General features: G+C 65.5%; 41 protein-coding genes and 2 pseudogenes (2 of these 43 only partly in view). 16 read left to right on the plus strand and 27 right to left on the minus strand.

Going from position 1 to position 57,671, the window contains the following annotated elements:
* A protein-coding gene (locus FHU36_RS46265) for a restriction endonuclease (RefSeq protein ID WP_185083198.1) crosses the window boundary here: on the minus strand, positions 1-622 show its 5' portion. 383 nt of this gene lie to the left of the window's left edge; the window shows 622 of its 1,005 coding nt (coding positions 1-622); its start codon is at positions 620-622; the stop codon falls past the left edge of the window.
* Positions 623-847: 225 nt separating this feature from the next.
* Between FHU36_RS46265 and FHU36_RS08515 the strand changes: the two genes are divergently transcribed.
* Positions 848-1,336 (plus strand): hypothetical protein, encoded by a 489-nt coding sequence (locus tag FHU36_RS08515; protein ID WP_185083199.1) that lies wholly within the window; start codon positions 848-850, stop codon positions 1,334-1,336.
* Positions 1,337-1,342: 6 nt separating this feature from the next.
* Here FHU36_RS08515 and FHU36_RS08520 read toward each other — a convergent pair whose 3' ends face one another.
* From FHU36_RS08520 to FHU36_RS08565, 11 genes are all read right to left on the minus strand, one after another.
* Complete coding sequence (locus FHU36_RS08520; RefSeq protein WP_185083200.1) at positions 1,343-1,636, minus strand: WXG100 family type VII secretion target; 294 nt, start codon at positions 1,634-1,636, stop codon at positions 1,343-1,345.
* Positions 1,637-1,638: 2 nt separating this feature from the next.
* On the minus strand, positions 1,639-3,399 hold the full coding sequence (locus FHU36_RS08525; RefSeq protein ID WP_185083201.1) for a hypothetical protein: 1,761 nt from the start codon (positions 3,397-3,399) through the stop codon (positions 1,639-1,641).
* A 275-nt stretch (positions 3,400-3,674) separates the two neighbouring features.
* Positions 3,675-5,039 carry a tyrosine-type recombinase/integrase gene (locus FHU36_RS45510; protein ID WP_185083202.1) on the minus strand — a complete coding sequence of 455 codons (1,365 nt, stop codon included), beginning with the start codon at positions 5,037-5,039 and terminating at the stop codon, positions 3,675-3,677.
* Positions 5,036-5,227 (minus strand): helix-turn-helix transcriptional regulator, encoded by a 192-nt coding sequence (locus tag FHU36_RS08535; RefSeq protein ID WP_101789167.1) that lies wholly within the window; start codon positions 5,225-5,227, stop codon positions 5,036-5,038. The genes FHU36_RS45510 and FHU36_RS08535 overlap by 4 nt, the downstream gene beginning before the upstream one ends.
* Positions 5,220-6,554, minus strand: coding sequence for a replication initiator (locus FHU36_RS08540; protein ID WP_185083203.1), 1,335 nt, complete (start codon positions 6,552-6,554; stop codon positions 5,220-5,222). The genes FHU36_RS08535 and FHU36_RS08540 overlap by 8 nt, the downstream gene beginning before the upstream one ends.
* A gap of 119 nt (positions 6,555-6,673) precedes the next feature.
* Complete coding sequence (locus FHU36_RS45515; protein WP_281394163.1) at positions 6,674-6,796, minus strand: hypothetical protein; 123 nt, start codon at positions 6,794-6,796, stop codon at positions 6,674-6,676.
* A complete protein-coding gene (locus FHU36_RS08545) occupies positions 6,793-6,963 on the minus strand; it encodes a hypothetical protein (RefSeq protein WP_180903740.1) in 171 nt (56 codons plus the stop codon). Before FHU36_RS08545 ends, FHU36_RS45515 begins: the two co-directional genes overlap by 4 nt.
* Positions 6,964-6,976: 13 nt before the next feature.
* Entirely contained in the window at positions 6,977-7,324 is a 348-nt protein-coding gene (locus FHU36_RS08550) for a hypothetical protein (protein ID WP_185083204.1), read from the minus strand.
* A gap of 14 nt (positions 7,325-7,338) precedes the next feature.
* Positions 7,339-8,010 (minus strand): DUF2637 domain-containing protein, encoded by a 672-nt coding sequence (locus FHU36_RS08555; protein WP_185083205.1) that lies wholly within the window; start codon positions 8,008-8,010, stop codon positions 7,339-7,341.
* Positions 8,011-8,035: 25 nt separating this feature from the next.
* Complete coding sequence (locus FHU36_RS08560; protein WP_185083206.1) at positions 8,036-9,358, minus strand: FtsK/SpoIIIE domain-containing protein; 1,323 nt, start codon at positions 9,356-9,358, stop codon at positions 8,036-8,038.
* Positions 9,351-9,680, minus strand: a complete 330-nt coding sequence (locus tag FHU36_RS08565; protein WP_185083207.1) for an SCO3933 family regulatory protein — start codon at positions 9,678-9,680, stop codon at positions 9,351-9,353. The genes FHU36_RS08560 and FHU36_RS08565 overlap by 8 nt, the downstream gene beginning before the upstream one ends.
* A 150-nt stretch (positions 9,681-9,830) precedes the next feature.
* Between FHU36_RS08565 and FHU36_RS08570 the strand changes: the two genes are divergently transcribed.
* The 3 genes from FHU36_RS08570 (at position 9,831) to FHU36_RS08580 (ending at position 12,052) form a co-directional block, all read left to right on the plus strand.
* Complete coding sequence (locus tag FHU36_RS08570) at positions 9,831-10,214, plus strand: winged helix-turn-helix domain-containing protein (protein ID WP_185083208.1); 384 nt, start codon at positions 9,831-9,833, stop codon at positions 10,212-10,214.
* Between the two features lie 543 nt (positions 10,215-10,757).
* Positions 10,758-11,489 carry a P-loop nucleotide/nucleoside kinase family protein gene (locus tag FHU36_RS08575; protein ID WP_246502000.1) on the plus strand — a complete coding sequence of 244 codons (732 nt, stop codon included), beginning with the start codon at positions 10,758-10,760 and terminating at the stop codon, positions 11,487-11,489.
* Positions 11,486-12,052 (plus strand): guanylate kinase, encoded by a 567-nt coding sequence (locus FHU36_RS08580; protein ID WP_185083210.1) that lies wholly within the window; start codon positions 11,486-11,488, stop codon positions 12,050-12,052. The genes FHU36_RS08575 and FHU36_RS08580 overlap by 4 nt, the downstream gene beginning before the upstream one ends.
* A 281-nt stretch (positions 12,053-12,333) precedes the next feature.
* On the opposite strand, the gene FHU36_RS08585 is transcribed toward FHU36_RS08580, so the two are convergent.
* Entirely contained in the window at positions 12,334-12,543 is a 210-nt protein-coding gene (locus FHU36_RS08585; RefSeq protein ID WP_185083211.1) for a hypothetical protein, read from the minus strand.
* A gap of 96 nt (positions 12,544-12,639) precedes the next feature.
* On the opposite strand from FHU36_RS08585, the gene FHU36_RS08590 reads away from it, so the two are divergent.
* Complete coding sequence (locus FHU36_RS08590; protein WP_185083212.1) at positions 12,640-12,909, plus strand: GntR family transcriptional regulator; 270 nt, start codon at positions 12,640-12,642, stop codon at positions 12,907-12,909.
* Between the two features lie 10 nt (positions 12,910-12,919).
* A complete protein-coding gene (locus FHU36_RS08595; protein ID WP_185083213.1) occupies positions 12,920-13,402 on the plus strand; it encodes an NUDIX hydrolase in 483 nt (160 codons plus the stop codon).
* A 402-nt stretch (positions 13,403-13,804) separates the two neighbouring features.
* Here the strand turns inward: FHU36_RS08595 and FHU36_RS08600 are convergent, their stop codons facing one another.
* Both FHU36_RS08600 and FHU36_RS08605 read right to left on the minus strand, forming a co-directional pair.
* Positions 13,805-14,710 (minus strand): hypothetical protein, encoded by a 906-nt coding sequence (locus tag FHU36_RS08600; protein WP_185083214.1) that lies wholly within the window; start codon positions 14,708-14,710, stop codon positions 13,805-13,807.
* A 301-nt stretch (positions 14,711-15,011) separates the two neighbouring features.
* Positions 15,012-16,277, minus strand: a complete 1,266-nt coding sequence (locus FHU36_RS08605; protein WP_185083215.1) for an IS110 family RNA-guided transposase — start codon at positions 16,275-16,277, stop codon at positions 15,012-15,014.
* Positions 16,278-16,485: 208 nt separating this feature from the next.
* Between FHU36_RS08605 and FHU36_RS08610 the strand changes: the two genes are divergently transcribed.
* From FHU36_RS08610 to FHU36_RS08620, 3 genes are read left to right on the plus strand one after another with little or no spacing between them, the layout of a single operon-like run.
* Positions 16,486-16,743, plus strand: coding sequence for a hypothetical protein (locus tag FHU36_RS08610; RefSeq protein ID WP_185083216.1), 258 nt, complete (start codon positions 16,486-16,488; stop codon positions 16,741-16,743).
* Positions 16,740-17,321 (plus strand): DUF4365 domain-containing protein, encoded by a 582-nt coding sequence (locus FHU36_RS08615; protein ID WP_185083217.1) that lies wholly within the window; start codon positions 16,740-16,742, stop codon positions 17,319-17,321. The genes FHU36_RS08610 and FHU36_RS08615 overlap by 4 nt, the downstream gene beginning before the upstream one ends.
* On the plus strand, positions 17,318-18,424 hold the full coding sequence (locus FHU36_RS08620; RefSeq protein ID WP_185083218.1) for a hypothetical protein: 1,107 nt from the start codon (positions 17,318-17,320) through the stop codon (positions 18,422-18,424). Before FHU36_RS08615 ends, FHU36_RS08620 begins: the two co-directional genes overlap by 4 nt.
* Here FHU36_RS08620 and FHU36_RS08625 read toward each other — a convergent pair.
* The 8 genes from FHU36_RS08625 to FHU36_RS08660 form a co-directional block, all read right to left on the minus strand.
* Positions 18,417-20,480: a UvrD-helicase domain-containing protein gene (locus FHU36_RS08625; RefSeq protein ID WP_185083219.1), complete on the minus strand. Its 2,064-nt coding sequence runs from the start codon at positions 20,478-20,480 to the stop codon at positions 18,417-18,419. The two genes, FHU36_RS08620 and FHU36_RS08625, sit on opposite strands and share 8 nt — an antisense overlap.
* Positions 20,481-20,496: 16 nt before the next feature.
* Positions 20,497-21,462, minus strand: coding sequence for an McrC family protein (locus tag FHU36_RS08630; RefSeq protein ID WP_312891633.1), 966 nt, complete (start codon positions 21,460-21,462; stop codon positions 20,497-20,499).
* 46 nt (positions 21,463-21,508) lie between these two features.
* A complete protein-coding gene (locus tag FHU36_RS08635; RefSeq protein WP_312891493.1) occupies positions 21,509-22,630 on the minus strand; it encodes an IS630 family transposase in 1,122 nt (373 codons plus the stop codon).
* Positions 22,631-22,717: 87 nt separating this feature from the next.
* Positions 22,718-22,924 carry a hypothetical protein gene (locus FHU36_RS08640; protein WP_185083221.1) on the minus strand — a complete coding sequence of 69 codons (207 nt, stop codon included), beginning with the start codon at positions 22,922-22,924 and terminating at the stop codon, positions 22,718-22,720.
* Positions 22,921-25,068, minus strand: coding sequence for an AAA family ATPase (locus FHU36_RS08645; RefSeq protein WP_185083222.1), 2,148 nt, complete (start codon positions 25,066-25,068; stop codon positions 22,921-22,923). Before FHU36_RS08645 ends, FHU36_RS08640 begins: the two co-directional genes overlap by 4 nt.
* On the minus strand, positions 25,061-29,284 hold the full coding sequence (locus tag FHU36_RS08650) for an Eco57I restriction-modification methylase domain-containing protein (protein ID WP_185083223.1): 4,224 nt from the start codon (positions 29,282-29,284) through the stop codon (positions 25,061-25,063). Before FHU36_RS08650 ends, FHU36_RS08645 begins: the two co-directional genes overlap by 8 nt.
* Positions 29,281-32,121, minus strand: coding sequence for a DUF8741 domain-containing protein (locus FHU36_RS08655; protein ID WP_185083224.1), 2,841 nt, complete (start codon positions 32,119-32,121; stop codon positions 29,281-29,283). Before FHU36_RS08655 ends, FHU36_RS08650 begins: the two co-directional genes overlap by 4 nt.
* On the minus strand, positions 32,118-37,214 hold the full coding sequence (locus FHU36_RS08660) for a DEAD/DEAH box helicase family protein (RefSeq protein ID WP_185083225.1): 5,097 nt from the start codon (positions 37,212-37,214) through the stop codon (positions 32,118-32,120). The genes FHU36_RS08655 and FHU36_RS08660 overlap by 4 nt, the downstream gene beginning before the upstream one ends.
* Positions 37,215-37,559: 345 nt before the next feature.
* On the opposite strand from FHU36_RS08660, the pseudogene FHU36_RS08665 reads away from it, so the two are divergent.
* Positions 37,560-38,572, plus strand: a pseudogene (locus tag FHU36_RS08665) (IS5 family transposase).
* 146 nt (positions 38,573-38,718) lie between these two features.
* On the opposite strand, the gene FHU36_RS08670 reads toward FHU36_RS08665, so the two are convergent.
* On the minus strand, positions 38,719-39,147 hold the full coding sequence (locus FHU36_RS08670; protein ID WP_312891494.1) for a very short patch repair endonuclease: 429 nt from the start codon (positions 39,145-39,147) through the stop codon (positions 38,719-38,721).
* 207 nt (positions 39,148-39,354) lie between these two features.
* On the opposite strand from FHU36_RS08670, the pseudogene FHU36_RS08675 reads away from it, so the two are divergent.
* Positions 39,355-40,374 (plus strand): annotated as a pseudogene (locus FHU36_RS08675) (DNA cytosine methyltransferase); the annotation flags it as partial.
* A 48-nt stretch (positions 40,375-40,422) separates the two neighbouring features.
* Here the strand turns inward: FHU36_RS08675 and FHU36_RS43430 are convergent.
* Genes FHU36_RS43430 through FHU36_RS08685 form a run of 3 tightly spaced genes read right to left on the minus strand, consistent with a single transcriptional unit; the run spans position 40,423 to position 44,299 of the window.
* Positions 40,423-41,268, minus strand: coding sequence for a DUF6339 family protein (locus tag FHU36_RS43430; protein ID WP_312891495.1), 846 nt, complete (start codon positions 41,266-41,268; stop codon positions 40,423-40,425).
* Positions 41,265-42,206 carry a hypothetical protein gene (locus FHU36_RS08680; RefSeq protein ID WP_185083228.1) on the minus strand — a complete coding sequence of 314 codons (942 nt, stop codon included), beginning with the start codon at positions 42,204-42,206 and terminating at the stop codon, positions 41,265-41,267. The genes FHU36_RS43430 and FHU36_RS08680 overlap by 4 nt, the downstream gene beginning before the upstream one ends.
* Complete coding sequence (locus tag FHU36_RS08685) at positions 42,203-44,299, minus strand: helix-turn-helix domain-containing protein (RefSeq protein WP_185083229.1); 2,097 nt, start codon at positions 44,297-44,299, stop codon at positions 42,203-42,205. The genes FHU36_RS08680 and FHU36_RS08685 overlap by 4 nt, the downstream gene beginning before the upstream one ends.
* A gap of 359 nt (positions 44,300-44,658) precedes the next feature.
* Between FHU36_RS08685 and FHU36_RS08690 the strand changes: the two genes are divergently transcribed.
* The 5 genes in view from FHU36_RS08690 to FHU36_RS08710 are tightly spaced (at most 58 nt apart) and all read left to right on the plus strand, a layout consistent with a single transcriptional unit that may run on beyond the window.
* Positions 44,659-49,293, plus strand: coding sequence for a DEAD/DEAH box helicase (locus FHU36_RS08690; RefSeq protein WP_312891496.1), 4,635 nt, complete (start codon positions 44,659-44,661; stop codon positions 49,291-49,293).
* On the plus strand, positions 49,290-51,146 hold the full coding sequence (locus FHU36_RS08695) for an ATP-dependent helicase (RefSeq protein ID WP_221495809.1): 1,857 nt from the start codon (positions 49,290-49,292) through the stop codon (positions 51,144-51,146). Before FHU36_RS08690 ends, FHU36_RS08695 begins: the two co-directional genes overlap by 4 nt.
* Positions 51,124-54,378, plus strand: a complete 3,255-nt coding sequence (locus FHU36_RS08700) for a helicase-related protein (protein WP_185083232.1) — start codon at positions 51,124-51,126, stop codon at positions 54,376-54,378. Before FHU36_RS08695 ends, FHU36_RS08700 begins: the two co-directional genes overlap by 23 nt.
* 3 nt (positions 54,379-54,381) lie before the next feature.
* Positions 54,382-56,229 carry an MrfA Zn-binding domain-containing protein gene (gene drmB / locus FHU36_RS08705; RefSeq protein WP_185083233.1) on the plus strand — a complete coding sequence of 616 codons (1,848 nt, stop codon included), beginning with the start codon at positions 54,382-54,384 and terminating at the stop codon, positions 56,227-56,229.
* Positions 56,230-56,287: 58 nt separating this feature from the next.
* Positions 56,288-57,671, plus strand: the 5' portion of a protein-coding gene (locus FHU36_RS08710; protein ID WP_185084696.1) for a UvrD-helicase domain-containing protein. 695 nt of this gene lie beyond the right edge of the window; the window shows 1,384 of its 2,079 coding nt (coding positions 1-1,384); the start codon lies at positions 56,288-56,290; its stop codon lies beyond the right edge, outside the window.

Consider the following 57,671-nt stretch of genomic DNA (forward strand, 5'->3'; position numbering starts at 1 on the left):
GGAAGATAGCCGCCACAAGTTGTGACAGTCTGTGACCAGGGAAGCGCTGACTGATCCGGTCGACGATCTCGTCCTGAGCCATCCGCTCCAGATCGAACTTTGTGACCTCCGTATCCGTTTCTTCCTCGTGTTCAGCCAGAGGTTCTTCGCCAACACCTGGATCAGAAGCACCACTCGCAAGCGCGAGCAGTCGTTCGTAGGCGTTGTTCCGAGTGAGCTCACACACAGTGAGGAGAGAACCAAGCGAGTGCCGGAGATCCTGTCCGATCGCGGTTCGCGCGACCTCTGTCCGGAGCCAGGTAACGGGGCGAGCGTGGCGAGCTTCGGCCGGCAGATCGATCCGGTACGTATAGCTGCCGGTAATGCGGCCAACGGCGATGGCGGGCTTGCTCTTGAGGGGAAGAACGACCAGATCACCTGCTTGCATGCGGCTCAAGAAGGTCCAGAGCTGGCCGGTCCAGTTGGCGGCCCGTTGCTTTGTGGCGTCTGGATAGGTGGTAGTCACTAGATCGCGAAGCGCATCCAGGCTCTTGCACGCCGAAAGATCATGGAGTTCAGGCCATCCGATCAGCGCTAATCCCTCGTCGAGCGCGAGATTTTCCTGTTCACCCTGCCGACCCACCCTTACCATCCATGCTCTAGGCACCGTTCTCCTCGCCACCCCTTGATCCGGCCGCCATTCGGTTGGAGCTACATACACCGAACAGTAGCGCCGCGTAGCCCTCTAGTTGCATATTGTCATACCTTGATCGCGGTTGTCACGACAGTCCGCTGCCCTCATCGCGGCTCGCTATATCTGCAACGAATTGGATGTACGAGCGGAGGGTGGTCGGATAAGGTCCAGGTCGTGCGCCTTGATGCGAGTTCGAGGGCGGTTGCCGCGCTACTTGTCTGTTTCGCGGCCTTAACAGGCTGCTCGGGAGAGCCAGAGCGGCCGACACTGGCGGAGGCGACCCGGCAGCTCGTAAGCGATGGAGACGCTCTGGTATCCGGGATCGAGGCAGGCTTGACAGGCCTGACGAAGGAACGGGCGGACCAGGACCGGAATACGACGTGCGTGAAGGGTAAGGCGCAACGTTACTTCAGGGCCAAGGGAAACTTCGCAAACCCGTCCGCAGAGAATCCGCCCAGCTTGGTCGGGTTACTGAAAGGCGATCTCGAAGGTAAGGGCTATACCGAGGTCGTGGACAACCTCGACCTCTGGGAAGACAACGTGAGCGTCGCCGTGGTCATCCATCCCGAAACCAAGTTGACCTTCGTCCTCATGGCCAGGATGGAACCGACACCCAACGTCCTGATCGTCGGCAAGACCGAGTGCTACCCCAGCAACGGCTGAACGCACTCACCTAGGGTCAGGCACCTGCGCGGCCTCCGCACGGAGTTGCCTGGCGCGGCGACGGAGGTTCTCGGCGGTGGCCAGGCACGAGTCTTCGAGCTCGCTCATCTCGCGCTTGAGGCGGACGGCGTTGGAGAGGTATCGCTCTGCAGCCGGCCCCTTCCAGAAGGTCTCGCTCTCGTTGGGTTTCGACGGGATGCCGTGGAATGTGTCAGCCAGGGTTTTGGCATACTTCATGAAGGTAGAGGCGAGCGCCTCCTTCTCGGCCGCCTCGCGGAGCAGTTGATGCCTGATGGGCATGGTCAGCCTCCCCTTCTCTTCAGCGCGTCGAGCAGGGCGCTCTGTAACCGACCCTCCATTGCGTCTCTCATGAAAGCCATCTGTGATGTCGTCATTGGGGCCAAGCCGTGTTCTCTCATCGAGCGATCCAGCCAAGCGATCTGCTCGTCGATGAGCTTGTCAGCGACTGCCTCGGCTGTGTCCGGTGTCTTCTCATCGAGATAGCCCGTGATCATGCCCTTCAGGGCATCTTTGACTTCATCGAGCCCTTTGGCCTTGCCTGTGGACGCGATCTTGCTAGCGATGGGAAAGTACTGGTCGAAGTAGTCCACAGGCATGAGGACGAACCCGGCTATTCGTTCGGCGTACTCGTCGTCGCTCCACTCTGCATACGTCGAGCCGGCCAGCAGCAGGTTCGACAGCGCGCCCGTCCGCTCGGCGAGATTGATGTGCGCTTCCTGCTTGTAGTTGCTCGAGTCGAAGGGATGGTAGCGGCCCATGTCAAGCTCCTTGGTGTACTCCCTCCCTGCATTCATCAACGCGTCGGCTGCGTTGGAGTCCTGCATCAACGCACCCAGGAACCGAGCGCTTACTGTGGGGTCGAGCTTGTCCCATGGCGGCCTGGGGCCCAAGTGGGGCATCTTCGGCGAGTTTCGCTCGGCCTGCCCTCGGGCGAGGTGATCCAAGACGGGCGCTATGTCCTTGGCGAGCACCCGGCTGATGGGCGAGTTGGTGAAGGTTCCGAGACTGCCACCGACCCAGAGCGAGTATTCGGACCCGATGCTGTTGATGACGGTGATCCAGGCCCGCTCCCGCATGTCGTCCGCCCCGGCGCCTGGCTTCAACGCCCCGTGCAGCGCCTTCGCTAACGCCTCCTCGTAGCCGGGGACACCGGTTGTAGTGACGGTGTAGGCGTTCAGCAGAACGCCGGCCTCCTTCTGATGCTCGGCCAGCAGCCGCTGGAACGCCTCCGGATTCCCCTCGTATGCCTTGGCCAGGTTGTACAGACTCCAGTTGGGGTCCGTGGGATAGGCGTCAGAGTTCGGTGGGCGGTTCAGCAGGTTGGTCGCCACCCGGTTCAGGAAGGTGCCGGACTGCGGGGCCAGGGCGACCAGAGTCGTCAGGATGTCCGACGGGGCTGTCTCCACCATCTTCTGCCACTCGTTCCCGAGCCGTCCGGAACTCTCCGCGCTGGCGAAGGCCCTGGCTAACAGGCCCGGCGAGGAGTCTCCGGCCCGCTTCAGCGCGTCCGGGGTCAGACCTCTGCGCACACCAGCGGCCTCGATGTTCATCCAGTCGCGGAGCAGCTTCTGGAACGTCGTAGGGCCGAGGGCGGCCAGCAGCGCCGCCGCGTAAGTCGGGTCGTCGGCCCTCCCCTTGAGCGCCCCCAGGGCCTTCTCCACCCCATTCCAACTCGGTCCGGAAAAGTGCTGGTCGTGGAGCTTGAGGGCCGCGGCGATGGCATCCGTGTCCTTCCTAGCCGCACGCGCCGCCTCTGCCCCGTTACTGAACGGGAAGGTGGTGGCCAGCATGCCCTTCTGCTGCGTCGGCACCAACCGCTTGATGGTGTCGACGCGCCACTTCAAATCTTGCTGAGACTCGTGGAAGAACGCCCAGGTTCGGTGCATCGCCGTGATGCCCCCACGGCCCACCCACTCCTCACCGGCCTCGGCAATCGCCGCTTCGAGCCCCGGCCGTGCCCTGCCCAGGACCTCCTTCCCGGCCTCCATCTGGCGGATCAGCTTCTCCGCGCCGAGGGGATCGATCCCGACGAACTCCCCCATTGCCCCCTCCCGGAGGGTGTGGCTACAGGGCGGGAGTCAAGCACAACAGACGTCTCAGGTAAACACGTAATACATTGTCATAAAGAAGCGGAATCGCTTGTGTACGCCGATTAGTCGCAATAAGTCTCGATGAAAGCCAACGTGACGGCAGTGTCCGTTCTTGTCGAGGCTGGCCGGAAGCTGTCCTTCGCGGATCAGGCTCCACGCGCTGTGCGAACTGGGCGAACTGCAAAACTCCGGGCCCTGGCCATGGCCAGGGCCCGGAGCGGACCTATCTATACGTCGAGGGCGCTGTTGATCTTCCCGTTGATCTGCTCTTGCTGGCCGTCCATGCACTTGGCGTAGACCCGGAGCAAGACGTCAACGCCATGCCCAGCGCGCTTGGCGACCTCGGGGGCCGGCACACCGGCGTTGAGCCAGAGCGACACCGCCGCATGGCGGAGGTCGTACGGCCGAGCAGCGAGCGACGAGGCCACCTGGGCAGGCGTCAGAGCGAGCTTCCGCGCTTCCTGCCAGACTCGGGAGTACGCGGAACTGGAGTAGACGCCTCCCGTACCCGTACAGAAGATCCTGCCGTCCTTGGCCGTGCCGTACTCGGCGATGTGCTCACGGAGCATCCCGACCAGGACCGGCGGGATCGGGATCTCTCGCGTTTCCCTGTCCGCCCGGTGCTTCAGGCTCCGGGACTCGTGGGTCTCGCCGGAGTTCGTCCATCGCTTCGTGCTCTGGGGACGCGCTCGCTCCAGGACGATCAGGCCCCATCCCGATGCGGGCAGGGTGCAGTTGTTCGCTCGGAGATCCGCCGCCTCCTCCGGCCGAAGCGCGGCGTAGTAGATGCAGCCGAACAGCGCCTTGAGCCGAGCCCCCCGCTTGCGACCCACCATGGACAGGGCGTCGAGGAGCCGCCTTGCCTGCGCCGGGTTGACCACGGTTCGCGGATCCACGACCGTGACGGCCTTGGGTGCAGTCCATTTGATCTCGTTGAGCGGGTTGGTGCCGAATATCTTCTGCTCAACCGCGTGCTCCAGCAGGTGATGAAGAACGGCCCGCTTGCGCCGTACCGTGTTCGCCCCCGCCGGGCCGCCTGCGAAGGTGGCCGTGACGGCGTCGAGTGCCCTGCGGAGAACCGCGGCATCGCCCAGAACGGTCAGAGGAAGCGAAGCCTTCTCCAGCCACCTCAGGGTCACAGCCTGAGCCGCGGTCAGGTCTGCCCGCCGATCCTCCGGAAGGAGCGCATGAACCTTGAGGACTTCCCGCAGTTCCTCAGGCTCGGGACGCCCCGGTGCGTCGGCCGTCAAAGCGGGAACCAACGACAGCAGCGCGTACGCGTCCGTCTCGCGGGTCCGCGGCGCCGAGGTGCGCCAGCGGCGAAGGATGTAGGACTGGGCGAACTCCAGGAATGTCGGGCCGGAGGATCGGGCGGCGAGCATCGATACCGGCAGGCCGGTCACGATGTCGAACTCCTCCCCTGCCTTGGCCGCCTGGCGTAGGTCGGACAGGAAGGCGTTGGCCAGGCCCTTGGTTCGGAAACTCTTGGACTTGGCCTTGCCCGCGACCTTCCAGCGGGCGATGTAGGCGGGGGTATCCCGGTCCGAACGATACTGGACTCCGCCGAGCTTCACGTCGTAGGTGGTGTTCACGCGGCCTCCCGGCGGGAGTCGAGCCAGGCCAGGAGATCGCTCCGCCAGACGCGCAGCTCGTCATTGGGAAGCCGGATACACGCGGGCGCACGTCCGAGTTCGCGCCACCGGTAGAACGTGCGGCGGGAGATCCCGCCCAGTTCCTCGAGTACCTCGGGAACGGTCAGCAGCTTGTCCTGCCTACTCATCAGGACCACCGCCCACGTACGACAGGCTGGTGCCGGTGATGGCGGCGGCGAGGAGTTGGTCTCCGAGGGACAGACCCTTTCCGGCGTACTCCCAGTGGGCGATGACGAGGACGGTGTCCTCCTCGAAGAGGGGCAGGCGGCCGGTGGTGATCTCCTCTGCTCGCTGGTGTTCCTGGCGGGCGGCGCGGAGGGCGCCGAGGGTGGTGGAGTAGCGGCGGCTCTTGGTGGAGAAGTGGCCGCGGAAGCCGAGCATGTGGGCCCATTGGGTGAGGCGGAGGTCAGCCAGGTCGTGGAGGGCACCCAGGCGGAGGCACTCGGCGATGAGGCGGCGGGCGTGCTCGCGCAGCGGGTACAGGGCCAACTCCTCGAGGGTGTGGATGCGCCGGTCCAACGTGCCGACGCATTCGGCGGCCTTGGTGGCGTACTTGGCGATGTAGGCGGCGACCGCTTGCTCAGTGAGGTCGCCGTTCATGGTGATCGGGCGGACATCGAGCTGGGTGCCCCAGCGGAAGATGCGGGCCAGCGGCTCGACCTCGACGGTTATCGCGCTGGCCGCATGCTGGACGGCTTGGGTCAGGGCGTCGGCGGTGGCCCAGGCGGGAGGCGGCGAGGTGGGGCCGTTCGGTCCGTCGAGGCGGATGACGGCGTGGAAGTGGACGACGCCGCGGCGCTGGTATTCGGCGACCTTGGCGAAGGAGATGGTGAGCTGTTGACGCAGCTCGCGCAGCGTGAGTCCGGAGAGGCGGGCAAACCGTCGTCGCAGTGCTTCGGTAAAGCGCCGCCATAGCTCGGGAGCTACGGCGTTGAACAGCACCGAGCCCTCGTAGTCGTAGCAGTCCGGGCAGAGCGGCTCGCCGAGGCACGGGTCGTCGGCCGCGTGGCGGGCCTTGCAGGACATGACGTGCCCGTGGAGGCAGGTCTCGGCGTTGCGGCGGGCGTGGCAGGGCAGGACCTTGCCGTTCCTCTCCCGTCGGACGTGCACAGCCCCGAACGACGGCGCAGTGAGCGTGACGAACAGGGCGGGATGGGCAGCGACGGTTTCCGGGACGCCCTTGCCGCCGACCAGGCCGGCCCGGACGAGCTGGTAGGTGTCGGCGCGGTAGGTCTCGGCGCAGGCGGGGCAGCGGGAGGCGCGGCGGGTCTTGCACGGCACCCGCAGGACGCCGTCCGGTTCGGTGTGGGTGCTGTAGCGGTGCAGGAGCCGGCCGGTGGCGCGGTCGTAGTGTTCGATCTTGCCGCGCAGGTGGATGGGTTGGCGGCAGCCGCCGGTGCGCGTGATCTGGTGGGCCCAGCGGTCGTAGTTCGGGTCGTGGAGCCGAGTGATCATCCCGGCGAGTGCGTGTGGGTGGGGCAAGATGGGTTCCGTCCTATCCAGTGTTCTGGGTGGATGGCCCCCGGCCTGGCGCGGATCTTGGCGGATGTGTGGCCAGGCGGGGGGCGCTACGGCTAGGCGCCGTGGTTGTCGATTCCGGAGCCGTCGCAGTCGCGGCAGGTGCCGCGGTCGTCGTCGAGGCCCGTGCCGTTGCAGGTGCAGCAGCGGTAGTGGATGACGGTGACGTCGCTGGTCATCGGCTGTGGTCCGTCTCGCGCGGGACGATGTTGACGTAGATGTGGTACTGGCGCGGGCGGTGCCGGTTCGGGTAGGCGCGAGACACCGAGGTGACGGTGAAGATCTCGCGGAGCCGGAACATGCTGTAGGTGATCTCGGGACGAGTGCCGTCGAGGCGAATCTTCATGGCTGTGATCCCTTCAGGCCGTGGGGCCCAGGTCGGTGTCGGTGGAGTCGTAGACGGTCCGGTAGGCGGCTTCGGCGGCTTCGTGACGGGTGCGGGAGTCGGCGAGGATGGCGATGGCCTGGTACTCGACGGCGCCGAGCCGGATGGACGTCGAGTAGTGGCCGTTGTGCTCTTCGGTCGTGGTGCCTAGCAGCGCCGCGATGTGGTCGATCTCGGCCCGCATCTCGTCGTCGGGCGCCGTCCGGGCGTGGTGGTAGACGTCGATCCGGCGAGGTGCCGGGATGTCGGGGCGGTCGTGGAGGAGTTGGGCCAGTGCGCGAAGGCCGGCTACGAGCGCCAGGCGCGCATGTGGGTGGGGCATCGGCTGCGGTCCTTTCACAGGGTTTGGATGGTGCGGAGCAGGTCGGCGGCGAGCTGGTTGGAGACGCCCAGGCGGGCGCGGAGCAGGTCGCGGGTGATGGGTCTGCCGTGCTTGGCGGTGTGCTCGTCGGCCACGCGCTGGGCGTAGGCGACGAGGGCCGGGTCGGGTGCGGGCCCGTCGTCCTGGCCGTCCTCACTGGCGGGGACGAGAGCGGGACGGTCCGGGACCGCTGAGGACGTCTCGGGGACAGCCGGGGACGCCGAGACTGTGACCGGGGACGTCTGCGGGACGTCCTGCGGACGCGGAGCGGAAGCCCGGCGTTCGAGCATCGAGACGGCGACGAGGAACGCGCCCGCGGGTGTCGCGGCGGTGATCCAGCCCCAGGCGGTGGGTTCGGCCTGGGCCAGGTTGGCGGCCAGGGACAGGACGATCCCGCCGGTCAGGACGAGGACGGGCCAGGAGATCGGGCCGCGCCGTTCGCGGCCGGTCTTCTTGTCGCGTTGGCGTTCGCGGGCGGCCATGACGCAGGTGAGGTCGATGCAGACGGCGATGGCCCAGGACATCCAGCCGGTCTGTCCGTGCTCGCTGGCGGTGTCGCGGATGTGGGCGAACGAGCCCGCGCCCGCGATGAGGGCCAGGACGAGGACGGGGCCGGTGTCCACGAGCCAGGCGGCGAGGTGTCGCATCGGTGTCCTCCCTTCGTGGGTGCGGTCAGGCGGCGGGTATCTCGTGCGGCTGGGCGGCCATGACCTCGTCCCAGGACGGGGCAAGGTGGGCGTGGGTGCGGGCGGCGTGTTCGGCGGCCTGCTCGGTGACGTAGAAGGAGCGGGCGCGGTACCACTGGCCGTCCTGGCCGGCGACGATGGCGACTCCCGGCGTCTCGGCCGGGATGGCACGAGCTGAGACGAGGGCGGCCGGGTCGAGGTCACCGAGCGTCATGGTCGCGGTCTCCGGGTCGTTAACCCGATGGCAAATCCGTCCCGAGCACTGGGCCCGGAGGGCGGTGACGCCGGGCCCGAGGTCCGAGCCGATGCGCTGACCGCAGCAGAACAGGTAGATCCCGAACGCCCGCCCGAGCTGGGCCACCCGGAGCAGGGCGGTGGAGGTTTTGGCGATCTCGTCCTTCTCGCTCTTGTCGGCCATCAGGTACAGCTCGGCCAGCTCGTCGACCAGGACGACGATCGGGACGGGCCGCACCGCGGGTGGGAGCTGCCAGATGTTGCGGGCCCCGGCCATCCGGCACACGCCCATCCGGTCGGCCATGAGCGTGACCAGGTCGTCGAGGAGGGTGGCGCACTCGGTTCTGGTGGTGGCCAGCGCGGACAGGCGTGGCGCGTACGGGGTGAACTCCACCCCGCCCTTGAGGTCGAACCCGACCAGCGCCACGGGTTGCGGGGCCAGGCCGACGATGAGCGCGTTGGCCAGGTTGGACTTCCCCGACTGGGTCGCTCCGGCGTTGATCCAGTGCGGAACGGTCGTGAAGTCGATCGTCCACGGCCCGCCGGTCTCCAGCTTGCCCACGGTGACCTTGAGAAGTTCGGTCGAGGCCGGTAGGTCGGCGACCTTGACCAGTGGGTCGCGCATCGTGGTGGCGAGGACGACCCGGCCGGGGCGGGGCGAGGAGACGCGGACGGCGTGCACGCCCCAGGAATGCGCGAGCCGTTCGGCCACCTCGGCGTAGTCGGCCGGGATCTGCCCTTCGAGGGTGTGGATGGTGACGCGCCAGCCGTGCCGAGTTGGCATCGGCAACCACATGAACGGCCTGGTGTCCACGGCGATGCGCTGGAACTTCCGCTTGACGCGGACGACGCCGGTCGAGGCGACCAGGCCTGGGACGGTGGTGAACCAGAAGCGCTGCCGCTTCTTGGTCAACCCGCAGCCGAGGGCGACCTTGCGCCAGGTGGCCCATACGCTGAACGCGGCCAGCGGGTAGCCGAGGACGAGCCAGAAGGAGCGGTAGTGCCAGTGGTGCCAGGCCCAGAGCCCGGCCGCGATGGCGGCCGAGACTCCGAGCAGGGTGAGCAGGTCAGACACCGGCGGCCTCCTGTAGCGGAAGCAGGGCGGAGGCGCGGTAGCTGATCCCCCAGCGGCCGGCGATCTCCCAGACGTAGCCGACCAGGCCGACGGCGTTGACCGGGTCGCCGGCGGTGATGGGCGGTTCGCCGGTGATGCCGATCTTGACGAGTTCGATGCGGCCGAACTCGTCCTCCACCGAGACGGTGACCTCGTAGACGGTGTTGCCGTTCTTGTCGGTCTTGATCTCGCCGGTGTCCTTGTTGAGCACGCGAGGCCGCGGGGCCTTCACGCAGGTGATGGTGAGCTTGCTGCTGTCCACAGGGATGGGGACGGTGCGCATGGCGGTTCCTTCGTTCGATCCGAGTGAATCCTCTTGGCATACATAGAACGCTTGGAATTCTAAGTTGTCAAGGGATTCCACGAAGACTTGGTTGGCATGTCGGATGGGGTGTGCTGAACTGGAGGCAGACAACCTCGCGAAGGGCACGGGATGGTCGAGAAGACGGGTCGCCCCGGCTACCTCCAGATAGCCGACGACCTGCGTAGGCAGATCAGGACGGGATCACTCGCGCCTGGCGCCGCGTTGCCGTCGACCGCTCAGCTCTGCCAGCGCTACGACGTGTCCGCGAGCGTGGTCAAGGCGGCCATCAGCGTGCTCCGCACCGAAAACCTGGTCGTCGGCCAGCAAGGCAAGGGCGTGTTCGTCCGCGAGGGCGCCGCCGAGGCCAGCGTCGAGGCGGCCAACGCCGAGGGGCCGGCGTCGCAGGACGTCATGGACCAGCTCGCTCAGATGCGCCAGACCCTTGCTGATCTCGGCGGGCGGATCGCCGATCTGGAGAAGGCCGTGTTCCAAGAGCGGAAGCGATCTCGCTGACCCGGCAGGCCAGCTCCTCCATCTCGGACTGAATGGCCCGAAGCTCGTCCAACAGCCGCTTGTTTGCGGTCATTCCGGCACCCCTTTTCTGGTCGGTCGTTATCCCGGCGGGGATGCCGTTAGTTCATCGCGCATTCGCGCCGTTGAGTATCACGAAGCGTTAGCTAAGCTTCTTCATTGCTGCCTGCACGGCGGTTACACATGCGCTTTCACATGCCCGCTTCCCAAAGTGCGCAAAAGGATGCGATGAAGACAATCCAGCGCCCCGGATGGCGTCCCCTGCTGCTGCGCCAGCACCGCGAAGCGCACGGTCTCACCCTCGAAGCAGCAGGTGATCAGCTCCGACAGGTCGCCCACCGGCACGGCCTGGTCGCACCAGCCGCCAATTTCCAGACACTCTGGGCACACGAGCAGGGATCGGTATATCCCGGACCTCACTACCGGCGGGCCTATTGCCTCCTCTATCAGGCAAGTGAGCCCAAGCTAGGTTTCCGGCTACCACTACCCGGCGAAATAACCGAAGTGGAAAATTCCATCTCGGATTTGCCCGCGCCCACCGACCCCGCAGCGGACAATGCCGCCGCGCAGGTCATCGAACAGACCCTCATCAAGGTGTCCGGCAGCCCTTCCAACGCCGAGCAGAACGCACTCCTCAACCGCGTGGTCGACGCCTGGCGCCGCCGGCACGGCCAAGGCAGCCCGAAGCCGATCCTCACCCTCGTCGGCGGCTACGCCGGATCCGGCAAGACCGAGTTCTCCCGCTTCCTGTCCGACATCACCGGCTGGGCCTTCCTGGACAAGGACTCCCTCACCCGCGCCATGGTCGAACGCCTGCTCGTCTCCCTCGGCGGTGACCCACACGACCGGCACACCGAGCTGTACCTGCGCGAGGTCCGACCACTGGAGTACCGGTGCCTCATGGAGACCGCGTTCGACAACCTCAACGTCGGCACCTCTGCCATCCTGTCGGCCCCGTTCATCGCCGAGCTGGCCGACCCCGACTGGGTGTCCCGTCTCACCAACCGCTGCGCCGCCAAGGGCATCGACGTCGCCGTGGTGTGGGTACGCTGCGACGTCGAGTCCATGCGCGAGTACATCGAGTTCCGCGGAGCCGCCCGCGACTGCTGGAAGCTCGACAACTGGGACACCTACACCAGCGGCCTCAACACCGAGACTTGCCCGCCCACCGCGCACATCACCGTCGACAACCGTCTCGGAGCCGCGATCAGCCTCGCCGACCAGACCCGCGAGACACTCAAACGGATCCTCTCGTGAAGGGCATCGTCCTGTACGGCCCGCCGGCCAGCGGCAAGAGCACCACCACCGCCGCCCTGACGGCTCTCGACCCGAGGTTCGTCCTGCTGCGCAAGCTCAAATCCGGCAACCGGCGCGGCACCGAATATGACTTCGTCACCCCCGACCACCTCGCCCGGCTGCGGGCAGCCGGACGGCTCCTCGCGGAGACCCACCGCTACGGCAACGTCTACGCCATCGACCGCCACCAGATCCAGCAGATGGCCCAGACGGGGCAAGTGCCTGTCGTTCACATGGGCAACATCCCCGACATCCTGCGCCTGGCCGAAGCCGGGCCTTGGCTGCCCGTCCTGTTGTGGGTGCCACGCGACGTCTGCGAGCGGCGATCCCTGCAACGAGGTGACGGCGACACCACCAGCCGCCTGAGCGCATGGGACGAGACCCTGCTCGACCTGCAAACCCACGACACCGGCCTCTTCTCGCTGCGGATACGCACCGACCAGACGACCCCTCACGACTCGGCGCGGCAGATTGCCCATGCCTACCTCCGCCAGGAGGCGCCACCGCTCGGTCACCACGCCTGACCACTCAGGATCCGGTGCCATAGGTCCTTCGCCGCGCGCTCCCGCATCCATCGTGTCTCGACGACATCGGCCGGCGGCTCACCCGACATACGCCGGACGAACCACAGACCGCCAGCCGTACACAGCTCGAAGAGCGGGCGCCGACAGCAGCAGGTGTGTGCCCGTACGCGCAACCGGTCGGCGCGCGGCAGGCTCCTCTCCCACTCCACCGGCTCGGCCCACGGCTGGGGAGGATCAGCGTGCGGCCCGTGGTAGTCATACACGTCCATGACGCCGCCACATCACTGCCGAACCTGCTGCGCCTGCAGCAGTGCCACGAGGGTCACGCAATCGTCAGCGCTCACCGTCTGATCAAGCCCCGCGTCGATCTCCGCGTTGCGAAGTGGAGCGCCTCGCCTGGTCGCGTAGAGGGCGCCCGCATCGCTGCGGAAGAACGACCAGCCGGGGAACGTGGCGCGAAGAACGTCGAGGTCGCAACCAGGGAGTGCCATGGGGCCAGCGTAAGCAAAGCTCAGATGGGTTGTCTATAGGGCTCCATAGGGCCATCCGGAGAACGATGGGACATCACGGGTTCCTACAGTGACGTCGTGATCGAGTTTCGCCACGACCGGCCTCGCTGGGAGCAGGTCGCCGACGTGATCCGTGAGCGCATCGCCGCCAGCGTCTACCGCCCCGGCTCACGAGTGCCGAGCGAGAACGATCTGATGCAGGAGTTCGGCATCGCCCGCATGACCGCCCACAAGGTGATGCGAGCCCTCCGCGAAGAGGGCACCATCTACACCGTCCGCGGACTCGGCAGCTTCGTCAGCCAGCCAAGCGACGCCAAGCCGCCGGAAGACGAGGCGTCCAGCAAGTAGGCTCCGGACCGTGACTCGCAGGATCGACTTCTACAACGACCCGCAAGCGCCAGCCGCGAACAGCCTCGTCCCCTCGGTCAACGTCGTCGTCACCAACGAGGCCAGCCACGTCCTCCTGATCCGTCGCTCCGACAACGGCAACTGGGCCCTACCGGGCGGAGCCATCGACCTCGGCGAGTCCATCCCGTCAGCGGCCATACGAGAAACGCTGGAAGAGACGGGCATCACCTGTGAGATCACGGGGATCGTCGGAACCTACAGCGACCCCAACCACGTCATCCTCTACACGAGCAACGGCGAGGTCCGGCAGGAGTTCTCCATCGTCCTCACCGCCCGAGCTGTCAGCGGCGAGCCGACCCCAAGCAAGGAGTCCCGCGAAGTGCGATGGGTACCGCGAGGCGACCTTTCGAACTACCGCATGGATCGCTCCATGAGACTGCGCATCAGCCACTACCTTCAGGCAGACGGAAGCCAGAAGCCATACATCAGCTGACACGGAGCCAACCGCTTCAACCGACGTCAAGCCTGAACCGAAGCCGAGCAACATCGGAGCGGTAAAGCAACAGGTCACAGTCATGATCGTCGACTGGATGAGTACTTTCTCCACGTCTTCAAGGCCGCCCGCCTGCGGCGGTCGGCGCAGCGCCAGGCGGTCGCTGGCCGCGCTGCGGCTCTCCGGCCGGTCGCGGCCAGCGCCGCCCATGCGCACAGCCACTACAGCGAACAGCCAACCGATCGAAGCCCATCACGGAGTACGTACGGCCATGACCGAGGAACGGCGCCCCATAACGCACACGCGAAGCTGGGCTTGACACTCCGTCCCCGGCCCGCTGCCGCTTCGCGGTGGGTCGACAGTGTACGAGGTGATCAGGGCACGGAGAGTGTGCGGGGCCGCTCATCGACGGAATCGGGCCTTGAACCGCTCCCATCCCTCTGCCGCAATTGAATAGCCGGGGTGGTCGGCGACTCGGAGTCTTTCGATGCGTTCTTGTTCGAGTTCGAGCGCTTGCTGGCTATAGAGTCGAATATCCTGCGGCTTGGGTGTCCGAATCCATACGGGGGCGCCGATGATGAGTCGGACAAATCGCCCCCAAGGCTGGCCCTCTTCTTTTACGAAGTCGATATCGTAAATTACGTCGGCGAGCCATTCGGCACTGTTTTGGATGTCACCATAAGTGAATTCCCGCTTCCACGGAACCAAGAAGTCGGGTTCGGAGTTCATGCCTTGCTGATGGGCTGCTTCAAAAGCGTATCTAGCGTAGCGCAGTCGGGCGTCACTGCGGCTCGTCGGGCCGGCCAACTTAGCAAGGTCGCCGTCGATGAAGCGTATGATCTCCGGAGTTACCGAGCTGCGCCAGGATGCTCCGCTGCTTAGACCGGGGCCGGCTTCCCGTATCGATAAGTCGAAGCTGTGCATGCTGCCGAACAGACAAATGGCAATTGCATGGCCCTGACTATCGCACGTCTCGGTTGTGATGATTGAACGGTCCTGGCTTTGACCACTCAGTGAAACAAATTCCGAGAAGATGATCGACCCGATGCCCTTGGCGTATCGAACAGGGTATGTGTCGAAACTGGATACCGCACTTTCTCCCAGGCTTGCTTCGATCTTATCGGCCAGTTCCGCCATCGTTGGGTCGCCTGAATGGCGGACATGTTCGATGACAGGAAGAAGCGGGACGTTTGGAGACTTAATTGTTGTAGAGGTCTTGCTGATCCGGATATTGTTGGCTTCAAGGAATTCGCGGACTCGGAGTTCCGACCAATACATATAGGTTGTTGGCGCTCCCAGAGTGCCCATGTGTTCCTTCCGGTGTCGTCAGCCAAGGTGATTTTGTCCCTAGTGCTGTCCGCGCGCAAGCGGTGTGCCAGAACCACTCGGCGATCACATCGCGACCGTCACGGCGATGTTGACGACAGCCCTGACGACAACGAGGCTTCCACGAGCGCACGGCGACGTCCATACCCCACCCCTCTGGCTTCGCGCCAGACAAGAGATCAGGGCGGACTGCTCCGCCTGGCTCGAAAATCGGTGAGTTGGTGGGCAGGCGGCAGCGAACCTCGGCCGGTGAGGTTGGTGAGGTTGGTTCAGCGGGGTGTGGTCAGGCGGTTGGTTGCAGGGTGACGGTCTTGCCGGTGAGGCGTTCGAGCTGGCGGATGAGGTCGCGTTCGCGGCGTCTGGTGGCGAGGCGGGATTGGTAGAAGTCGGGGCCGAGGTCGTGGTAGCGGGCGTCGGGGTCGGACAGCAGGTGCCAGACGATGGTCAGGACGGAGTTGCCGAGGGCGACGATGGCGCGTTTGCGTCCGCGGCGTCTGGACAGCCGCCGGTAGCGCTCGCCGAGGAAGGTGTTGGAGCGGGAGGTGACCGCGACGATCTCTGCGAGGGTGGCTGCGAGCCATGGATTGCCCTTGCCGGTGGAGCCGCCCTTCTTCTTTCCGGCGGAGTTGTTGTCGATCGGGGCGAACTTGGCCCAAGAGACCAGGTGGCCGGCGGTGGGGAAGCGGCTCATGTCGATGCCGATCTCGGCGATGAGTTCTTGGGCGGCGATCGCGCCGACGCCGATGATCTCATCGAGCTGGTCGACTGCGGCAGCGTAGGGGACGATCTTGTCCTCGATACGGCGGGAGACGGCCTCGATCCGGGCGGACAGGTCGTCGATGCGGTCGGTCATCATCTGGCAGAGGAAGCCGTGCTCGTCGGTGAAGTGGCCGGTGAGCGCCTCCTGCAGGATCGGGATCTTGGAGCGCATCGGGCCGCGGGCCATCTGCGCCAGCGTCTTGGGATCGCGCTGGCCGTCGATCAGCGCCTGCAACATCTCGCGGCCGGAGACGCCGAAGACGTCGCTGATCACGCTGGACAGCTTGATTTGCGCGTCCTCCAGGAGCTTCTCCACGCGCTGCTTCTCGCGGGTGCGTTCCCGGACCAGGCTGCGCCGATAGCGCGTCAGATCGCGCAGCTGCCGGATCGGCTTGGGGTGCACCAGGCTGGGTCGGCACATGCCGCGTTCGACAACCTTGGCCAGCCAGACCGCGTCGAGTTTGTCCGTTTTGGGGCGGCCGGGCACGTTCTTGACGTGCTTGGCGTTCAGCAGCCAGCAGGTGAAGCCTTCCGCCTCCAGCAGGTAGTAGACCGGCTTCCAGTAGTCCGAGGTGGCCTCCATCGCCACCAGGCTCACGCTCTGGCAGCGCAGCCAATCGGCTAACGCGAGCAGGGAGGCGGTGAGCGTGGTGAACTCGCGTACCTCCTGCCGGCGCCGTCCGGGCTTGTCCTCGCTCGGCACGCGTATGCACACGACCAGGCCGCTCTTGCCGATGTCGATCGCGGCGACCCGCTCGACGAACTCCACCGGCTCGTTGGTCTCCTGCACCTATCTCCCTCGCCTCCTGCGTCGCTGGCCATGGGTGGTTGCCCGGGGAGCCGGTAGGGGAAGTCAAGAGCCGGGCTCTCGTGCTCGAAGCGACAATTCAGGGCCCCTTAGGTGGCTCCCGGCGTCAGACTGAAAACCGGCCTCGACCAGGCACCAGGCGGACTCGACGTCGGCGGGCAACCAGCCCCGATTTTCCCGCCCGCAGGGCGTGCGCGAAGCCACATCAAAGACTGAAAAGCAGCCTGAAAAGCGGACAGTCACACAGGGCAGGCCTTCTGCTCAGGATGCCTCCGAGACACTGGAACTGTTGGTCAAGACGACCGACCCGGCCACCACGGCGAAGCTGACCATCGATCAGATCAGCGCGGTGCTCAAGCGCGCCAGCCGTCGTGCGCCGCGGTTTCAGGTGACCATCAACGCATGTTCCCCGATTCCACCTCGAATCCTTCCGTGCTACCTTCAATGACGATCACCTATCGGCGGATTCGGGGGCGGCCGCTGTTCGAGGAGGAGGCTGCTCTGGCCTGTGAGTGGTGCCTGGACAAGAACAATCACCAGGGCTGGTACGGCGAGTGTTTCGTTCAGGCGCTTGCCGCGGCCGCGGGCCTTCAAGCCAGCCCGCTCACGCCCGACTGCACCGGCGTCGACTTCGACATCTCCGCACCCGTCGAAGTCGGGGGTGACTTTCCTGCGATGCGCGTTCAGGTCAAGACATGGGCCAAGCCCAAAGGGGATAACGATGACTGGATCTATCCTCGGCTGACCGAGAAGCGCTTCAACGCACTCGCCGGCGGTGAACGCCGGATTCCTCGTTTCCTCTTCTTGGTCATCGTCCCAGACGACGCAGCGAAATACGCCCGGGGCAACAAGAACGGCCTCGTGCTGAGCCATGCCGCGTACTGGCTTTCCCTGGCCGATCGCGTCAGGGTCGAGAATCCGCGGTGCAACGGAACCATTACGGTACGAGTGCCGAAGAGGAACCTGCTCACCGTCAAGAGCTTGAGGGGACTGCTAGACCCGACACTGGCGGAGGTGGCTTTATGAATGAGCTGGCAATCGACCCTGCCAGCCTTGCCGGCTACCTTGCCAGTCGTGGTTGGCGAAATGAAGGGACATGGCGGGGAGCCGAGGTCTGGCAAGGTGCAGATACTCGCCTGCTGGTCCCGCCGCAGCGGGAGTATCCGGACGACGATGAATTGCTTGCGGAGGCGGTCGCCAAGCTAGCAGTGCTAGAAGATCGACCTGCCGAGGAAATCTTGCTCGACATCGCAGAGCCGATGGTGAACACCGTGGATGTCAGAACGCAGCCGGACACCCCGTCCGGAACCATCCCGCTCCTGTCCGGAGTGAAAGCGGTCGACAGTATCTGTGAATTGCTGGACACCGCGGCCCGGACGGTGGAAGAAGGTCCCCGGCTCATCTTCACAGGACGCCGAAGCGGGGTGGTGCAGGACTTTCTGGGATCTGTCCGGTTGGGCACAAGCAAGCCGGGAAGTTACATCTTCACGGCCCGCGTTCCGGTGGCCTCCCGCGATGTCCAGGCTTCGCTGTTCGAGGAGGACGACACCGGCCCCTTCGGCAGGCAGGTGTTGGTCACCTTGGACAAGGCCCTCCGTGCTGCGCAGACAGCTTGTACGCAGGTTATCCGAGGCACGGCCTCCTTCGACATCATCGAGGAATATGTCGAGCAGGGTGTATCGGCCGATCTTTGTGAAGCGGTCAGCGGGCTCGCCGGTCACGGTGTCGATCGTCCGTTTTCCATCGCAGTCGGCTGGGCGCGGGAGCTGGACTCACCCTCGGGGCAAGCGATCGAATTCAGTTCGACCATGGCCAGCGTCCTGAGCCAAGCAGCAAAGCAGCTGAGAGACCTGGCCCGTGTAGGAACGGCCACGATCACCGGTGTAATTGAGGATCTCCACTATGACGACGTGGAACCGCCTCGCATCAAGATCCGGGGCGAGTTGCAAACCTCATCGTCCGAGTCCCTTGCCCGCGCGATCTGGGTCGTACTGAGCCGCCGCCAGTACGAGAGTATCGCGCCGCTCCACTACCAACGCGCTACCGTCCGAGTCAGAGGGCGCCTCACGTCCACCGGCAAACGGCTGGAGATGCGTCCGGATCGCACCGGTGTGGAGATCATCAGCTGACAGGTAGAAGGGGACTTCGCACGCCAGTCCATGTAACAAGCAACTCCTCCCGCGCCCGGGTGCAGGCAACGAAGAGGACACAGCGCTCGCGCTGCATGTCGAGTGCGTGCGCAGCCTTGTCCACGCTCTCTGGAGTCACCGCCGATGGCGCAGGCACCGAGTTGTCGCTGACGCCGGTGACCACCATGCAGCGGAACTCCAGCCCTTTCATCCGGTGCATGGTCCCGACCAGAACCTTGCCCTCATGGGCGGCCTGGCTGGCCAGGCTCGCCGCCGGGATGCCGTGTTCTGCCAATGAATTGACGACCTCGCCGATGGGGGCACGGGCACGCATGGCGATGCCGACTTGTTCCGGCTCCACCCCATCGTCGAGCCACTGCTGGACTTGTGCTGTCACGAAGGCGAGTTCGTCCTGCCGCGAAGCGAATCCTTCCAGCCGTGGCTGGTTACCGTGGACGTCTGAGCGGCAGCCGGTCAACGATTCGAGGTCTTCGTTCATGTCATCGATGGCCTGACCGCGGAGGAGGCCGACACTCCACGCGAGGATTTCTGCCGTGGTCCGGTAGTTAATCTTCAGTCGGGTTGACCTGCCCGTCACGTCCACCCCGACCTGCCGCAGGGAGACGCGGTTGTCGTAGATGCGCTGGTGGGTGTCTCCGGCGATGAACAGATCATCAGGTCCGGCCGGGACAACAGCGCGCAGGAAGCGCCACTGCCATGGGCTGAGGTCCTGCGCCTCGTCAACAATCACGTGTTCGTACGGCTGGCGGTCCGCCTCGGTCAAGAGTCGGGTCGCTTCAACGCAGATCGTCTCGTGTGTCCACACGCCGTCCTTGCGCAGCCCGGAGCTGAACGCCTCGAACGCCTCCCAGACAATCTCTCTCGCGGCAGAGCTTAGTCGTACCCCGCGCCCCTTCCTCCGGGCACCCTGGTACTCCAGCAGCGTGGTGATGCCCTGGGCAAGGATGACCTGCCGCCACTCGGCGGCGAGAAACGCCGGCTCGTGCGCGGAGCTGGCCTTCGTCCACCTGGCCACCTCCTCCGCTTGGTTGAGAACAGACAGTCGCCCGTGCTTGCGGGCAACAATCTGGTGGGCAACCTGGTCGATGTGCCGGACGTCAACACACTCGAGCAGGTCGGGTTCGCTAACAAGAGCACGCAGCCCGTCATCGAGAGAGGCGGCCAGCGTTTTCGTAAAGGTGGTAAGCAGGACCGCGCCCTCGCGCTTAACACGTCTAGCCAGATGCCGGGCCCTGTGCAAGGCGACGACCGTCTTTCCGGTTCCCGGCCCACCGGATACCCGAGCTGCTCCGCTGTACCGAGCGTGGGCAACACGCAGCTGGCTTGGATGGAGGTAGACCCGCCAAAGGGCGAACGGCTGGCTGAAGACGTCCATGAGTTCATCGGGCCCGGTCACCAGGACAAGCCTGCGACTGGTCCGTTCCGTGGCAGCCACCATGTCATCGGTGTCGACCGGAGCCGACTGAGCGACTTCGTTCCACACCTCTTCGGGCGTCATCCCCATCGCCAGGCCGATGAGCACGTCATACTGGGCTTCGCCCAGCGTCCGGCGCGCCTTCTCCACTTCCAGTTGGTCCGTCACGGAACGGGCGAAGGCCAGGGTTTGCTCGTCGATGCCAAGCGTCCGGAGCTGCGCGTCGCTGACGTGATCGAACAGTCGATCGGGCCCGCCGGATGCGGTGTTCCTGGCGGTGGCTTCCTTCACGCCGACCACGTCGATGATCTCGACCACACCGGCGGTGCTGTTGACGGAGACCTTGTGCCGTTCAGCCCACCTGTAGGCGGCGTCATGCTGGTCGACCTTGAGGAGGAGGTAGAGGTCACCCTGCTCCGGGGTTAGCACGATCCCGCGATAGCCCTGGTCGATCCGGATGGAGCGGAACCGTTTGTCCTTCGCGTTGTGGATCTTCTCCAGGTTGATGCCTGCGCCGCCCGCCTGGAACTTTGCGAAGACCTCCTGTACACGCTCCTGGACGTCCGGGTTCAGCTTGCCGAATTCCCACAGGAAGCTGCTGTCGATCGCCAGACGTGCCACGGATCCTCCTCGCCGGTCAGAACTCACTTACGATCTTGCTGATGTGCGAAAGGATCGCCTCGGGTTCCGAAGCGAGGTTGAGCGCATGGCAGATGATCTCGATGCCCGCATGCCTTACGACGTGTGAGGCACCTGATCCGTTCCCCTCGGCGTAGATCAAGTGTCCACGAGGCAGCCCGAGGGCCGTGCAGTAGGCCAGCATCTGGTACAGATCGGCGTCTGGGTATCCGGCCGGCTTCTCCTGCTTGTACTTGGCGTCGACCACGGCCCGGGGAACACCGCTCAGTTCCCACACCAGATCAGGCTTCATCCGTACGGCCAGCGACTCGTCTAGGTGGCAGGGGTACTGCGGATATGCAATCCCGCCGAAGCGGTCATGCAGTTCCTCCGACACCGCCACGGTCACGAAGTCTTCGAAGATCTTCGGCAGGTCGAAGAGGAACCCGCTGGCAACCGTCGGGCCCGGAGCGTGCTCGGGTGACGTAGCCCGCCACACGATCTCTGCGAGCCGGAGAGCGGCCTGGTACCGAGCATTAAGCCGCGTCGGCTGCCAGCTCGGCAGGCGCGCTCCGAGGATCAGGCTGGTGACGCCCGCGAGGCGGATCCGGAGGGCAGCCAGCCTCCGACGTGAGCTTCCGGAGACACGGGGAACCCTCAGCAGCCGTGTGATGGCCGCGAGCAGGATCTGGTTCTCCGGGATGTCGATGGTGAAGTCGTCGTGACGGATCTCCATGGGGATAGGGCGACCGTGGTGCCGACGGAGCTGGTCGGCCTCGCGGAGGCGTCCGCGCAACACATACGAGGTCTCCTCGGCCGTTCGATATCCCTGAAGCAGCCCTTGTCGGAGCGCACGCTCTGTCTGCCGCCACAACGCATCGGCGACGGCGGGGATCAGCCCCTCCCGTACCTCCAGATGAACCAGCTCGTCCCGCCATCCTTTCGGATCCGCTGTGTATCCGACGAGAAACAGCAGCCGGTCGATCTCTAGTGCTGTGACCGGAAACGATCACCGGGTTGGGTAACAGGCTTCAGGCTGCGGAAGCCAGAGGCCGACCTCCCCAGCGGATGCCCTTCTCGCTTCGGATGCGGGCGCGTTCGCGGCGTTGAGCGGCCAGCACGTCGGGGTGACGGGCGTGGGCGTTGCGCCAGCGCAGGTAGGCGTGTAGGGCCCGGGTCTGGACGGTGTGATTCGGGTGGTTGGAGTTGGCCAAGGTGAACTGGCGCAGCGGTCCAAAATGAGCCTCGATCGGGTTGGCCCAGGACGCATACGTCGGGGTGAACAGCAGCCTGACCTTGTGCTTGTCCGCCCAGGCGCGGATGCGCCGGTTCTTGTGCGCCGACAGGTTGTCCATGATCACGTAGATCGGGGCGCCGTCCGGGCGGGCGGCGCGGATGGACTTCAAGGCTGACCAGGTGGGTTCGCTGCCCTTGCGCCGGTGGTTGATGCCCCACAGCAGGTCATCGCCGACGGAGTAGCAGCCGTGGAAGTACCTCACGCCGTGAGTGCGGTGATAGGTGGCCGGCAATCGGTCCGGCGCGCCGGCAGGTGCCCAGCCCGTCCCGGCGGTGGGGCGGATGCCGAGCGGGCCGAACTCGTCGAAGGCGAAGGTCCGTTCGGGCCGGCGGGTGAGGGCGTACTCGATCTGGTCGAGTTTGGTCTCGAAGTCCGGGTCGGGTGAGTCTTTCCAGGTCTTGGTGCGCTGGAAGGTGATGCCGTGGCGAATCAGCAGGGTGCGTAAGGTTTCGCGGCCGATGGTGATGGCGCGGCCGGGCAGGCGGCGCAGGTAGTCGTGGAGTTTGCGGATGGACCAGCGGGTGAAGGGCTGGCCGAGTTTGGCAGGTCGGGTGGTGGCCGTCGCCGTGACGAAGTCTTCGTCGTCAGGACTCAGTAGGCGGGGACGGCCTCCCGCCCACTGAGGGTCCAGGCAGGCCAGGCCGATCTCGTTGAAGCGGTGGATCACATCGCGCACGGTGTCCTCATCGGCCTGTACCAGCCGAGCGATGACCGGGACGGTGTTGCCGCCGGCCGAGGCCAGCAGGATCATCGCCCGCCGATAGCGCACCGTGCTCATCGTGCCGCGCCGTACGATGCGCTGCAGCTTCTGCCCTTCCGGGTCCGTGAGTCTGCGGACCTTGACCGGTTGCGTCACCTGGCCTCCCGAGCGCCGATTGAACGTGATCAGCACCCATCCAACCCGCAGGGACGCTCTACACGCCAACCCGGTGATCGTTTCCGGTCACAGCACTAGCTTCGGTGTCACCCACACCTCGACGTCGCCCACCCGGGCCACGCCAACCTTCCCCTGCGGAGCGAGCTCCCACAGCTCGGTATCGAAGGGAGAAGGACGCGCCTGAACGACACCCGAGTCCGCCAGCCGTCGTCCCTGCTCATGGCTGAGGCGCGCGACCAGCTGATCGTTCTCGGCAACGGTCAGACGCATCACGACACTGGCTGTTCCGGCTCGGCTTCAGGGGCGGCTTGGCGTACGGCTTGCCGGAGGGCCGGCAGGCGATAGCGGTCGAGAATAGCGAGCGGGCTGCCGTAATGCTGCTCGGCGAGGAGCGGGAGGATAGCGGTCTCCCACACCTCGGCCAGGCCGCTCTCGCGTTGGTAGATGCTCGGCTTCATCAGGTAGGACGGGCCGATGGCGAGGTCGTGGTCTTCGATGCGCGTGTTGAGCGCGTCGAGGATCTCCGGTGCGTCCACGTTGTGGACGGCAAGCTCGTCGTCGTTGCGCAGCCGTGCGAGCCATCGATCGAGAAGTCCCTGGATGGGAGCGTGAGACGGATGCAACTCCACGAAGCGGAACCGGCGCCGCATCGCCGCGTCGACGAGGGCGATCGAGCGGTCGGTGGTGTTCATGGTGCCGATGACGAAAACGTTGGGTGGCAGCGTGAAATCCGACTCGGCTGAGTAAAGGAGGCCGATCGCGTCGTCGCGATATTCCAGCAGGAAGTAGAGCTCGCCGAAGACCTTCGCCAGATTGGCCCGGTTGATCTCGTCGATGATGAGGATGTACGGGTCCGAAGGGTGTTGCCGGGCGGCCTCGACGAGCTGCCGGAACGGGCCTGGCCGTAGATCGAAAGCGAGCTGGCCGTCCGTTCGCTGGACCGGGCGGAAGCCTTCGAAGAAGTCCTCATAGGTGTAGGACGGGTGGAACTGGACGAGCTTGACCGCGCTCGGCTCGGCCAACTGCCCGGCGAGTTTGCGAGCGAGGAACGTCTTGCCCGTGCCGGGCGGGCCGTACAGGATGAGCTGCTTGTTCTCCCACAGGAGGTCGGCCAGGCGTTGCAGGTCCTCGCGGGTGATGAGGATGTCGTCGGCGAGGTCCTGGCCGATCTCGGGGAAGGACAGGGCGCGGACCGGCTCCGGCTCGGTCTCGCCGAGGGTGATGTCCAGAGCCGCGAGCAGTTCTTCGATCGCCGGGATGTTCTCGGTCAGTTCGACGACATCGGACTGGCTGTGCAATTTGGCGGGCAGCGGCTGCGGCAGGTGTGCGAAAGGCACCGGCTGGGTTTCGTTCAGCCAGTCGACGGATCGCCGGAGGTTGGATCGTTGGTCGGAGGAGGCGACGTAGGAGGCGCCACCGGCGATCACGCCGACGTATGCCTTGCCTTGGGTGGTCGTCAACACGTAGTCGCCCGGCCGCATTCGGTTGCAGAACGCGTCGAACTCGGCGAGCTTGGCTTCCCTTACCGCGTAGGACTTGTGCTGATAGTCGTCTTGGACGACTGTCTTAAGCTCGTCACGAGAGAGGGGGATCGGGATCTCTCGAAGGGTCGTTGCCGCAAGCGACGCAGAACCCTTGTGCAACCAGACCGGCACCAGGTCGCGCCCGTCCACCGATGATCCTCGGATAAGCCACGCCCGCCGCCCCGCAGGTACAGCGTCGGACGCCTGATGGATGTCGAGAAGGTCGCGCAGTACGTCTGATGTCAGACGGTCTTCCTGCCTGGCACGCTTGTCCGGGTTGACCTGAACGCCCTCTGCCGCCAGCCGCCCGAGCAGGTCGGTGCCACGGAAACTGGCGTTCACCATCCAGTCCGGTGGATGCGATCCGTCCGAATTAATCACACGTCGGCTGTTGGGAATTTTGACCTTGGCATCCGCCAAGAAGTGCGCGACTTCCTCACTGGTGGTCTCTGCCAGTTCGGCGATGTCGTCGAAACTGGTCCATGTTCCTGGGCCAACAAGCTCAAGTGCCCGCGCGATCACGTCATGGACGCCACTAAGAGATTCGTAAGCGCTTTTGCGGCGCTTATTGATCTCTTTCAGAAGGCGGCCACACTCGGCGCTGAGCTCCTCATCTGTGGGGTACTCCTCAAGCGCCGCGTGCCCAGCCTCGGTGAGGCTCCAGCCGCCCCGCTTGCTCATCCAGCCGACGTTGACCGCATCACCAGTGACGAAGCCGCGGATCGCCTGCCAGCGGGGCTCCCCACTCTTGATCAGCTTGCTCTCGTCGTCGTTCGGCGTGAACCTGCGCGCGTATTCCTCATACACCTCTACTGGAGGAATCGGATGTGCCCGGTCACAGAGTATTTCCATCGCCGTGCGAAGAATGAGGCCGTAGCGCAGATCGTCAGGCATACTCTGTGATCTCCTCGCGCTCACGCCTGGGATGACGCGAGCCTTCGCCGGGCGGGGGGTTAAGGATCGTCTGGAAAGGCTGGCCAGAGTTGATCGCGGCGCTCATCGCGTCGTAGATCTCCAAGATGGCCTTCTTGGTTCGGGCGAACTCCTCCGGCCGGGTGTTCCTGAAGGCGCGGAAGGTGTCCAGGATGTAGTCGACGTCGTCGCGGGCGACGCCGTACAGGTGGAAGTAGGCGGCGTCCAACTCGGCCCGGAGCCAGAAGCGACGCTCATCGTCCCAGCGGTACGGCGGGCCCTCGTCGAAGTGATCGCGTGCAAAGGGCTCCATGGCATACGAGGTGTAGGCCAGCTCTAGAACCCGCAGTCGTACCCATTTATCGAGGCGTTCATGGAGGTTCCAGGGGCAGGGCTCCTCATACGCCGAGGGCGGCAACACGGGGAGTTGCTTGAAGTAGTTCTGGGTGTAGTTGGTCCCCGCCATCTTCTGTCGCCCAGAAAAGTCAAGGACGAGAGAGGAAAGGTTGGCGTAGAGGAGGGCGGGAGCTGCGGCTCGCGGGACAAGGAGGGGGAAGCTGTGGGCCACCCCTGCCATAGGCAACGCACTACAAATCAATGTCCGCATGTCTACGCTGCGGGCGATGTTGCGCCAGCCGAGCAGCCACTCACGATCCCAGCGGAGGACGCGGCGAGTGTTCCGCGTTCCCTCGGATGAACGAAGCCTGGCCTTTACTTCTTTCTCGGGTACCCAGTACTGCGGGATCGCGACAAACGCCGGATCATCTTTGTCGGCAGCGGAAGGACGGGGAAGGGTACCCACGTTAGCTTGGGCCTCGGTCTGGCCCTCGTAAGTGCCAAACCGATCGTCAAAGTGGTGCAGCATCTTCGCTTCATACAGCGGCAACAGTCGTTCGCCGGCGCGGACGAGGGCGTTGCCGTCGAACTCCCAGCCGTCATTGAGCATCTGCTCCAGGGTCTCCCCGTCGGCGGCATTCGGCCGGAACAGGTTCGAGTCATTGGCCATGTGAAGCATGGCCAGGAACGACAGCCCCCACGGATTGATCCCCTCCCCGCCACCCGCGGAGTCGCGCCAACAGACGGGGACCCGTCGGTAGATACCGACGGTGATCTCGGCGTTTCGCTTGAAGTCGAAGACTGGCAGGGTGCCGGTATTTGGGTTGAGGAGGGTGATGTCCTCGGGAGTGAGGGTGAAACGACGGTCCGCGATCTGCGGGACTTGCCGGAGCCGGAACGCCAGGTGGATTCTGCGCTGCGGCGCCCGCCGGCCCGTTCCGCTCCACAGACAAAAGCGGAAGGAGTGGTGGACGTTCTCGAAGAGCTTCTCCTCGTTCTCGAAGTCGTAGAGCGAGGCGAGGGTCTTGCTCTCCACCAGGTCCTTGAAAAAGAACTGTGTGGTCGCGTCGGTGGCGATTCCGGTGGGTAGCACCATCCCGACCCGTCCGTCACCGGCGATGGCCGTGCGTCCGGTCTCGGCGAATACGGCGTAGGTGTTGATGTCGCCGCGTCCGGTCAGCGGGTAGCGGCCGGATTCACGCAAGAACAGCGTCTGGCCCTCGGCCTGCCGCAGCTCGCCCATGAACTCCGCGTACAGGGCACGGTCGGCTTCTTCCTCGCTGTCCGCGAGCGCGGCGATCGCTTTCTTCCGCGCGGCGGCGTTCTTGGCGTTGGCGATGTCCTCGTCGCGGGAGGCGAAGAACTCCTTCTCCTGGATCTTCACCCGTTCCCATGGCGGGTTACCGATGACGCAGGTGAAACCGCCCTCCCAGCCGGTCTTCCCGTCCACCGGCCCGCCGTCGGAGACCCGGAACAGGTGCGGGAACTCCACATGCCAGTGGAAGAACCGGTAAGCCTTGGCCAGCTCGCTCACCCGAGCGGCAACTCGCCTCCGGCGGTCATCGGACTGCTCGCCGCCGATCCAGTCCAGCGTGGACTGAGTGATCGCACTGGTCCTCGTCTCCGGGGTGAGCTCCTGAACGAAGGCAGCGCACCAGGCGTCAGCGACGCGCTTGGTGGGCAGCCGTTCCGCGTCGATCAGCCGCAGCCGCCGCCGCTGCACGGCCGCGGCGACCAAGTCGTCGGGCAGGGCCGTGACGATGGCCCGGGTGTCTCTGGCGAGCCGATCGTTCGACCGGTTCGCCTCCTCATCGAAGTCGAAGAGCGTGTCGGCGAACTCTCCGCGCTTGGCGAGGGTCTTCTCCGTCTCACTCTCCTTGGCCACCGCGGCGGCCACCTTCTTGTCATCGCCCTCGATGGCCTTGAAGGCCTCCTTCGGGATGCCGAGGTCGATGAGCGCCGGGGTGGCGCCCAGCAGCGAGTTGCCGACCCGGATGTTGGTGTCCAGGAACGCCAGCGGCTTGCCGGGCTCGACCGATTCGATCCACAGTGACACCTTGGCGAGCTCGACGGCCATCTCGTTGAGGTCGACTCCGTAGATGCAGCGGGAGACCACCTCACGCATGGCATGCCGTACCCGAGTCGGAGACGGCTCGTCCTCACCGGAGCGGATCTGCGCGATACGGCGGGCGATCCGGTGCGCAGCAGCCACGAGGAAAGCCCCGGACCCACAGGCGGGATCGCAGACGGTCACGCTCAGCAGCGCCCCAACCTTGCCCTCGACGGTGTCGGCCGACCCGGCCGCTTGGTCCAGGACCGGATCGAGCGTACTGTCGAGCAACGCCTCCCGCAGCGACGTAGGTGTGTAGTACGAGCCGGTGGTCTTCCGGGCGCTGCCATCCGCTTTCCAGAGCGTGAACGTCCGGTCAGCGGTATCAAGATCGACGTGGAACTCCAGCAGCCACTCATAGACGCTGCCCAGTTCCTCCGAGCCGAGTTCGCGGAAGTTGGCCGGCCTGCGCTGGATGCCCGTGTCGACGACGGCGAGGTGCCGGATGGCCTTCAGCAGGTGGGTGTTGTCGATCCGCATCCCTTCCAGGGGCGCGTCCAACTCGTCGGGGAGGCTTCGGTCCAGCCGGGTGCCGTCGGGCAGTTCGATGATCCGCTCGAACAGCCCGCCGAGGCCCGGAACGGCCAGCTCGGGTCGGCCCCCATCCTCGCCGAGACCACGCATCACGAGCTGAACGGCTTCCCACAGGTCATCGTGATGATCCGCGCCGCCACGGATTGCCCGATCACGCAGACGGTGGGCCGAGAAGTAATCGGCGTAACGCTTTCGAGCGGCGAGGATCTGCTTGCGCTCCTCAACCAACTCCTCCTCTTCCGGAATCGGCAGGAGCAGCACGTCACGATCTTCGGCGATGAACCAGAACAGCAACCGATACACCAGCCGGAGCAGGGCGCGGTTGTAATCCTCTTTGCTGAGCCGGTGCACCTTCTCCTGGGTCCCGATGCCGAGCCCGGCCATCGTGCTGCGGCCCTCCAGGTGCTTCCGGAGCCGATCGTTGGCCGGGTGACGGAGAAAGCCGGTGCCCAGGGTATGGATGGCTTCCTGGACACCCTTCTTCAACCGTGCGAGCACGCGATCGCCGGCCTGGACGGCATCGGCTCGCCAGAGCTCCAGCCAGCAATCCGCAGGCGTCTTGTCTTCAGGTACAGCGAGCCGCGTGGCGTGCACGAGCCGGTAGAGCAGCACGAAGTCGGCGAAGAGCTGCTCCTCGAAGATCAGCTCGAGGTCGAACTCGACATAGGCGGAGCCTGCCAGCGAGCGAGTGTCGCGGAGGAGCCGCAGCTTGCTGCCGTTGGAAAGCACTGCCCACAGGTGATCGTCGCTCCGATTCAGCAACTCCTGCACCATCGACTGTGGCGCCTGGGTGTTGACGCGGGCGGTGCGGTGGTCGAGGTCGACATTCCAGCCGACCAGATGGATGGGCACCTGCTCGAAGCGATGGCTAACCGGGTAGGTGACGTCCTCGACGGTGATCCCGCCGCCCGGCTGGAGCACCCCGTAGTCGAGCTGCCGCAGTAACGGGATCAGCCACCGGTCGCGGGCACGCGGGGAACGCCCCTCCTGCCGGGCGCGCTCTCGCTCCTTGGCGAACTGGGCCCAGGCGTTCTTAAGGTAGTCGAACGCGCGGGCCGCCGCCTCGCGGACGTTCTCATGTGACAGCAGCCCGTAGGTCTCCGGTTCGCGCCCCGGCAGCGCGTTCTCGCCCTGCCGGGCGTCCATGACCCGCTCGAACAGGTCGGCGGAGAGCAGGCCGCCGGCCGTACGGAGAGAGGGGTAGGGGGATCTACTCATCGGGACACCACCGGCAGGTAGACATAAACGCCAAGCAGATCAACCGGCTTGTTGGCGGCAACCTGGATCTTGCTGAGGCCACTTTGACGGGACGCCTCGCGGACGCGGCGATGCGAGTCGCGAAGCCGTTCGGCCATGGCGTCAGCTTCGGCGTCCAGGGCGGGGCGCAGTTGTGAGAGGAGTTTCGGCAGGCCGTCATCGCCGGGAGCGAGCAACCGGTCGAGATCGTCACGGGCCAGGTCGGGCGCGATGTTGCCGCCGGGCGTCGCCTTCAGGAGCGTGTCGACCTCTTCCGCAGGGAGCCACTCAGGATTGTCCGGGCGCCCGCGAAAAGCCAGTACGCGCGCTTCTTCGGCCACGAGAGGGCGGGCGCCGTCGTGGCCGGGCAGGGTCAGATGCATCCGGAACCGGGTGAGCAGCAGGGTCGTCCGCCGCTGCACGGCGCTCGTTCTCATCACGCCGCATCTGCGGGCCGGCCGCGGGCCCGGAGTCTTCGCATCCAGCGCGCTGTCGAGCACGTAGCGGGCGATCGCTCCGACGCTGGCGTCGGTGCGGTCCAGATGCGCGTGTCGGCGAGGAACCGGCAGGTCACGGTGGAACGGCAGCGGCTGCGCCTGACCTGGAGGCAGCGCATCGCGCAGACCAAGGGGAAGAGTAGCCGTTACGGCCGTGAAACCGTCTGCGGCCTCGACGAGTGAAGAGCCGAGCGCGTCGAGGGCCTCGCGGACAAAACCGTCGATCTCTGCGGGTGAGCCGAGGCTGGCCCGGACTTCCGCCAGCTCCCTGGCTACCTCATCCGGCTTAATGCCGGCCTGGGCGAACTTGGTACGGGAGCGCCGCTCCCGCTCGGCCGAGTTCTCCCACTCGGTGTGCAGGTTCGTCGCGCTGAAACCCTCCAGCGGGAGTTGCTCCCAGCTGTCGGTATTGGAGGTGAGCAGTTCCTCCATCAGCGCTTCAACGAGCTGGTTGGAGAAGTTCGGCACGGGCACGCTGACGCCGAGGCTCTTCCTGATCTCCTCATGCTTGCGGATCAGGACCCGCATGACGATCTCGTCGATGAGATTGTCGGCACCGAGAATCGTCACCGCCCGGACGATCTCGGCAGCCTGGCCGAACCGGTCGACCCGGCCTTCGCGTTGCTCATGGCGGGTGGGGTTCCACGCGAGGTCGTAATGGACGACCGCCTGGAAGGCATCTTGAAGGTTGACCCCCTCGGACAGGCAGTCGGTGGCCACGAGCACGTGGCGCCGCTCCACCGCGCGAAGCTCGTCGATCCGCGCCTCCCGTTCGCTGGGCGGGAGCGTGCCGGTGACGCAGGCGACCTCCGCCGCTCCGCTCAGGCGCTCGCGCAGGTGCGCGGCGACGTATTCGGCGGTGTCGATGAACCGGCAGAACACGATCGGGTCGAACCCGTCCGCCAGCAGCGCTTCCACGACGTCGCCGACCTTGGCCAGTTTGGCGTCCTGCCTCCCGGCCAAGGCGTCGGCCGCCTTGGCGAAACGCAGCAGCCTGGCGCGCTCGCTCTGATCGTCTTCATCGAGGTCGTCGGCGCCGGGGATCACATCGACGGACTCGGCAGCCTCGTCATCGTCGGTGTCCAGCACCGTCGAACGGCCGATCCGGTCCGCCTCCTCCGGGGTTTCCTTACCCGCTCCCTCCGCACGCGTCCGCAACGTCGCCGCCGCCGCGTTGGGCGAGGAGGCGAGCGCTCGCATCAGCGCCAGCACCGACCAGTAGCGGACCCGCTGCCGCAGCTGCCCGCGCGAGGCGTCGCGGACGGTCTCCCGCGCGTAAGCGAGGACCTGGCGCAGGAGCTTGCGGTAGTCGTCGGTCAGGTAGTAGCGCTCCTCCCGCGTCTCACGCCGCTGAGGGAACTTGGTGTCCTCATTGAGATAGTCCTTGATGTCACCCCGACGTCGCTGGACCATGTGCCGGGCGAGCCTTTCGCGGCCCTTGGCGTCGTCGAGGTTCAGCGCCGGCAGCTCGGGGTCGAGCAGGCCGATGAGGTTGCGGAATCCCTCATCCTTGCCACTGTGCGGAGTGGCCGTAACGAGGATGAGATGCCGATCCCGATCGTCGGCCAGTTCACGGATCAGGTTGTAGCGCCTGGTTCGACCGCCAGTGGAGGTGCCGTCCGCGACGCAGGTGTGCGCCTCGTCCACGATCACCAAATCGCGGCAGGAGGTGACGAACTCCTTCATCCGGGTCGGAGACTTGATGAAGTCGGTGGAGACCACGGTGTGCTTGTAGAAGTCGAAGATCGACTGATCGTCGTCGACGATGTTGCGCTGCAGCCGCTTGACCGTACTAGGCAGCACCAACTCGGCGTCGATGCGAAACTTCGTCGCGAGTTCTTCCTGCCACTGTTCGGCCAGGGCAGGACTGCACAGCACGGTCAGCCCTGTCGCGCTGCCCTGGGCGAGGAGTTCGGCCGCGATCAGCGACGCCTCGATGGTCTTGCCGATGCCGACGTCATCGGCGATCAACAGCCGGACCGTCTCCTGCCGCAACGCCATCAGCAGCGGGACCAGTTGGTATGGCCGGGGTTCCACGGCCAGCCCCGCGATCGACCGGAACGGCCCCGCCGTCGCGCGGAACCCGATCTGCAAGGCCGTACGCAGCAGGCCGGCGCTGACCGCGTTGCCGGCGTCGTCGGCGCTCGGTGGCGGAAAAGTGGCCTGTGCGACCTCCTCGACCTGGGTCAGGATGCCGGCGACCTCGTCGTCTCCACCGCCGAGCGGACGGACCACCAGAAACGTGTCACTGGAGCCCGGAAGCACCACCCAGTCGCGGTTGCGGGCGCTCACAAGCGTTCCTGGGCTGAAGACAGTGGTCAACGCGGCTCCCTGCGACTGGTCCCGAAGACGCTCGGATATTTCTTCACGATCTGCGCATAGTCCCCACGGTAGGGAACGCGTACGACGCTCCAGCCGAGTTCGCGGAGTTCGTCCTCGGCGTCCTCGTCCCTGCCGGGTGAGGCGCCGTTGTCCGGGCCGTCCACGAACACGGCGACCTGGCCCGGATAGACCATCTCCGGGGTGGCCACCCCGAGGTCCACACTCAGCTCATCCGGAGCCCGGTATTCCCACTCCTCCAACCACGCGACAAAGGCGTGCACCGGATCGTTGAGTTCGGCGGCGTAGCGTACGGGCTCCCAGATGTCCTGAGGGGAAGCCACCGGCGGCTCGGGCACGTCCGAGAGCGACAACGCGAGCAGCAGATCCCGGGCGAGGTGACGATCGATCAGATCGTGGTAGGCCTGGTTGCCGAAGGAAAGCAGGCAGTCGTAACACGCCTTGGCGCAGCGCTCGTTGTTGACGGCCCCACCCGTGTCCTCGCCGGTGGCGACGTCGAAGTGGGCGATCTCCAGCGCTTTCCGTGCGGCCCGTGCGAGTGCGTCGGCCTCCATGACCAGTCGCCGTAGCACGCCCGCGCCACCTTCAGAACTCTCGATGAACAGTGCCCGGCCGCGGTGTGCTTCGTCAGGGAGCAGTTCGCTGGTGAGCTCGCCGTCCTCCAATTGGAACTCGGCCTCGATGCCCCGCTCCAGCGCATACATGAAACTGATCGCAGCCTCGTGGCTTACGGAGCCGAGCATCCGGGTGACCAGGATGTTCCTTCGATCCTCGACGTAGGGAATGACTTGCTGCTTGGCTTGAACGAGCGAGGCGTCATCCAGGCGATGCAGGTCAGGGGTGAGAGCGTCCTTCTCCGACAGCCAGCGCCCGGTCTGCACGTTGATCCAGAAGCCGTCGCTCGTGTGCCTCTTGCGTCCCATGTTGGTGACGCGGACTGTGGCGGTGTCTCCATAGGTGAGTTCCAGGAGCGGTGCTGCATCCCGCACTGCTTTGGCATCCAGGCGGCCGGGCCGTACGCCGTGGTCGTTGAAGCGGTAGGAGGTGACCAGGTCGTAGCCGGCGCGGCGGCGTTCCTCCTCGTCTGAGGAGATCCGGTCGCGTCGAACCGTCTTGACGGTCTGCAGCCGCAGCAGCCGGTTCATGGTCTTGCCGAGTAGTCCATTGCACGAGTCGCAGACGTCGGTGCCGACGACCGCCTCGTGCAGATAGCCGCAGAACTCGCAGCGCCGTGCGGATCGGGTATCCAGCCCGCCGCCACCCTGCTCGTTGGGTGCGAGCTGCACTTCCTTGACCTGATACCGGGAGCCTTCGTGATAGATGAGGGCGTCGGGTCCGAACTCACGGATCGCGATGAAGCGGGGCCGATGGATAAACTCGACTTCGGTGCTCTTTCCTTTACGGGCGGCGATGTAGGCGCGCAGCGGAAGCCGCGGGAAAGAGTAACCGGGGAGGAACCCTTCCGATGCCAAGTATCGGTAGGAGTAGAAGTCGGTCTGGAAGTCTTCAGAGTCCTCGTTCCTGAGCAGCTTCAGCTGGTTTTCTGCCTCACGGCGACGGATGATGGCCCCTTCCCGGGCCCCCTTGCTTGTGGAATGGTCGCCGATGATGCGGTGCTGTTCCTCCCGTTCGGCCTGCGCCGTCCGATACAGCTCGCGCCAGCGATCGAAGGCGGCGTTGAACGCCGCCGGAGCATCCTGAGCAGCCCGGTCGATCCAGTCGTCATGCCACCACGAGGTGATCTTCAGTTCTCTGACCCTTTCGGCCAGCACGTGTCGGGCCCGCTCGGCGGCCCGGAGCTGGGCCTGCGGGTGCGCGGCTGCCGCAGCAACGTCTGGCAGCAGCGGGAAGCCGGCCTGATCGACGTCGAGAATCTGCGAGATTGAGCTGTCCAACGGCAGCTGAATCTCAGCCAGCCAGATCGCGTTGACGTGTGAACTGATTAGGTCCTCGTTGGTGAGGTCCAGCCGCGGCGCGGCTACCGACCCTGCCACCATCTGATCGCGATGACGGAAGTAGTACTGGTCGTGGGCATATCCGGAAGCGCAGTACGTCACGACCAGCGCTGGCTGCCCCGATCGGCCCGCTCTACCGGCCCGCTGGGCGTAGTTGGCGGGGGTTGGCGGCACGTTCCGTAGTGCGACCGCGTTCAGGCTGGCGATGTCGATGCCCAGTTCCATCGTGGGTGAGCAGTAGAGCACCTGTAGATCGCCTGCGCGGAACTGCTCCTCGCGCTGGGCGCGAACCTCGTTCATCACCTGGGCGGTGTGCTCACGTGCTTGGAGACCCGCGAGCTGAGCCGCCTTATCTGTGTAGAGGCGTTGGAAGAACGGATTGATCCGCGGGCCTTTTTCGGTGGCGACGTGTTTTCTGATGCGGTCCACTGCACCGGCCTTGCCGTCACCGAGCCGCCACACCAGTGCGGATGCCTTCAGCTGATAGCCATCCCTGTCCATGGTGAGCAGACCGCAGCGCTCGGTCACCGCGAGCATGTCGCGAATCATCGCGTGCGCATCGTCGCGGGTCAGCCCGGAGTGTTCACGGAGCAGATACTTGCCGTACGCGCCGAACCCGGTGAGATACAAGTCCTTGCTGGAGCGCAACCCGCCATGACTTCCGGCTCGCGGGTAGGCGATCGGGGCATATACGACATTCTCCGTTGGCTCCATCGCCCACGGGTCCTTCAGGTAATGCCGACTCTCTTCCTTGATCTGGACGAACCCCGGCTCGGTAAGGCAGTCGACGTCGATCGCCAGCACGCGGCGCAGCTCGTCCAGCAAGGTCCGCAGCAGTTCCTCACGCAGCTCCGGCGCGTCATCGCGAAGCGCATAATGGACGCCATCCCATAGATCCTGGGCTGCGGCGATCTCCGGAAGATCGAGGTAATCCACCGTGAGCAATCCGGTTTGCTCCAGATTGGGCATGGTGATTCGCCAGCCACGCTCCAGATCAAGGTAGAGCCGGTAATTGACCAGCTGGCGGAGCGCCTTCCAGGTGTTGCGCTCAGCCGAGAATCGGGCCTCAGACTTTTGCGCGAAGTCCGCAAAGCTCAGATTGAGCGACTCGGTTACCTTCTGCGCGATCATCTCGTGGGTCAGCCCATCCGGACAGTCCTGGAGAGCCCGATAGAGGGCACCACGAAGCTGGACGACTTGAACGAAGTCATTGAAATGACCGGCCTGAAGGCTGGCATCCTGCCTGTTGTCGGTGAACGCCAGCAGCTTGCGCTCAGGCCTTTCGAGGTTCGCGTCTTCACGCAGAGTCCGGACCACCGTCGAACTGATCACGCTGGTGGCCGAGCTGCGCCCCTCCACCGCGAGCGACCCCAGCTTGGCGAAGTCGCTACCGCGCACCTGCTCATAGGAGGTACGACAGGCCAAGCAGAAGGTGAATGGAGCGGCGATGTAGGCGGCTCGCGTCCCCCCGTCAGCGATGTGGCCGTTGGGCGCCACTGTGACAACCTTCGGCAGGTACTTCTGTTTAGCCGAGATTACGCCAGGCGAGCCGTCCTTCCGGGTCTCCACCCATGACTCCGGCACCCGCTGGTCATCGATGGCGACCTCGACCGTGTCAGGCCAGGGGAAGTCCGTCGAGATGTAAAGGTAGCCGTCCTTCTCGTCCCCCGTGGTGTCACTGTCACGCCGTGACGTGAAGCGCTCGTCGACCCTTCGGACGGTCAGATACTCCTGGCCGCACTCCCGGCAGAAAGAGGCAGGAACGAGGATGTGATCCTCCCTGCCCGGCTCTGGCACGACGGTCTGGTATCGGCTGGTGATGTACCGGTCAGCCTCGGATTCGATGCTGAGATAGACGTCATCCCCTTTGGAGAGGAACTGGTGCAGCCGGAAGGCGAACACCGGACGTTGCGTGCGAGGATGCGGGATCGAGGCGCCGAGTTTGAGAATCTCCTGGATCGCGATGGCGCAATCCTCGGGATCTTCATTGACCGACTCCGCCAGCTCAGTGGCAGCTTCCGCAACAGTTCGCGGTCGCGGAGGGCGAACAAGCTTGCCAGTCTCCTGGTCAGTCACGACGCCAAACTGCGCCTCCACCCAGGCAGCGAGCGGATCCGCGATGAAGGATCCATATTCGGGCTCGGGCAACTCGAGCCGGGTTACGTGAGTTGGATCCGCGGTAGTAACACGTTCCAAAGTCTCGCCAATGACGTGCGCGCGGGAGACTGGAACACCGAACAGCCGGCTAGCTGTTTCGGCCACCTTGGCACGCCGGGAGTGCTCGCTACCCTCGGTGGTCATCGTCGCGGACGTTCCGACGCACTGGATCTCGGCCGCCTCGCAGGCTTCACGCACTCGTCGGACAAGCATCGCGACGTCAGCACCCTGCCGGCCACGGTAGGTGTGCAGCTCATCTAGGACGAGCCAGCGCAAACCGCGTGCAGCAGTGATCAGACTGTCCCGCTCGCCCGGCCGGGTGAGCACCAGATCGAGCATGACGTAGTTGGTCAGCAGGATGTCTGGCGGATCGGCGAGGATATGCCGCCGCTCTTCCATCTTCTCTTGGCCGGTATAGCGGCGGAACGTGACCGGTTCACGGCCGGGGCCGTACCCCTCCTTGAGAAACTTGTCGAGCTCATGGACCTGGCTATTGGCCAGTGCGTTCATCGGGTAAACGATGATCGCTTTCACGCCTGGCTGGTAGACGCCCTCGGCCTTTTGTCGCAGGATCCAGTCCACGATCGGCACGATGTAGCTCAAGCTCTTGCCGGACCCAGTACCCGTGGTCAGCACATAACTCGCCCCGGACCTGGCGATTTCCACTGCCTCACGCTGATGCCGGTGGAGGTTGAGAACCTGGCCCGTGGAATCGGCGGACTTGCCGACGCGGAAGATGCGTTCACATTCCGCGACGAGGAGACGTTGCTGAACGAGCTCGGTGACTGATCCACCAGGCTCGAAGTTTGGATTCAGCGCCAGGTAAGGGTCAGGCCACTGTTCCCCGGCGGCCAGCCTGTCGCGCACATGCTTCTTGATCCGCTCGTCTTCGATCTCCGTGAAGCCAGCTGTGAACGCAGCGTAGTCTGCGATCAGCTGCTCGTGAACCTTGAAGACGTCCATCCCGCCCGTATTCTGCGATCTTCGAAAACTCGTGGAGGAGCACTCTAATGGTCATGAGGCCGTGGAGCGAGGCATACTCAACCCTGCATCCTTCTTGTTATCACGGCTCGATTACCCACCGTTACGCCCGTACGCAAGCGATTTGGCCACACCAACCTGTCTCGCGAGGCCATCAAGCACCGGATCACAGCAAGGATTAGGGCCGAGGTTTCGGCCTGGCCCGCGCCAGGTATCACAGCAGACCAACACTCTCCAGCACCGCGGTCGTGCCTTGCAAGGAGCTGTTTGGGATTCGGATCTTGGTGGGGTCGGTGCTGGGCTGGCCGTGACTGGTAGAACTCGGATGTGGCGCGCTTCGATGTGACCGATGCCGAGTGGGCTTTGATCGAGCCGCATCTGCCGGTGGCGGCTACCGGGCCGCTGCCGCGGCGGGTGCGTGATCAGTTCAATGGGATCTTGTGGCGGTTTCGCACCGGATCCGGCTGGCGTGACGTGCCGGAACGGTACGGGCCGTGGTCCACGGTCTACTCCCGGTTCAACGGCTGGGCCAAGGCCGGGGTGTTCCAAGGGCTGATGGACGCATTGATCGCCGAGGCCGCATCGCGTGGACAGGTCGGGCTGGAGCTGGTCAGCGTGGACTCTACGATCGTGCGGGCGCATCAGGAGTCGGCCGGGCTGGCGGTCGCCGGGGAGACCCTGGATGCGCTGGAGCAGGCGCTGACCGAGGAAAAGGGGGCTCCGCTGCCGGAGCAGCCGCCGGTGCTGCGGGTGATGCGCCCGAGGCCACACCCGAGGCCGGCGCGTCGCCGCCGCACGAGCGCGCCGCCGTTCGGCGACGCCGCAAGGCGCGGGCGAAGGCTGCCGCGCTCGGCCGATCCCGGGGCGGGCTGAGCAGCAAGATCCATGCCGCGGTCGATGCCGCCGGGCTGCCGCTGGTCTTCGTGCTCACGCCCGGCCAAGCCGCCGACTGCCCGCGATTCACCACTGTCCTGGACAAGATCCGCGTGGCCGGACCGGTGGGCCGGCCACGGACCCGCCCGACGGCGGTGGCCGCGGACAAGGCCTATTCCTCCAAGGCTAACCGTGCCTATCTGCGCCGCCGCAGGATCGGCGCGGTCATCCCGGAGAAGAGCGACCAGCAGGCCAACCGGAAGAAGAAGGGCTCAGCCGGTGGGCGGCCTGCCGCCTTCAATCCCGAGCGCTACCGGCAGCGCAATACCATCGAACGCTGCTTCCAGAAGATCAAGGCCTGGCGTGGCCTGGCGACCCGCTACGACAAGGCCCCGGAAAGCTACGAGGCCGGGCTCTACCTCCGGGGCTCGATCCTGTGGTTAAGACTCCTCACCTCAACCACATGATCCGAACTCTAAACAGCTCCTAGACCTCCCGAACGACATGCCCATGTTCGAGGCTCTTGAGGAGCACACCAGGGCCTGATCTGATCCAGGGGTAAGCGGTCGGCTGACCCGAGAGCCGATTGTTTCGGTGAGCATATCGGTGCAGGTCAGCGCTCTGCGCGTGCGCGCGCGACTTCCTCGACGATGCGATCGACCGCCTCGGCCGGATCCTCGTGCTCCCAGATACGGACAACCCTCCATCCCGCCTGCCGCAGGTGCTCGTTCGTCGTGACATCCCTGGCGATGTTCTTCGCCAGTTTCTCGGACCACCACGTGTCGTTCGCAGCAGGGCGGGAGGCGTGCTCGGGGCACGAGTGCCAGAAGCATCCGTCTATGAAGACCGCGACCTTCGCTCGCGTGAAGGCTATGTCGACCGACCGGCGCTTCGTGCCGGGTATCGGCCACGCGACCCGGTACCGCAGGCCGAGGGCGTGCAGGAGCTTCCGCACGGAGATCTCAGGCCTGGTGTCCCTGCGGCGCTGCTTACTCATCCGCTCCGACACACCGGCCGAGCTGGGGAAAGGGATGGATGCCACAGCCGAACGGTATATCGCGTCCGCAACTCCTGACGCAAAGGTTTGTCATGAAGAGCGAGCCCCCTACCCTGGCGCGCTCTTCTCGTGCGGGACTCCCACGGTTCTGCAGGTCGTCGTAGGTGTCCGACTGTCACTCAGGCCACTTCACCCTCACGGGTGACGGATGGCCGATAATCGCACAGTCAGAGAACCGCAAGGAGGATCTTCATGGTCAGGCAAATCCGGACGATTGACCTGTTCTCGGGTGCAGGCGGCCTGGCAAAGGGATTCGCGATGGCAAGGTGTGGCTTCAAGACCGTCTTCGCGGTGGAGATCGACCCGGATGCTGCGATGACGTTCAAGCACAATTTCAGGTGCAAGGTCCACGTCGGTTCCATCACCACGGTGCCCGAGTATCCTGAGGCCGATGTGATCATTGGAGGGCCTCCCTGCCAGGGGTTCAGCCGGCTGGGTCGTGATCGCAGTGACGAGAGCCGCGCCCAGATCAATGAGTTGTGGCAGGAGTACATCGAAGCCGTCCGTCGTGTGCGGCCCAAGGCGTTTGTGATCGAGAACGTGCCGGAGTTCCAGCGCTCGCCCCAGTTCGAACGGCTACTTGAGCTGATGGACACGGATGAGGACTTCAGCGCCTACGCGTACAACTACGGGGTGTTGAACGCCGCCGACTACGGAGTGCCACAGAACAGAAGGCGAGGGATCTTCATCGCGGTCCGCGATGTTGCCGAAGTGGCATGGCCACCACCTCCCACGCACGGGCCGCGTTCCATGCACGAGACCCCTTACAGGACCGTTCGGGACGCCATCGGCAAGCTGCCCTCCATCCCCATGGGTATCGAACTGGAGGAGGATCGCGTCCCGCAGAACCTTCATCTCGGCCGCAACCTCACGCAGTTGTCGATAGAGCGGTTCAAGGCGATACCGCCCGGGGGCAACAGGTTCGACCTTCGACGAAACCGCCCCGACCTAGAGCCCAAGTGCTGGGCAAACAAGCCCTCGGGCACCAACGATGTCATGGGCCGACTTCTGTGGGATCGTCCGAGCGTCACGATCCGCACCGAGTTCTACAAGCCCGAAAAGGGCCGTTACCTGCACCCGGATCAGCACCGCCCGATTACTCACAGGGAAGCTGCACGGCTCCAGAGCTTTCCGGACAACTTCTACTTCGTAGGCAACAAGCCCTCCATCGCCCGTCAAATCGGCAATGCCGTACCCCCCCTCCTGGGCAAGGCGTTGGCGAAATTCGTCCTCGAGATCGCCTTCGCCCGCCCGGACGACTCAGCGATCACGTCCTCGGACAGGAGCTTCGTCGTACAGCCTGGCGAAGAGCGCGACCAGCTCGTGGATCGCCGCGTGAGACACCTGACCGTCGTCGGGCCCGTCGGGAAGCGCGTCGTAGGGGACGAAACCGTTGTGCCCTTCGTCGATCCAGTCACGGTAGGCGTCGGGGTCCTGCCCCACGTCGGGTGCTAGAGCTTCGTAGACGAGGGTGCTGCCTGCCGCGTTGACCGCTTGGGCAAGAGCGTTGACCTCTCTACCGGTGGCGGCCCTGCCGTCCGAGACCAACCGCAACAGGGCCTGGGCGACGGGACGATGGAGGATCACCCTCAGGCCCAACACGGTGTTGAGCACGTCCTGATTGCCGCAGGCCACAACCACGGGACGGTAGTCAGGGCCGTCGCGGAACAGCTCGGCGGCCCACCACAGGCGGGCGAAGGCTTGCGTGTCGAACGGTCCGACGAATCGAGCCTTGTTGATCGATCGGACCTGTCCGTGCTTTGGGTTGCGTCCGGGATGGCGCCAGACGACGTAGTCGGACGCAACTCGCATGGCGAGGTAAGCCCATAGACCCGGGTCCGCCGCCTCCGCACGGGTGAGCCGAAGGGCGGCGTGCAACCTCGGCGCCAACCAGGCGTCCGCCTGGGTGGGTGGGTTCAACTCGAACCTCTTGAGCGCCTCCTCGATCAACTGCCGTACCGGCTCGGCAGGCCAGGGCGCAGGCGTGCAGACCTTGTCGATGGCGACGATCGGCATGGCCTCTCGTCGTTCCAGGACGGCCGTCGACAGCAGTCTCGTCGCGACCTCCACCTGAAGGTAGGCGAGCCGATCGGGTGCGGCGCTCACTGCTCCTCCTCATGTCCCGTGCGGTGCAGCGCGCGAATGAAGGTACCCAAGGTCGCGGGCATCCTGGCTTGCTTGGCCGCCGCGTGCAGGACGCGGGAGCGCAGCTCTCCTCCCGACGCGCCGGCCAGCTCACGCAGCGCGTCCTCAGGAGAACAGTCAGGGAACACGTCGGGCAGCATGCGGCGGAGGACAGAGCCACGCCACCCGACCGGCCACTCCGATCCGTCGACCTGGTCTGCCGCCGCGTCGAAAAGCACCGACCACATGTCCATGGCGATGCGAGCAGCCAAGGCATCACGAGCTGCACGTTCACTCTGCCGCGTGCTTTCGAGCAGCAGGCGCAGACCTTCGAATCCGCTGTTGAGATAGAGAACGGGCGGATCGCCGGTGGTGTCGATGGCCCAGGGGTCACTTCGGTAGGCACGCAGCCAGGGATGGCGGTCGTCGCCGAAATCGACCCACCGAGTGGTGACGTCCTCCCGCCTGACGGGGGTTCGCGCCTGTACGTCGATCGTCCACGGGGAGTCCACGGCACCGATCAGGCGCCCGGGAATGTCATCGACCGTAGCGACGAGACATGCGCCCAGCTCGGCACGTCTGCCGTGGTGGTCCCGCCGGAGCTCGACATATCCCACCCATTCGCCCGGCTCCACCATGCGCAGCCGGACGGCCGAGTGGGCGTTGGTGCGACGTTCGGTCAGCATCGCCACGCAGGACATGCGCCCCCACGGCCCCGTTGCAAGTTCCTGCTCCGGGCCCCGGACACGGACGGAGAGTCGCGCGGCTCTCCAGTCGGGGCGCTGGATGTCGTGCAGAGCTACCGCGCGTTCGATCGGCGAGATCATGTCGATCGGCACAGGAAGGTCGTCCAGCCACGCCCCGTCCACGGCCAACGTGACCTCGCCGAGCACGACCTGGTAGGGGAATATGCCCTTCACGACACCCCACCCCGCACCCGGACGAGGTCGACCTCGGCCATGGTCAGTTTCGCGTTCACCGGGTGGCTGGTCACGTCGCTCACGCCGACGAACACCGCCGATCGGGCACCTGGGGTGCACATTAGGTCACCATTTGCCGTCTCACAGTTCCATTCGGGGTCGATCCTGGCCCATTCGGCCTCGGGCCTCGGCCCCGAGCGAGTGGCGAAACGGAGCAACGGCCGCAAAATCCACGGGTCATCGCGCGGCGGGAGCTTGATCTCGATCCGGACGTGCCAAGCGCCGTGCTCGTCGACCTGCCCGGTCGCGCTCCTGATCGTCGGATATCCAGGACTCCTCGGCGGTGTCATCGGATCGAGTTTGAGCAGGTCTCGCAGGACTTTGGGGGTCGCGACCGCGTCCAGGTCGGCCTCCGTCGGTCGCACGGTCTCCCGCACGAGGTCGAGCATCGCCTTGCGGAACTCCCTGAGCCGGGTCACAGCTCCGCGGGCATAGGTAGAGGTCAGATCTTCGGTCGGCTTCCAGTCGTTGTGCTCAGGCGGCTCGGCCGTCCGCAGGAATGCCTCCGCCGAATCGGCATCGGCCCCGATGGAACCGGACGCGTGCCCCGCCAGCAGCACGGCCTGGAAACGACGCGCACCGAGTGGGACGTCGGTAACCGGTCGCTCCACCACGCTCATGCGCGTGCCGCGCATGCAGACGATCCGGTTCGCACGCTCCTCCTCTTCGGCGGCCGGAGTGACGAGCAGCACGGCGTCGTGCTGGATCGGTTGTGCCCGGGCTCCGTCCTTTCTGGGCGGGATGAACAGGGGTACGGGGACGGCGACGACGTCGTCGGCGGACACAAGGACGGAGGTGGTCTCGTTGTCGAGGAACGCCCGCACGGCACGTGACCTCGCCGGCTGATAACGATGCGGATCGACGCGTTCCTCCGGCACGACGACCTGCTCGTCGCGCAGCGCCTCCACGGACGCCTCCAGCACGGGAGAGGCTCCGCGACCCGCGACCATGGAGGCCCAGAAGCCGTCCGCCAGAGCCTGGACGAGTGTCGCGTGCATCTGCTCCAGAGTCACTGCCTCGCCCGAGGGGTCGTGCGCCCCCACGATGAGAAAGCTAGTGCCGGGGTCCGTGCTGCTGCGGGCCAGATACAGCTCCTTGACCGTCCGCTCTCCCGCCCACCAGGACCGCGCCGCGCCTTCACGATGCGGATCACGCTCACCGAGCCAGGCGGGGCCCGCGAACTGACGTCCGCCCACCTCGTGCCAAGGCAGGTCGATGCGCCCGACCAATCGACGTTCTCGGCGGCCTTCGAAGGGCTCGGACAACGTACTGTTCGCGATCACCATGCCGAATCTGCTCGTGCCCCAGAGCGTGGCCTTACCCAGACCGTACGAGCCACCTGCGGTGCCGCTGCTCTTGTGGCTGTCCAGTTGTCGGCGGATCACCGCGGCGAAGCGGCCGTCTTCGTACTCGGGGCCGGTGAGCCCATTGGCGTTGTAGTCGTCGATACGAAGCAGAAGCAGACTTCCGCTCTCCCGGAGCTCGCGTAGGCCGTCCGCCAGTACTCGGCCCACCTTCTGCCCGGCCTCCGCGGCCGACTCGATGTGCGGGACGAGGTCGTCCCAGCGCACTGCTTCCTGAAGCCGGCGCAGGCGTTCACCGGTGAGCTCGTGCAGGATGAACCGCACCCGAACCGGGACATTCGGATCGTGCCGCTCGTCCAGGGAGTTCTGCGTCGCTTCCCGGGTGAGAATCGCCAGGCTGGAGTCGAAAGCGAAGGCGGCCGCGTTCCCCAACTCGCGGCCTCCGTCGGCATGGGCCGGGCGTAGGTGCCATCCGACGAAACCCGCCGAGTCAGGTGCCTCGTCCCTGGTGACCGAGGATCCGGTCGCAAGACCGAGAACTTCCTCGATGGCATGGATCTTCTCGATTCTCGGCACTGCACGGCCGGTGATCCAAGCGGACACCGCGGCCCGGGTCACGTCCAGGGCCGTGGCCAGTTCCGACTGCGTCATGCCCTTGCGCCGCAACTGTCGACCGAGCCAAGGGCCGAAGTCTTCTGGGTCGTCGGCGGCACTTGGGCTGTGCGTCATCCGTGGCTCCTTGTCGCCCGAGTCGTTTGACACCCAGAATACCGCGTCAAACGAAAGTTGACAGCGTTATGCCTGACCTGCATCTATGTGTTCGATTCTCTAGTCCTTGTCGAAGTCTCTTGCGGGCCGCCCGGAACTTGTGTCACTCTCTGGGAGCATGACAGGCGGGAGCGCTCCTTTCGTCTCATCTCTTTCGCAATGCAGTTCCATCCTTCCGTTTCACCCCCACAGCCGTCTGGGCTCTGCGAGAGCACGCCTTCTTTTCTACGGATGAGGTTTGTTCGGCGCGCCTGGGCTTCCCCCTGAAACAGCTAGGAGTCGGCCGCGCGATGGGCAGCGTAGAACCTTCCGTGCTTGATGTGGTCCGCAACCAGTCGGCGCGCGTCCTGGAGACGTACCGGATCGACCCAGGCCTCATCCAGGAACACGCGAACAACGAGCGCCGCATCAAGGAGGGCGGATACGGCGACCGGCAGATTTACGAGTTGGTCCAGAATGGCGCCGACGAACTCCGGGACAACCCCGGTGGCCAAATCGCCGTCGTGCTGACGACATCGCACCTGTATTGCGCCAACCAAGGGTCGGCCATCACGCCCGACGGGGCCGACACCATTCTCCGCATGGGCGTTTCCCGGAAGCGAGGAGGACAAATCGGGCGATTCGGCGTGGGTGTCAAGTCGGTGCTCAGCGTCACCGACGTCCCGGAGTTCTTCAGCGCGGAGGACGACAAGAGCTTCGGCTTCGACCGGGACTGGGCGGCCGAGAGGATCAGGACGGTACAGCCCACCGCAGCCGAGACACCGGTGCTGCGCATGGCGCGCCCCCTGGACCGGGACGCTGCGGCAGCGGCCGATCCGATCCTGGCCGAGCTGCTGGGGTGGGCCACCACCGTCGTGCGGCTTCCGCTCAAGCCCACGGCAGTCAACCGCCTCGGGCGGGACCTCACGGAGTTCCCTCAGGAATTCGCGCTGTTCTCGGCGCACGTGGGCACGGTCACGTTGCAGGACCGCCGTACGTCCAAGCCCGTCGTTCGTCAGATCTCCCACCGAGCGCAGAACGGCCTGCACGACCTCCAGGTGGAACGTTCCGGGAAGAAGGCGGCGGTCGACAGCTGGCGGGTGTTCTCCCGGACGCACCGGCCCTCAGCCCAGGCTTTGGCCGAGGCCGGCGAATTGCACGACCGCCCCGAGATCGACGTGTCCTGGGCGGTGCCCGTGGGGCGCATGGAGGGGCGGGGAAGATTCTGGGCCTTCTTCCCCACGAACTACGAGACCACGTTGCGGGGCATCATCAACGCACCATGGAAGACCAGCGAGGACCGCCAGAACCTGTACAACAACAACAGCTTCAACCATGAACTGATCAAGGTGGCGGCCGAGCTCATCGTCGATTCGCTGCCCGAGCTCAGCCGTGAGGACGACCCCTGCGCCGGTTTGGACCCGCTACCCGCACGTGGCAAGGAGGAGCCCCAGTGGGCAGCCACGGAGCTGGTCAGGTCGATCTGGTCGGCCGCGGCCAACCGGCCGACGATACCCGACCAGGACGGGGTGTTCGGCACCGTCTCCACCGTTCATCTGCATCCGGACAAGCTGCGACCCGAATGGCTGGAACTCTGGGCCGGTCATCCGGGCCGCCCTCGGAACTGGTGCCATCACTCGGTCGACAGCGGCCAGTACCGCCGGGACAAGGTCGGCTACATCCAGGCGGCCGCCGGCGTGATCACGAGGAACGCGAAGGAATGGCTGGAAGCGCTGTTGGAGGACAAGTCCCCCCAGGCCTCCGCACGTGCCATCAAGATCGCTGCCGAGATGCGGCGGCACGGGCACCCCGGGGCGACGGACGCGCTCAAGGCGCGCATCGTGCTCACCGAGTCCTTCGGCCTCGTGGCACCATCGGGGCGGGTCTTCCGGCGTTCGGGCAGCGATGGTCTGGCCGACAACACGGTGTACGTCGACGAGCGGGTGTACGCCGGCGACCCTGCCACGGTCCTGGCGTTGAACGAGCTCGGAGTGCACGAGGCCGACTACCAGGGCCGGTTTGCCTCTGTCGTGGAGCAGGGCTTCTCCAGCTACTCCGACAAGGACTGGGCCTCCTTCTGGGAGTTGTCCCGTCTCGCGGGACCGGCGGGCACCCTCACCGCTCTGAAGAGCGCGGACATCAAGACCGAGGAAGAGCTCAAGGTCAGGACCGTCTCCGGAGGCTTCCGCCGGATTCGCGAGTGTCTGCTTCCTGGCCGTGTCGTCCCGGCTGACGGGTCCCGTGACGCCCACATCGCGGTGGACGTCGACTTCCATCACGACGACCGGGTGATCCTGCGTGACCTCGGCCTGCTGGACGGGCCGAAGTCGGGGGTCGACCCGAGGAGCGAGCCGTGGTTCACCCGGTACACCCAGACGCTCTGGGAGGGTTACTGTCGTAAGCTGCCGCCCTCCGAACACCGCCCCATGCACACGACCATGAACTTCGACGGAAGCAGCCCCGCAGGACCGCTCGAGTTCCTGTGCGAGCTGTCCGAGGAGGGACGCGCGGCATTTCTCCAACAGCTGCCGGACAACGGCCTGGTTCATCACTGGACGATGCAGGTCGGCAAGCAGGTGGCCACCCGGAAGACGGTGGTCTCACCGCTGAGGTGGATGGCTCGCAAGCACGGCTATCTCGAGACTTCCCGCGGTCTTAAGCCGGTGACGCAGGCCGTGGGGCCCGAACTCAGGAGGTACGAGCACGTCCTGCCCGTCGCCAGGGTCTCCCCGGCGGTGTCGAATATGCTCGGCCTGCCACACGCGCTCGGCGAGGTCAAGGCCTCGACATGGGCTCAGCTGATCGAAGAGGCCGCCACGTCCACCGACGACGCCTTCGCCGGCAGGGTTTACGCGCTCATCTTCGAGGCCGACGCCCAGTGGCCAGAGGGTGGAGAGACACGCTGTCGCCTGGGCTCGGGGTGGCGTACGGACATCCCGGACGGCGAGATCGCGGTCACTGCGGACCGCACGCAGTACGAGGCTCTTGTCAGGGAGCAGATCCCTGCGCTCCTGGCTCCTTCTGCCGAGGCTGCCGGCCTGATGCGCGAGCACTGGAGGATGCTGGCTCCGGACGACGTCATCCAGAAGGAACTACGCTGGGTCGAGCAGTCGGAGGCCGTTCCCCTCACCGATGAGTTCCCCCATCTGAAAATCGTAAAGAGGGCCCAGACCGAGGGCTGGTCACTCGTGCGATGTGACGAACTCGAAGAAGTCATTCGTACGCCGCACGGCGCACGCGCCGAGGTCCTCCCCTCCGCCGTGCAGACGGAGGAGCGCAAGGTGCTCGTCCTGCGTCCGGCGAACGACGAGGCGACGTTGGCTGAGATCGACAAGGTGCTCAAGCTGGGCCTGGGCCCCGGTGGATGCCGCGGCGTGCTGGAGCGCCGCAGGCAGCAGCGCAACAACGAGCGGATCAAGAAGGCCCGCGAAGCAACGGACGTTGCGGACAAGGTGCTGCACCTCGTGGGAGTGGACGCACTGAAGAAGGGCCTGCCTCAAGGGTTGTTGGAGATCGACGAGGTGGAGCGCGGCAGGCCGGCCGACGACCGGCGGATCGCGACGCTCGCGCACAACGCCCACGGCACCGACCTGCTCCGTGTCTACCGCAAGGACATCGAGGCGAACCTGCCCGAGGCGGCAGCCAGCTTCCGCGGCGACACGAACTCGGTTCGCCTCGTCAACGACCTCGGGCTGTCCGAGTCCTACGCGGGGACCAGAGGCGAGACCCTACCTCCCGTCGAACGGGTCAGCGGCCCCACCGCCTTCCCCCGTCTGCACGACTATCAGGAGCGCCTCGCGCAGAAGACCTTCGATCTGCTGACCCGCTGGGAGGCGCCCAGGGCCATGCTGTGTCTGCCCACGGGTGCCGGCAAGACTCGAGTAGCGGCCGAGGCCATCATTCGCGTGATCAAGGAGCGGGGGCTTGACGGCAAGCCGGTGCTCTGGATCGCGCAGAGCGAGGAGTTGTGCGAGCAGGCGGTACAGAGCTGGGCCTTCGTCTGGTCCAAGGTGGGCCCGGCGGAGCAGTTGACGATAAACCGGCTGTGGTCGAGTCGTGAGGCCGCCGCGAACAAGGAGACCGTCCACCTGGTGGTTGCCACCGACGCCAAGCTCGAGAGCTGTCTCGTCAAGCCCGAGTACGGCTGGCTCAGAGACGCCGCGCTGGTCGTCATCGACGAGGCCCACTTCTCGATCACGCCCCGGTACACGGACCTTCTCAAGTCCCTGGGCATCACTCACCGCGAGTCGTCCCGACCGTTGATCGGGCTGACCGCAACGCCGTACCGGGGGTTCAACGAGATCGAGACCAACCGGTTGGTCGAGCGCTATGGCCGCACTCGACTGGACGAGGGCATCTTCGGCGGCGACCCCTATGCCGAACTTCAGGAACTAGGGGTGCTCGCCCGGGTGGAGCACCGCGAGCTCAAGGGCGCCACCATCGAACTCAGCGAGGAGGAGCTGAAGGCCACCTCGGGCTTCCAGCGTGGACGTCTGCCCGCCTCCGTGGAGGAGTCCTTGGGGCAGGACACCGATCGGAACAACATGTTGATCAGGGAGATCGAGGCGCTGCCCGTCGACAGCCCGGTGCTGTTGTTCGCCACCTCCGTGAACCATGCCAAGTTGATGGCGGCATTGTTGCGCGGCCGCGGCATCTCCGCTGCCGCCATCGACTCCGCTACCCCGGACTCCGACAGGCGTGCCCGCATCGAGGAATTCAGGACGAGGAAGATTCGGGTCCTGACCAACTACGGCGTGCTCGCCCAAGGGTTCGACGCGCCGGCGACCGAGGTCGTCATCGTCGCCCGACCGACCTACAGCCCCAACGTCTATCAGCAGATGATCGGACGCGGACTGCGTGGCCCGCTCAACGGCGGCAAGGAGACCTGTCTGATCCTCGACGTGACGGACAATATCGTCAACTACGACAAGAAGCTGGCCTTCACCGGCTTCGAATATCTGTGGAGCCGGAGGTGAGCGAACTCAGGCTGACCCCCGAACAGCAGGCTGTGGTCACGCAGCCGGCGGATGCCCTGGTACTCGTCACCGCCGGGGCCGGTGCCGGCAAGACGTACACGCTCGTCCGGCGATTGGACCGGCTGATGGCGGAGGAGGAGCTGAGCGCCGGGGAGATCCTTGTGCTCACCTTCTCCCGTGCCGCCGTGCGCGAACTGCGCGAGAGACTCGCCCGCCACGGTGACGGTGTCCGCTTCCTCCGTGCCCAGACGTTCGACTCCTGGGCGCTCGACGTGCTCAGGAGGGTCGACGCCACCACCAAGTGGCAGCACCGGTCGTTCGAGGCGAGAATCGAGGGCGCCCGCCAGGCGGTCGAGGACGGCTTGGCCGACGATCTGTTCGAAGATCTGCGGCATGTCGTCGTCGATGAGGTTCAGGACCTCGTCGGGTCCCGGCGGGACCTCGTGGAGATCCTGTTGGAACGGTTCGACTGCGGGTTCACGGTGGTGGGCGACCCGGCGCAGTCGATATACGGGTTCACCGTTCCGAATCCTCGAGAGAGGGCGGGCGAGACCAACCGGTTCTTCGACTGGCTGCGTGCCACCTTCGGAGAGGATCTGGTCGAGCTGCACCTCACCGACAACTTCCGGGCCCAGACCGAGGAGGCGCGCATCGCGCTGGAGATGGGTCCCTTGCTCAGGGGCATCGCCGAGAAGGGCAACGACGAGACGCCGCTGCACCACGGCATGCTCCGCGACAAGCTTCGGGACTCACTCAACCTGGGTGCTCTGGAGGCGTTCTCGTTGGAGGCGCTGCGGGACTACGACGGCACCACGGCCGTGCTGTGTCGTACCAACGGGCAGGCGTTGGTGGTATCGGCAGAGATGCACCACTTCGGCATCCCGCATCGGCTCCAGCGTTCGGCACGTGACCGCGTCGCTCCTGCCTGGTTGGCATCCCTGTTCGCCGCAACGGACGGGGCGAGCCTCAGCCGGGACAGGTTCTACGAGATCGGGTTGCCGGAAGGCGAGAACCGTGATCTGGTGTGGAGGCACCTCCAGCGGGTGGGCGGGGCGCGTGGTGGGGACCGACATCTCGATCTGGCAAGACTGCGCGCGGCCCTGGCGGGAAGTCGGCTGCCCGACGAGCTCACCGCCCAGCCTCCCTCTCGTCTGGTGGTGTCGTCCTTCCACCGGGCCAAAGGGCTGGAGTTCGACCGAGTGGTCATCGTTGACCCTGGCCCGCTCGTCCCCGAACGGGACGAGGACCCCGCCGAGGCGGCTCGCCTGCTCTACGTGGCCATGACAAGGCCGCGCAAGGAGCTGCTCTGGCTGGATCCTGTCGACGTCCGCCACCTTCGCATCGATCGCAGCACCGGACGATGGGGCCGATACGGGTTCCAGTACTGGCGTCGGGACGGTATGGAACTCATCGCCGGTGACGTCCATGCGGACCAACCCGCCGGTACCCGCGACTTCACGTGCGAGGCCGGCGAGCTTCAGGACTATCTGCGGACGAAGGTCCTGGCCGGCAGCCAGGTGCTTCTGAAGCGGCTGGAGACCGACGCGCTCGAGACGGATCAGAGCCCGCCCTATCTGATCATGCATGACCGCCGCCCCGTCGGGACGGCCTCGGAAGGATTCAAAGCCGATCTGTACCGGCATCTGAAGACCAGCAAGAGCTTCGTACCGCGGAACTGGCCCCGGTCGATCGACGAAGTCTTCGTGGACGGCCTCGAGACCGTCGCGGGCAGCGAATCGGCGGGCATCCGTGCGGGTCTTGGCCCCCACGGCGTTTGGTTGGTGCCGAGGCTCGTCGGTCTTGGCCGGTTCACCTGGGACAAGAAGGAAGATGCCGGTGACGAAGCACAATGAGCACTACCGGTTCCGCGGGGAGATGGTCAAGCGGCTTCGGCTCGATCTGCTGGGACCTGTCGATGGCGCGACGGAGACGCTCGACGACCTTCCCACCACCTCTTACGCCGCGGGCATTCTCTTTCCACCGCAGCAGGACGAGGAGCGGTTCGTCGGACGCCACGATGTCGAGGAACTGCTCGAACGGGCCGACGAGGAACGGCTCGTCCAACAGGACAACGACCAGGCGCCCGCCCTGCTGCCCGTGGACGAGACACCTGACACAGGGGTCTCACTCGCCAACAGCCTCGCCCCGTCCTCGATGGGACTCACCTTCGGTGTCGATGCCGCCCTTGCCCCCAAGATCCGCGTGGCAACGTCAGCGGCCGTGTACGAGCCCGTGGATGTCGACGGCAATCCCACCAAGGCCCAGCGCGCGGTGCGGCGTACCACCGACGAGCAGAAGCTGCGGTGGCGGCGGCGCGACCTGGAGCTGCCGATCGTGGAGGTGGACGTCACCGACCCCGGCTCGGTCGTACGGCCTCTCGCGCCGGGTCTGCAGCTCCGCGTCAGGGTACGCCCCGCGGACGCCGACACCGGTGCGGTATCGGTGACCGCGGCCCTGCTCAATGTGCACGAGTGCGATCCGTACGAGTTGCAGGACCCTTTCTGCTTCTTCCAGCCTGAGCTGCGGGTGTCCAATCCGGAGGAGGGGACGAAGGCCCTGGTGGAGCGGCCGGTCCCGGTGGGGGCCGACGAGGACGAGATTCGCGCCAATCGCCTCCTGTACCGCTACGCGCCCTCGTTCGCCGTCGGACACGGCTGCGCGGTCGACTGGGACTGGACTCCTCCGGCTCCTCGTTCCGAGGAACTGCTGCGTGGAGCGCCAGCCCGCGTCTCCGAGATATGGACCACTTTCGTGCCCGCCAAGGAGATGCTACTGACCGACTCCAACCCGGAGATCGACGCCTCCGGGCTGGGCATGCTCTACCTGGCCGAGGCCCCCGACGCGGACGTCCTGGCCTCGCTTCGCCGACTGGCCGCCGGCTATCGCGCCTGGATCGCCGAGCGCGCGGAGGAGGCGCTGCTCCTCGCCGACACGGAGTATGGCGCCGCCGCGGCCGAGCAGGTACGGCAGTGCGAAGAGACATGCGACCGGGTGGTCGCAGGTATCGAGACGTTGCAGAACGACCCTGTCGCCATGACCGCCTTCCGGGCCGCCAATCAGGCGATGGCGCTGCAGCGGGGGCGGACCAACTGGATCAAATCCGGCCGGACCGGGGATGTGGTGCTCGACGGCGCCTGGCGTCCCTTCCAGATAGCGTTCATGCTGCTCTGCCTCAACGGCATCGTCGATCCGGACCACGACGACCGCCGCGAGGCCGACCTGCTCTGGTTCCCCACCGGTGGTGGCAAGACCGAGGCCTACCTGGGGCTTATCGCCTTCACCGTCTTCCTCCGGCGGCTGCGGAACGGAGCTCACGGCGGCGGGGTCACGGCGCTGATGCGGTACACGCTTCGACTACTGACACTGCAACAGTTCGAGCGGGCCGCGGCGCTCATCTGCGCCATGGAGACCATTCGCGACAAGCGGCCCCAGGAATTCGGCCACGAGACCATCTCCATCGGTATGTGGGTGGGCAACGCCGCCACGCCGAACCGTCTCAAGGAGGCGGAGGCCGGCATCAAGAAGCTGCGCGAGGGCGGTGAGCTTCAGCAGGACAACCCTGTACAGCTACGCGCATGCCCATGGTGCGGGGTCGAGATGGACGCCTGGCACTACGAAGCGGACGCCACGACCTCGCACATGCGGATCTTCTGCCCCGACCAGAACTGCGACTTCCGCGAGGCGCTGCCGATCCATGTCGTGGACGAGATCATCTACCGGGTGCGTCCGACGCTCCTCATCGCTACCGTCGACAAGTTCGCGCAGATCGCCTGGCGCGAGGAGGTCGCCTCGCTCTTCAACCAGGACCTGGCGGGAACACCAGGGCCGGAGCTCATCGTCCAGGACGAGCTTCATTTGATCTCCGGCCCTCTAGGAACACTTACCGGGCTCTACGAAACCGCGATCGACGCCGCCGCGGACCAACCCAAGGTGATCGCCTCCACCGCAACCATCCGCAGGGCGAAGGACCAGGGCCTCAAGCTCTTCAACCGCCGGGTGCGGCAGTTCCCGCCCGCGGGGCTGGATGCGCGAGACTCCTGGTTCGCGGTGGAGACGCCCGCCGAGGTGAAGGCGTCGCGTCTCTATGTCGGTCTGCTGACGCCGAGCACCAGTCAGGCCACTCTCCTGATCCGGGCCTACGCGGCGCTCCTGCATCATGCCGAGAAGATCGAGGGGGAGAAGAACGTCCGCGACGCCTATTGGACGCTCGTGGGCTACTTCTCCAGCTTGCGCCTGCTCGCCGCAGCGGAACTACAGGTTCTGGACGACGTTCAGGACCGACTCAAGCACCTCGCCAAGGACGACGAGGAGCGAACCCGACCCGCCGACCACCTCGCCGAGCTGACGAGCCGGGTTAAGTCGAGCGACATCCCCAAGCGGCTCAAGGACTTGGAGAAGGGGCTCACCAACGGCGAGCCCTTCGACACCGTGCTCGCGACCAACATGATCTCCGTGGGGGTCGACGTGGACAGGCTGGGGCTCATGGCGATCACAGGCCAGCCGCAGACCACGGCCGAGTACATCCAGTCGAGCAGCCGCGTCGGACGTCGTGACCCCGGGCTCGTCGTAGTCCTCTACAACGCCGCTCGCTCGCGGGACCGCTCGCACTACGAGAGTTTCATCCCCTATCACTCGGCTCTCTACCGCCAGGTCGAGTCGACCAGTGTCACGCCCTTCTCCTCGCGTGCCCGCGACCGTGCGCTGCACGCGGTCCTCGTGGGCATGGGGCGGCTTATCTATAAGGAGATGCGGCCGAACGACGCCGCCCGCAGGGTACGCGTGTTCGGACATCGTCTTGAGGAGCTCAAGGACATCATCATGGCCCGGGTACGCGCCGTCGACCCCGACGAGGCCGAAGGCACCGAGTCCGACCTGGACTGGATCATCGACGAGTGGATCAAGATGGCCGACAACAACCCGGATCTTCACTACGAGGCGAAGAAGTCCTTCAAACCGAGCGAACCGCGCCCCGCTGACTCAGCCCTGCTGCGTACCCACTCCGACGAGGACCTCACCGAGGCCTTCCCCACGTTGTGGAGCATGCGGGACGTGGACGTCGAAGCCGACCTCTATCTGGAGCGCTGACACATGGCCCTGCGCAACAAGCGCACGAGCGCGCGTGAGAAGGAGATCAAGAAGTCGCCCATCGGCGCCGTACGACGCGCGCAGCTGATCACCACGTACGGGGTCGGTTCCTTGATCGCGATGGAGGACAAGTCGTACATCGTCAGCGGGCTCGACACCTGGAAGGACAACTCCCGCTGGGGCGGTGCGCTCTACGAGCCTCGGCTCCAGCACTGGCTGGGCGTCACCCACTTCCAGCTTCCGCCCGCCGACGTCCCCACCTCAGGCAACGGCGTCAAGGTACGCATGTTCCCCACCATGTACTCCTGCGGAACGTGCCAGGTGTTGCAACAGTTCAGGAGGTTCAACTCTCCCGAGGGCAAGAGCATCTGCGGGGCGTGCGAGAAGCCGTTGATCCCCTCCAGATTCGTGGTGGCTTGTGAGCAGGGGCACCTCGACGAGTTCCCCTATTTCGAGTGGGTACACAAGAAGACCGCGCCGGACGCCGCCAAGGAGCACCGTCTCACTCTGCACAGCACCGGCCGCACGGCTTCGCTGCGGTCTGTCGTCGTGCGGTGTTCGTGCGGCAAGGAGGCCTCGCTGCAGGGTGCCTTCGGTCGTAGCGCCATGGAGGCGCTGGGCATCAGGTGCAGCGGGCGGCGGCCTTGGCTCGGACTTGGCACCGAACAGAACGGCTGTCCCGCCGCACCACGCACGCTCCAGCGTGGTTCGTCGGCCGCCTGGTTCCCGATCAACCGGTCGGCCCTGTCGATCCCGCCCTGGTCCGACTCGCTCCAGCAACGACTGAACGAGCACTACGCGGCCCTCAACGGTGCCATCAACGACGGTGTTCCAGAACACGCGGTCCTGAACCTGATCAAGAACACCGGCATGCTGAAGAACAGCCGCTTCACGGCGAAGGAAGTGCTCGACGCGATCTACGACCGCCGGACTCTGGAATCCAGCGCTCGACCGGATTCGGACGCCGAGGCGGGATTCGAGCCGGCCAACGAGCTCAGGAAGGAGGAGTACCAGAAGCTGTTCGACGGTACGGCGAACGCCGATCGCGGGGACGACTTCGAATGTGTTCCGCCCGAACGAGACCGCGACGTCCCACCGCCTCCCGGTATCCAGCGTGTGATGTTGGTGAAGCGCCTGCGCGAGGTTCGTGCCATGCAGTCCTTCACCCGGGTGGAAATGCCGGATCCGGCAGGAGGCGACACCCGGAAGGCAGCGCTCTTCACGGGCGACATCGACTGGTTGCCGGCGATCGAGGTGAGCGGAGAAGGCGTCTTCTTCACACTTGACCAGCATCTGCTCAGGCAGTGGGAGAGGTGCCCGGGTCCGGTTCAGCGCGCCGGACTGATCAAGGAGAGGCACGAGGTTCTGCTTCGCCGTCGCGCGAGAGGCGACCGGCCGCTGGACCAGGTGCGGTCTCCGGTCAGCCCTCGCTACCTCCTGCTGCATACGCTGGCACACATCCTGATCAATGAATGGAGTCTCGACTCCGGATATCCGGCCGCGTCCTTGCGCGAGCGCCTGTACGTGTCCGACGACATGGCAGGCGTGCTGATCTACACCGCGACCAGTGACTCGGCGGGCAGCCTGGGCGGCATCGTGGCCCAAGGCGAGCACCGCAGACTGCGGACGTCTCTCGCCTCGGCGCTCTCCCGCGCGTCCTGGTGCTCACAGGACCCGCCCTGCATGGAATCCGAAGCCTCCGGCGTGGACAGCCTCAATCTCGCCGCCTGCTACGCATGCGTGCTCCTTCCAGAGACGAGTTGCGAGACCAACAACGTCTTCCTGGACAGGGCCGTGCTCGTCGGTACTCCGGACGATCCACAGACGGGTTTCTTCCAAAGCAGCCAGTAAGTACCTTGATCATGTGATCGCTCCCGGCCTTAGGAGGCCGGGAGCAGAAGGGGTGGAAGTGACGAGACTAGGCATCCATCGTGACTTCCTCCAGGATTTCGTCCGCCTGGAGCGCTCCGTCCAGCAAAAGGTGGTCGACACCATCCTCAGGTTCGAGCACACCGCCAATGCGGGCGCTCGCCTCGAAAAGATCAACGCTCGTGACAGCCGGCTGAAGAGCATCCGCATCGATCTGAAGTACCGCGGCATCGTACTGGCCCCCGACTCCGGTGATCAACACACACTGCTGCGGGTCGACACCCACGACGAAGCGTACGCCTGGGCTCACAACCGTCGACTGTCGGTGAATGCCGCCACGGGGCACATCGAGATTCGCGACGAGGAGACCATCGACACGGCCATCGCGAACCTGACTCGGGGCAGGCCCAGTACCGCCAGGCCGCTCTTCGGCCACGTCTCCGACAGCGACCTCGCCCGTCTCGGCATAGACGATCAGATCCTGCGCTTCGCCCGGATGGTGACGGATGTCGAGCTGCTCGAGACACTGGCCGGCACCCTGCCGCGTGGCCAGTACGACGTGCTGCTCGGGCTTGCCTCCGGCATGACCGTCGAAGAGGTCTGGAACGAGGTCGTCGGCTCCGTCAAGCCCGAGCTCTTCGATCCCGAGGATATCTCGGCGGCGGTATCGCGCACTCCTGACCGGATCGCTCTGGTCGAAGGACCCGAGGAGCTGATCGAGCTGTTCTCGAAGCCCTTCGCCCGTTGGCGGGTCTATCTGCATCCGCTCCAGAGGGAGGCGGCCTTGCGTTCCTACTCCGGTCCCGCCCAGGTCCTGGGCGGGCCGGGTACGGGCAAGACGGTCGTAGCTCTGCATCGGGCCAGGCATCTCGCGTCCAGGGGCGGGCGGGTCCTGCTCACCACGTTCACCTCCACACTCGCCCGGTCGTTGGAGGAGTCACTCCGACTGCTGGAGAACGACGACGAGGTTCTGTCCCGCATCCACGTCTTGACCGTGGATCAGGTCGCACGCCGAGTCCTCGAACGTCACGACATACGTGTCGGCCTGTTGGGGAGAGACGAGGAGCGGGAAATGTGGCGCCGAGTCGTTCGGCGCCGAGCATCCGCTTTCGGCGAGACCTTCCTGGCGGAGGAGTGGCGCCAAATCGTTCTCGCCCAGAACGTGACCCATGCCGACGCCTACCTGTCCGCTCGTAGGACGGGGCGAGGGCGGCGCCTGGGGGGCGTACAGCGTGCCCAGATCTGGCGCGCGATCTCCGAGTTCGAGGAGCAGCTGCGTGCGGACAACCTGCACACGTACGAGACCATCTGCGCCGCTGCGGCGAAGCTGCTGGATGCCAGTGAGAGCAAGCCGTACGACCACGTGGTGGTGGACGAGGCCCAGGATCTCCATCCGGTCCGGTGGCGAATGTTGCGGGCCGCCG

Source organism: Nonomuraea muscovyensis (assembly GCF_014207745.1).
In the GTDB taxonomy this organism is placed as follows: domain Bacteria; phylum Actinomycetota; class Actinomycetes; order Streptosporangiales; family Streptosporangiaceae; genus Nonomuraea; species Nonomuraea muscovyensis.

What these genes read in the sequence shown, in the direction of transcription:
- FHU36_RS08525 (WP_185083201.1), bottom strand. Translation starts at nt 3,399, where the DNA reads ATGGGGGAGTTCGTCGGGATCGATCCCCTCGGCGCGGAGAAGCTGATC.
- FHU36_RS08645 (WP_185083222.1), bottom strand. Translation starts at nt 25,068, where the DNA reads ATGCCTGACGATCTGCGCTACGGCCTCATTCTTCGCACGGCGATGGAA.
- FHU36_RS08565 (WP_185083207.1), bottom strand. Translation starts at nt 9,680, where the DNA reads ATGCGCACCGTCCCCATCCCTGTGGACAGCAGCAAGCTCACCATCACC.
- FHU36_RS08600 (WP_185083214.1), bottom strand. Translation starts at nt 14,710, where the DNA reads ATGGGCACTCTGGGAGCGCCAACAACCTATATGTATTGGTCGGAACTC.
- FHU36_RS45515 (WP_281394163.1), bottom strand. Translation starts at nt 6,796, where the DNA reads ATGACCAGCGACGTCACCGTCATCCACTACCGCTGCTGCACCTGCAAC.
- drmB (WP_185083233.1), top strand. Translation starts at nt 54,382, where the DNA reads ATGGCCCTGCGCAACAAGCGCACGAGCGCGCGTGAGAAGGAGATCAAG.
- FHU36_RS08650 (WP_185083223.1), bottom strand. Translation starts at nt 29,284, where the DNA reads ATGAGTAGATCCCCCTACCCCTCTCTCCGTACGGCCGGCGGCCTGCTC.
- FHU36_RS08555 (WP_185083205.1), bottom strand. Translation starts at nt 8,010, where the DNA reads ATGCGACACCTCGCCGCCTGGCTCGTGGACACCGGCCCCGTCCTCGTC.
- FHU36_RS08620 (WP_185083218.1), top strand. Translation starts at nt 17,318, where the DNA reads ATGAATGAGCTGGCAATCGACCCTGCCAGCCTTGCCGGCTACCTTGCC.
- FHU36_RS08685 (WP_185083229.1), bottom strand. Translation starts at nt 44,299, where the DNA reads ATGACGCACAGCCCAAGTGCCGCCGACGACCCAGAAGACTTCGGCCCT.
- FHU36_RS08700 (WP_185083232.1), top strand. Translation starts at nt 51,124, where the DNA reads ATGCCGGTGACGAAGCACAATGAGCACTACCGGTTCCGCGGGGAGATG.
- FHU36_RS08660 (WP_185083225.1), bottom strand. Translation starts at nt 37,214, where the DNA reads ATGGACGTCTTCAAGGTTCACGAGCAGCTGATCGCAGACTACGCTGCG.
- FHU36_RS08615 (WP_185083217.1), top strand. Translation starts at nt 16,740, where the DNA reads ATGACGATCACCTATCGGCGGATTCGGGGGCGGCCGCTGTTCGAGGAG.
- FHU36_RS08540 (WP_185083203.1), bottom strand. Translation starts at nt 6,554, where the DNA reads ATGATCACTCGGCTCCACGACCCGAACTACGACCGCTGGGCCCACCAG.
- FHU36_RS08535 (WP_101789167.1), bottom strand. Translation starts at nt 5,227, where the DNA reads ATGAGTAGGCAGGACAAGCTGCTGACCGTTCCCGAGGTACTCGAGGAA.
- FHU36_RS08585 (WP_185083211.1), bottom strand. Translation starts at nt 12,543, where the DNA reads ATGGCACTCCCTGGTTGCGACCTCGACGTTCTTCGCGCCACGTTCCCC.
- FHU36_RS08550 (WP_185083204.1), bottom strand. Translation starts at nt 7,324, where the DNA reads ATGCCCCACCCACATGCGCGCCTGGCGCTCGTAGCCGGCCTTCGCGCA.
- FHU36_RS08520 (WP_185083200.1), bottom strand. Translation starts at nt 1,636, where the DNA reads ATGCCCATCAGGCATCAACTGCTCCGCGAGGCGGCCGAGAAGGAGGCG.
- FHU36_RS08570 (WP_185083208.1), top strand. Translation starts at nt 9,831, where the DNA reads ATGGTCGAGAAGACGGGTCGCCCCGGCTACCTCCAGATAGCCGACGAC.
- FHU36_RS08545 (WP_180903740.1), bottom strand. Translation starts at nt 6,963, where the DNA reads ATGAAGATTCGCCTCGACGGCACTCGTCCCGAGATCACCTACAGCATG.